Origin of the sequence: Clostridium sp. UBA871 (genome assembly GCF_002295255.1) — a bacterium.
Taxonomy (GTDB): domain Bacteria; phylum Bacillota; class Clostridia; order Clostridiales; family Clostridiaceae; genus Clostridium_J; species Clostridium_J sulfidigenes.
The window spans coordinates 173,015-230,685 of record NZ_DBFV01000007.1 but is presented as its reverse complement, the minus strand read 5'-3'; the positions used below and the strand labels follow the sequence as shown (position 1 = coordinate 230,685).

Here is a 57,671-nt window from a genome sequence, read left to right as displayed (position 1 = left end):
TTCTCATCAGTGCTTTGTACAGAGACAATTCCTTTCAGGACTATATCAAAAGTAACACATTTTTCATTTTGAAAATAAATTACGGAATTTTTTTTATAAGTTTTTATATTGAAAGAATCTTGTACAAATAAATGATTAATAGTGCTCATAGAGATATCTTTAAATAATTCTGTATTTTCAAGAATAGAAATAAAATCTAACATTATTATTTCTCCTTTTTCAAAATTAGTTACCTTGGTAACTGATTATAATATTAAAACAAATTATAATACAAGTAAAGATGTTGAAGGGAGAAAATAAAATGGATATATTCACAATAATTCTTTGGGTAATTACATTGACTTGGTTTATTTGGTCCATAAATAAAGATAAAAAGAAAACTTTTAACTCCATTAAAATGTCAACGGGAATAATGAAAAGCATGATAGGAGAAATTATAGGAATACTTTTTCTTATAGGATTAATACTTACATTCATTCCACCAGATATAATTAAATATTATTTAGGCCAATCTAATATTTTTATTTCCACAATTATTTCTGCATTTGTAGGAAGTATCACTTTAATACCAGCTTTTGTTGCTTTTCCACTGGTAGGTTCCTTAGTAAATGCAGGAGCTAGTATAGTTCCTATAGTGGCATTTTTAACAACTCTTACCATGGTTGGTTTTGTTACATTTCCTCTTGAAAGAAGAGAATTTGGTGTTAAGTTTGCATTGATTAGAAACTCATTAAGCTTTATATTTGCTGTGGTTATAGCACTTTTCATGGGGGTGATAATATGAGTTTAATTATTAAAAAAGTAAAAAACAATATGTTATTAACTTTTGTTATTTTAGCTTATTTGTTTTTATTGATTTTTATGCCGGATAAAGGAATTATGGCTTTAAATAATAGCTTATATTATGTGAAAGAAATGCTTATAATAATGCCAGTAATACTTCTACTAACATCTCTCATTGAGGGATGGGTTCCTAAAAAAACTATAGAAAATGCACTAGGTGAAGGTTCAGGGGTTAAAGGATATATATTTTCCTTTTTACTAGGTAGTTTTTCAGCAGGTCCTATTTATGCAGCTTTTCCTGTATGTAAGATGCTTATAAAAAAGGGTGCAAGCATAGCAAATATAGTAATAATCTTAAGTGCTTGGGCAGTAATTAAGATTCCGATGCTAGCAAATGAATCTAAGTTTTTAGGTCCTAAATTTATGGTGATTCGATGGAGCTTAACTACAATATCTATTATTATAATGGCAATTATCACTTCAAGATTTGTTAAAAAAGAAGAATTACCTAAAGAAGATATTATAGAAAAGGAAGATGCAATACTAATTATAGAAGAGGACTTTTGTATTGGTTGTGGATTATGTACAAGGATAGCATCAGAAGATTTTATATTAGAAAATAAAAAAGCAAAGGTAAATAAAAATATATTAATATCACAAGAAAGTGAAAAGATTAAACTAGCTATATATAAATGTCCTGCAAAGGCAATTAAGTATAAATAATATATTCTAAAAAATAAAGATATAAAGGGGGAATTTATAATGGTTGAAAAAATTTATCAAATGACTAACAGCCATAGTAGAACAGTTGAAATGCTTATTTCAGATGGAAATGTTCATTACTTACACATGATATTTAATAAAGGAGAAGGACTTCCAGAGCATTTTTCAAATTCTAATGTATATATGGCTGTACTAAAAGGCACGTTATCAATTGGATTAGATGACCAAGAAATTAATGAATACAAAGAAGGCACTTTATTAAAAATACCATTTAAAACTAAGATGAATGTTGGTAATAAACATGATGAAATTTTAGAATTAACTGTGGTAAAATCACCTGCTCCATCTAAATAATTACACAATAGGGTAAAAGCTTTTTATTAATATATATAATTTACTGAATTTAAAATAAATAATTGAATAATTTAAAAAAGCTGTTGAATATTCAATGTAATATTCAATAGCTTTTATTCTATTACTGTAATTTTAAACATAACCTAATTAATAATATATTGATTCAAAATAAAATATTGTGGTATAATTGTATATCATTTCAATAATCAATAATTATTGTTTATTGAAATAAGTTATTCTTAAAGTTAAAATAAAAATAAAGTCTTAAATACATGGAGAAGAAATAATATGAAAAAAAATTGGATTATCGTCACAATAATTATAACCGTGGCTGTAGGATTAGGAGCCTTTACATATAAGGGTTACACTAAGAACAATCATACTGAAAATATGATTAAAAATGATAAAAATAAGTATGATGCATCAGCAGAGATAAAGGATGCATTAAAGTTACTAAGTAGTAAAAAACAAGCTGAAGTTATAACTAATGCAAAAACCTCTTCTAATGTACTAGCTCTATCCTTTGAAGGAATTAGTGATGCTAATACTATGGGAAAAATAGTGGAATTATTAAATGAGTATGGTGTAAAAGCAAATTTTTTTATTCCAGGTATTAAAGCTGGAGAAGACCCTACCACAGTAAAAAACATTAAAAAAGCGGGGCATGTAGTAGGAAGCGAAACTCTTTCAGATGCTAGGCATATGGAAAAGTTATCTCAGAAAGAATTAATTACTGATTTTTGCCGTGGTAATAAGATAATAGAAACTATAATTAAGGAGAAATCTAATTTACTAAAGTGTAAATCTACCACATACACTGATGAAGTCCTAGAGGCAGCATACGCCTCAGGTAATAAGTATGTGGTTCACAGTGATCATTATCTTAGCTATCAAAGTTTCAAGGATTATGGGCAGGCTCAGAATTATGTAAACAAATTAAATAAGGGCATAATTATTTCCATTAAGGTTAATGGTGTTCTTGATGATTTCGAATATGAAAGAGAAAAAGAAGGGGAAAAGCCAGCTATAGATAAAGAAGCAGGGATAGATGAATCTACTAAGGATGAAAGAGAAGAAATAACCGTTGTTAAAATTGTAGAATGGTTGTTGAAGGCCATAGATGAACAGAAAATAACTGTTGTCCAAGTGAATGAATTAGCTGGAATGAAAAGTTATGATGAAACTTCATCACCTGAAAATATGTCAAATAAAGATGAGATTTATATAGATGAAAGTTATAAAGAAGAAAAAAATACTTCACAAGGAAATAGTGAAGAAAAAAATTCTTTAGATTTAGTAAATTTTACGGAGCTAATAAAAAAAAATAATGGTAATCTTGCTCCTAATATTTCAGAGTTTTACACTACTAAAGAAGCATTATCCTATACCTTTAGAGGATTAGATAATGAAACTGCATTAAATTCAGTTTTAATATCTTTAGATAAAATAAAGGCTAAAGGAACTTTCTTTGTCACTAAGGATGAAATAGAAAAGTATCCAGATAGAATTGCTAACATATTAAAGAAAGGTCATGAAATTGGCAATGGAGGAATAACAGTTAGCTCAAGTTTATTAGACAAATCTACAGAAGAGATTTGTAAAGAAATATATGAAGTAGATAATTTATTAAGGAAGATTGGTGTAAATACTAAAGCATACATGCCTGGATATGGTTATGTTGATGTTGAGGTTCAAGAAGCTTTATCTGTTATCAATAAAATTCATGGTATTAAGGGTTATGAACTGTTTACTTATTCTAAATCTCCTATTAATCATAAATATAAAAACATGAATGCAGAAGAAGTTGTAAGGGATTATCTTAATTTAAATACCTATATGTCATTAAGAAAAGGTGAGATTGTTTACTTTAGGCTAGACTCAGATTTATTTGAAGATAAGAATACTGTAGCAAATATTATTGAATTAATTACCTCTAATTATGTAAAAAATGGACATGCTAATAAGTATAATGAAGCAACACAATCCTATGTTTTAGTTGAAAAGCCATTGAATTATTCTGTTGAGACTTTAAGTGAATTGCAACATACTGTGGAATCAGCTTCTCAATTAGGGAGATATAGGATGGCGGGGAATAATATTAACTCATTAATTAGGAGGTCTTATGAAGAAGCTTTATCTATGATGAAATCTAATTACATAGGTAATAAATATGTGGATTTAAGTGATTTAAATGAAGAGGAACAGGTTTTAATGGATAAGACAGGGACTATTGATACCAATGGTGAAGATGTAATATTCTTTACCTTCGATGATTGGGGAGGAGATCCTGTGATTAATGAGATTTTAGATGTACTTAATAAACATAAAGTAAAAGGAAGCTTTTTTGTAATATCAAAGTACATTGATACTAACGGAGATGTATCTAATGCTAATCCTAATTTACTTAGAACCATTGCATTTAATGGTCACGATATTGGAAGTCATAACTATAATCATGAAACTTTAGATACAAACAAGAATAAATTGGAGATTTCTTTAGTTAAATCCTATGATGCTATGGCTAATGTTATAGGTGATTTAAATTCATTAAGACCATACTTTAGACCACCAACTTTACTTGTTAAAAAGGAAGGGCTAGCACAGGTATTTGAAAGTGGATTTAAATATTCTATTAATGGAAATATTTCAACTCATGATTATGAAAGTAGTTCTTCCCAAGAAATTGTTCATTCATTAGAAGAAAGTTTAATCAAAGGTAGAGGGAATATTATAGTAATGCACATGAACAATCAAAGTTATTATACAGCAGAAGCCTTAGATATTTTCTTAACTAATAATGAGAATGGAGTTTACGGAACAAAGTATAAAATTGCAAAGCTAAGCGATTATTTAGAATAATAATTTTTGTAACATATGAGGAGTTTAAAAATGAGGTTAGATACTATATGAAAAAAATAAAAAAAGATGAAACCCGTGATGTCCTTTTAAATCCCCGTAAAGATAGACGGTTATTATCAAATGTTCCTGATAAGGAAGAAATTAGAGATAATATTGACCGTAGGGGATATCAACTTTTGGATAACCATAAAGAAGACCCTAGTGGTTTTATAACGAGTAAGAATGCTGGTATAAGATATGTAATGAAAACGGATGTGGAAGTTGTTTGTAAAAGCAGCAAAGGAAATAAAAAGTTATTAGTAAAATCTATAGACATTTCTACCACGGGGCTTTTGTTAGAATTAAAAGATGAAACACAATTAAATATAATAAACAATGCTGAGGAGATAAAGTTAAAATTTAAAATATTACCTGGTTCCATGCCTGAGGGCTATGAAATGAAAGTGAAAATTAAAGGTGAAAAAGTTAGAGATTCTATAACATCTGAAGGAAAAATTATCTGTGGAATAGAGTTTACAGAAACTTTGTCAGAGTATTCAAGTAGAAAAAAAGATAGATATGTACTTGTTACTTCTAGTTTTCTTTTATTATTTATTACATTATTTATTATATTAATGCGTGCAGAAAGTATTATATATTTTAAATTTAATAAATGGATATACCTTTATAGTATTATTGCAGCAGTATTTTTGCTTAGCAGATATTTATTTGGAATGTTATATAAACCTATGCTAATAGATGTGGATTATACACCTGGAGTAACTATTATTATTCCTTGCTTTAATGAAGAAGTGTGGATCGAAAGAACAATTCTAAGTTGCATAAATCAAGATTATCCTATAGACAAGCTGGAAGTTATAGTAGTAGATGATTGTTCTAATGATAATTCTGTAGAAAAAATTAAAGAAACTATTGAGAGGTTAAGTAGTGAAGCAGAGAGATTTGAAACAAAACACAGGTTAAAATATTTTGTGCAAGAAAATAATCTAGGTAAAAGGGATGCTTTATGCAGAGGAGTTAAGGAAGCTAAACATGACTTAGTTGTATTTGTTGATTCAGATAGCTTTTTAGATCCCTTTGCTATAAGAAATTTAGTTCAACCTTTTAAAGATCCTAAAATGGGAGGCGTATCAGGAAGGACTGATGTAGCTAATACATACACTAATGTATTAACAAAGATGCAATCAGTGCGTTATTACATAGCCTTTAGAATTATGAAGGCAGCAGAGGCTTATTTTGATGCTGTTACCTGTTTATCAGGACCATTAGCTTGCTATAAAAAACAAATAATTCTAGACAATATGGATGCATGGTTAAATCAAAGGTTTTTAGGTCAGAAGGCAACCTTTGGAGATGATCGTGCTATGACTAATTTTGTGTTAAAAGGTCATCGAACAAGTTATCAAGATACAGCTATCTGTTCTACCATTGTACCTAATAAATATAAAATATTTCTTAAGCAACAAATGAGGTGGAAGCGTTCATGGCTAAGAGAATCAATAATTGCAGGTAAATTTATGTGGAAAAAGGAGCCTTTTATGGCAGTATTCTTTTATATGGGTGTAGTAGTTCCTATTGTTGCTCCAATAGTTGTTACATATAACTTAATTTATGTTCCAATTATCCATAAGATATTTCCAACAACCTTCTTAGTAGGAATATTGATGATGGCTTTAATGATGAGTTTTGCTCAAATGTTTCTTAGAAAAAGTACTACATGGGTTTTTGGTATGGTATTTTGTATTTATTATGAGGCAGTATTATTGTGGCAGATGCCTATTGCATGGGTAACCTTTTGGAAGTCCACATGGGGCACGCGAATGACTCCCAGTGATATAAAGGCTCAAAAGAAGAAGGAACAGAGAACTACTTCCAGTAAGTTTAAGAAAAACGGAGGGAAAAACAATGAAAAGTAATACTTTTTCTCCTAAAAAGAAAGATAGGATTAAGATAGCAAGAGGTATATTACAAGGAGTTATTTTAATTATATTGTTAATAGCTATTATAAAAGCTTTATTTTCATTCTCTGTATATGAGCCTTACAATTCATATAAGGTAAGTAATAATCAAGATAGTGGCTTCATTGCAGTATCATATTTTGGTGTAGATAGAACAGGAAATGATACCTTAATAAGTACCAAAAGATTGGATGAACAGCTTAAAGCATTAAAAAATAACGGATATGTAACAATTACTCAAAAGGATGTAGTGGATTATTATTTAAAAGGTAAGGCATTACCAACTAAATCACTATTTTTACTATTTGAAGATGGAAGAAGAGATACAGCAATATTTTCTCAGAAAATTATAGAAGAATACAATTTAAAGGCAACTATGCTAACTTATGCTGATAAATTTGAAAAGGAAGACTCGAAATTTTTAAGTTCTAATGAGCTATTAGAGTTAGTAGATAGCTCTTACTGGGAATTAGGTACAAATGGGTATAGACTTAAATACATAAATGCATTTGATAAAGATTCAAACTACTTAGGTAATTTAAATTCAGTTGAGTTTGCAGAATCAGCTTCAAGTATGGAGAGAGATTATAATCACTATTTAATGGATTATATTAGAGATGAATATAATATTCCCAAAGAGTCCTATGAAGAAATGAAACAGCGTATTGATAGTGACTATAAGGCTTTATCTAAAGTGTATACTAAGGAAATTAGTCAAGTGCCTAAATTATATGCCTTAATGCATTCTAATACAGGTCAGTTTGGTACTAATGACAAGGTAAGCGAAATAAATGGTAAATGGATTAAAGAGTTATTTAATATGAATTTTAATAGGGAAGGTTTCTCGCTAAATACAATAGATAGTTCAATCTATGATTTAACTAGAATTCAACCACAGTCCTATTGGTCAACCAATCATTTGCTAATGAGAATTTTGGATGATACGAAGCAGGATATTGAATTTGTAGTTGGAGATAAAGAAAAGGCAAGTAAATTTAAAGAGGTATCAGGAAAAGCGGAGTTTAAGGATGATACTATTATATTAACATCTTTATCAGAAGGAAAAGGTATCCTTAAACTTTTAAATAGTGATACTTATAAGGATGTTAATGTGTCAACAATATTAAATGGGAATATAATAGGTTCTCAAGGTATTTATTTGCGAGCTAATGATGATCAAAGTGATAGTTTATGTGTTAGACTTATGAATAATGTAGTAAGTATTATTGAAAATTCAAAAGGTAGTTCTAATGTCATATTCTCACTAGACTTAAGTAAAAATAAAGAAGAAAAATTTGATATAAGAGATGGGGGGAGCAGAAAGGTTGATATAACATTAGTTAATGATAAAATTAGTATAGACATTGATGGTACTAATATAGCTAAAGATTTGGATGTAACTAATGAGAATCAGGGAAGTGTTTATTTAGAGTCTGCATGGGGAGAATATGGATATAGTCAAAGGAATATTGCAGATGATGTATATGATGGTGTATTTAAAAAGTTTAGGATAACTGATGTTAATGATAATGAATTGTATGACAGCTCACTAAAGGGAGTTGATAGTATATTTTATTCCCTTAGAAATTTTACTGATAAAATTATAGACTGGTTTATTAAATATTTATAGATTATAGAGGTGTTAAATGAGTAAAAGAGCAAAGAATACTTGGATTATTATTACTTTGACTTTAATAATAAGTATATTTCTATATGGTTGTTCAAAAGAAAAAAATCCCCTGGAAAATAGCAGTAAAGTACAGGTTGGAGAAACGGCTGCAATTGAGGATAAAAAGATATTTGATGAAAATATAGATAACTTATCAGCATGGGTCACTTATTGGGATTTAGATGTTCAAGGAGAGATTAAGTCTTTAGATAAGCAATTAAAGGAAGTTTCATATTTTGCAGCTTATTTTGATTCCAACAATAAACTGATAATGCCACAGCAATTAGTAGATTACTATAATAGAACAAAGGATGAGGACTATACTAAATATCTTACTATTGTTAATGATAAAATAAATAGTGATGGAACTTCATCACTAAAGGATAAGGATCTTTTAAAGACATTGCTCACAGATTCTATCTTAAGAAGTAAACATGTTAAGGATATAATAAGTTTAGCATCTCAGTATGGTTTTAATGGAATAGAAATTGACTATGAACAAATTAAGGATGATATGGAATTATGGAATAATTACTTATTGTTTATTAAGGAGCTATATGGTGAATGTAATGGAGTTGGGTTAAAATTGAGAGTCATATTAGAACCTAATATCCCTTTTGATGCTCTAGAGTTTATAGAGGGTCCGACCTATGTTATGATGTGTTACAACCTACATGGAGGGTTTAGTGAACCAGGAGAAAAAGCAAATCCTCAGTTCATAAAAGAATTGATGGATAAGATGGAAAGAGTACCAGGAAGTAAAAATTTTGCCATTGCTACAGGTGGATTTAATTGGGCTTCAGATGGAAAGGTAACTTCCTTATCTGAAGTAGAAGCTAAAGATTTAGTAAAAGAATATAGTGCAAAAGAGGAAAGAGACAATAAAAGCCAATGCATAGTGTTCAAGTACACTGATGAGGATGGGATTGAACATGAAGTGTGGTATGCAGATAAAAATACATTAAACTCATGGATGCAAGTTATAAAGGAAAAGGGCTATGGTATCAGTCTTTGGAGACTTGGTGGAAATGTGTTTGAGTAAACTCAACAGATAGTTGAGTTCCTCCAAAAGGACTAGTTATTGTTGTAGTTTTAAATTTCAATATACGTAGAGAGCTAGGTTAAATTTAGTAATTAGCCTAGCTCTCACTATAACCATGGAATAATTTACATCACTGCTTATTTATATATAGTTATCAGTGTTATATTATATTTATTTTAAATTTTATGAATTATAATTACATGTTTTCCCTATATAAGAAATTATTTGCGTTGTTAAAGTGTTTCTTTTATAATAAAATAATATATATCTATAAAAGAAAAAGAAGGTATATAAAATGTTTGACTTTAAATTTGACTGGCAAGATGATTTAAATACCAATATTGGGAGAATTGATGAACAGCATAAAGAACTTTTTAGAATTGCTCGTAATATAGAACAATTATTGATAACAAAATGTGCTACTGTAGATACTAAAATTCTTCTTGATATAATATGTGAGCTTAGAGAATATATTTCTTATAGCTTTTATGAAGAAGAAAAAATAATGAAAAAAGCTAATTACTCTAATTATGAAGAACATATAAAATCCCATAAGGAATTAAAAAAAGTGATTATGAATATTGAGCTATCAGTATTAAAGAAAAAGCCTTGTGAAGAATTAAAGAAAATTAAGGATTCTCTACAAGACTGGATTTTTCAGCACATGATGATAGAAGATAAAGCAATGGCAGAAGAAATATTAAAGAGTCCAACCTACATTTAGAATGTAAGTTGGACTCTTAAAATTTATTTCTTTTTACCTAAAATACGTATTAAGTATATAAATAAGTTAATAAAATCTAAATATAATTCTAAAGCAGCAATTATAGCAAACTTATTTGTGGTAGTGGCATCATAACCGTAATTTTGTTCATGTATTAATTTAACCTTTTGCATATCATAAGCTGTTAATGCACAGAAAACTGCAATACCAATATAATTAACAAACATAGATAACTCATCAGAACCTACAAAGAGATTGAATAAGCTAGTAACTAATATTCCAACAACCCCCATTATAGCAATTCTACCTACCATTGATAAGTCCTTTTTGGAGGTCATACCTATCATGCTACAACAAAAAAACATGGCAGAAGTTACTACAAAAATACTTATGATGGACTCGAGACTGTAGATAGTAAATATTGCCCCAAAAGTAAATCCGTTTACTATAGAATAGGTTATAAACATGGCAAAAGCAGCTTGAACAGAAAGTTTATTAATCTTTCTGCTAAGTAAAACTACTAAAGTTAATTCCACAACAATAATACCTATTACGAAAGCTGAGTTACTATAGATTAACATCATCATAGAAACATTAGTGGAAATAAAATAACCTACAGCAAAGGTAATTATTAGTCCGATGGCCATATATAATAAGGTCTTATTTATAAAATTATTTTGGCTCTTACTATATGAAATTTCATTCATAATATCACTCCTTCGATAAACATAATATATGTAATATTATACAATATATTAAGAATTAATAAACAGATTATATACATTAAAAGAAAAAATTCAGGAACTATTAATGTATTTTAAAGCAATTATAGAGGTGTTATAAGTAAAACATGAAGAAATGGAATAAACTTGGATACAATTTCAATGAAATGATATAATATTTATATTAATTTAAAAATTGTTTAGGATATTAAATAAGTGTAAAATCGTGGAAATATTAAATTGCAATTATCAACATATGAATGTTATTTGGATTAAATGGGGGATAAAAATGGATAAAATATTAATTACAGGATCAGAGGGATTTTTTGCTTCAAGGTTTATAGAATACTATAGGGATAAGTATAATATTATAGAATTTGGAAGAACGGAACTAGATATAACTAATGAAGAGAAAACTATTAAAACTATAGAAAATAACAAACCAAATTATGTAATACACTCTGCTGCGATATCAGATACTGGAACTTGTGAAAGAAATCCAGAGTTATCCTATGATATAAATGTGAGAGGAACCATAAATGTAGCAAAGGGATGTAAAAATTCTAATAGTAAATTGATATATTTTAGCTCAGATCAGGTATATAGCAATAATAACTCCTTAGGTCCACACAATGAGGATAGTATTTTAATTCCTAAAACAGTATATGCTGCTCATAAAATAGAAGCTGAGAAAAAAATATTAGGGTTACTAGATGATGCAGTTATTTTAAGAATCACATGGCTTTTTAGTTTGCCAGAAAAAAATAAGAAAATAAAATCTAATCTAATTTGGAATATTATAAAAGGTGCTATGGAAAATAAAAAAGTAGAATTTCCAGAGTATGACTATAGGGGGATAACTTATGTCTATGATTTAATAGAAGCTTTTGATAAGATACTCAAATTACCTGAAGGAATATATAATGCCGGTAGTGAAAATGATTTAGGTGCTTATGACATTGCTAAAATTGTATTTAATGAATTGAACTTAACTAATAGAATTGAGGAACTTTTGGTTAAAAATAGTGATAGACATAGAGATATAAGAATAGCTAATGAAAAAATTAAGAAATATGATATACATTTTTTATCATCAGAAGAAGCAATTAAAAAATGTATAAGAGATTTTTCCTTTAAAATATAATAATAAAGAGCAGGTTACAAATTTGTGCTATAGAAGTAATGTACACTGTAAAAAGTTAGGTACAATGGGATGAAGATATATAAATCCCTCAAATCTGCACGACTACAACAATTAGTTAAATATATAAATAGTTATATAGAGAACTATTTATATATTTTTATAGAAAAGGTTTTATATCCAATAATATAGTTTTATGGAGGATGAAATGGATAAAAAGATACTTATAGGAGAAATGGCTAAGATTCACAATATATCAACTCAGACACTAAGGTACTATGATTCTATTGGATTACTTAAGCCTAGACATAAAGATGAGGAGAATGGATATAGATATTATGATATTGAACAGTTTGCTCAGCTTGATTCTATTTTATTTTTAAAAAAGCTGGGAATGCCCCTTAAGGATATAAAAAAGTATTTTTCAAATAGAAATCTTAAAATACTAATTGATCTCCTTAATAAGAAAGAGAAGGACATAGATAAGGAAATTGAACTTTTAGAAAGATATAAAAAAAGTATCTCTAAAAAACTTGAGTTTTTGGAAGAAAGTATAGAAGAAGCTAGACTTGAAGAATGTGAAATAGTTGATTTAGAGGATAGAGATATAATATATATTTCTTTAAATGATAGAACAGATATATATAGTGTAGAATATGGTATAAAAGAATTAAGTAATAGATTGGGAGATAATCTTTGTTTATTTGATGGAAGAATAGGAGCTTTTATCTCACAAGAAGATATTTTAAGTAAAAAGTATACTACCTTCAGAGATATTGCTTTAATTTTTGATCATGGGATTTTCAACCACAAAAATATAAAAACTTTGCATAAAGGAAGATATGCAAGGATAATTTATAGAGGCCTCTATGATTATGCAGAAAGTTACTTTAATAAGCTTATAAATTTTATGGATATAAATGGACTAGAGAGTGTTGGAGATGGCATAGTTCTTACCATAACTGATTCTGCTTTTTCTTCAAAGGAAGAAGAGTATTTAACAGAAATACAAATTCCTTTAAAATAAATGATTGACATTATAGTTACTATAAGGTTTAGAATATAAACTTGTGAGAGATAAGAGTGCTAGATTGATTACACATCAAATAAATTATTTTAAGTAGGTGATATTATGAACTTTGTAGAATTAACAGAAATGAGATTAAAGAAATTATTGATAAAATTTTTGTTTCCTAGCATATTAGCTATGCTAGCAACGTCAGTAAATATTCTTTGTGATACCATATTTATAAGTCAAGGAGTTGGAAAAGAGGGCCTTTCGGCTTTAGGAATAGCTATACCTATATATAATGTATATAATGCCCTATCCCTTTTAATAGGAATGGGAGGTGCTACCTTATACTCTATTAATATGGGTAAAAAGAACAATGAAAAAGCAAATCAGGTCTTTAATACATCAATTTTTATAGCAATTATAATAGGGTTAAGCATTTCTATTTTTGGTTATATTTTTTCAAAAAATATAGCTATAATGTTTGGAGCCTCACAACAAATATTAGGACTTTCTGATGAATATCTAAAAATAATATTATTATCAGGTATAAATTTTATATTATCAGGCGTTTTACAGGCATTTATAAGAAATGATGGTGCTCCAAAGCTTTCTATGGTTGCCGGAATTACTGGTAACATGTTTAATGTGGTTTTTGACTATGTATTTATTTTTGTACTTGACATGGGTATGAGAGGTGCTGCCATAGCAACGGCTATAGCACCAATGGTAACTTTAATAATTATAGCTACTAAATTTATTAAAAAATCTGGACATCTTAGATTCAACTATAACTCAATTAAAATTCCATATATTACAAATATATTTAAGGTAGGGATATCAAGCTCATTCATTGAGGTATCTGGAGCTATTGTTATAATACTATTTAATTATATTTTAATAGATATGATAGGCGAGATTGGAGTAGCTGCGTATAGTATTATTAGTAATATTGCTTTAATTGGAGTTGCAATATTATCTGGAATAAGCCAAGCTATTCAGCCAATAGTAAGTGTTAATTTTGGAGCTGAACATTATGATAGAGTAATTAAAACTAGAAAAGCAGCCATATACATTGCAATTGCCTTTGGAATAGTATTTTTCTTAGTAGGAAATATCTTTACAAAAGAAGTAATTAGCTTTTTTAATAATTCAGACTTAAAGCTTATTGAAATTACAGCTAGAGGTATGAGAATATATTTCGTAGCATTTATATTTATTGGAATTAATATGGTTAATATATCATTTTTCCAAGCAATTAGTCATGCTAAGATATCAAATACCATGTCTATTATAAAGAGTTTTGCATTAGTATTAATTAATCTATCTATTCTTCCGAAAGTATTCGGTATAAATGGATTATGGTCCACTATACCAGTTGCAGAATTTATTACTTTAATCATTGGTATATTTATAGTTAAATATAATATGAATTACTTAAAGTCTAAGGCATAAAATTAATGAATAAAGTTACAGCATATAAATTTGCTTCTATGCACATTTATATGCTGTATTTTTATATAAATATATAGATGAAAATTAAATAAATGGAAAAACTACTTCACATGTCGTAGTAATTGTGATATATTATAATTACTACGACAGATAAAGTACGATAGGCAGAGTAATTGCATAATATACACTAAAGATATAGTTATATATGAAATAGTAAGTAGTAGGTGGAGAAAGGAGGATAACATTTGATAAGTAGTGATGTTATTAGAGGATATAATGATACTATAATTCTTTTCACTCTCCTAGATAGGGAGTCCTATGGATATGAGATATCTAAAACTATAAAAAAACTATCAGAGGAAAAATATATTATAAAGGAAACAACATTATATTCTGCCTTTACAAGGCTGGAAAACAACGGTTATATAGAATCCTTTTATGGAGATGAGACCTTTGGAAAGAGAAGAACTTACTATAGAATCACACAAAAAGGACTGGATTACTACAAAGAAAAGTGTGAAGAATGGAAGGTTATTAAAGAAGTAATGAGTAAATTTATAAAGGAGATGGATAAGTATGGAGACCATTAAAAATTATTTAGAAAATATTTTTTCAAGTTTACCAAAATCAGCAGAAATTATAAAATTAAAAGATGAGTTGCTTTCTAATATGGAAGAAAAATATTGGGAACTTAAAGAAAGTGGAAAAACTGAAAATGAAGCTATCGGAATTGTAATTTCTGAGTTTGGGAACATTGATGAGTTAATAAAGGAGTTGGGAATTGAAAATAGAAAGCAATTAGATAATATTCTGACTATTACCATGGAAGAAGCAGAAAATTACATGAGGGATAAAGTTAAATATGGAAAGCTTATTGCTGTTGGTGTTATGTTATGTATATTAGCACCAGCAATACTAATGTTTACTCATAATATTATAATAGGTGGAGTATTTGGTACAGAAATTAATGTGGAAACTTTAGAAGGACTCAGTGTTATCCCATTATTTATTCTTATAGCTATTGCTGTGGGGCTATTTATCTATGCTGGTACTCAACTTGACAAGTATAAGTATTTAGAAGATGATTTCATATGTCCACTACATGTGCAGCAAAGAGTAAAAATTAAAAAAGAAAAATTCTCATCCAATTTTACTAAATTAAATATAATTGGAGTTACACTTTGTGTACTGTCACCTGTTGCGTTAATTGGTATATCAGCAATTGGAGGATATGATAATGACATATTATCTAATTATGGAGCAATTGTATTATTAATAATGGTAGCTATTGCAGTTTTTATATTTGTAAGAGTAGGAAATATAAATAATAGCTATAATGCACTTTTACAAATTGAAGAATATTCATCAAAATGTAAGGAAAATAATACAGCTATAGGTGATGTTGCATCAGTTGTATGGCCTATTGCCACAGCAATATTTTTGATTTGGGGTTTAGGATTTAATGGATGGCATATTTGTTGGATTATATTCCCTATTACTGGAATACTATTTGGAGCTTTTAGTGGATTATATGCCTTAATAAAGCGTAACAATAAAAGATAATTTAGTATAATAGCTAGTCATAAACTTAAAGTTTGACTAGCTATTATACTTTTAGCAAAGATTTTTATTTATACTGGAGCTAACTCTCCAGTGGTGGAATCCATAATAAAACCATAGACGTTAATATCTTTTGGTATTAGAGGATGTTTTGTAATGATATCTACTGTTTCAGCTACTGAAGTATTAACATTATCAAATCCACTTAACCATGAATCAAAGTCAACTCCGAAGTATTTAACCAAATTAATTTGATCTTCAGTAATGTTTCTAAGTTTCATTTTTTCAATAATCTTTTTACTATTCATGTGTTGTGCTCCACAGTCCGTATGACCAATTACAAAAATTTCTTCAACCCCTAAATCATATATAGCTACTAGTAAGCTACGAGCTACACTTCCAAAGGGATGAGATATTGAACCACCAGCATTTTTGATAATTTTTACATCACCATTTTTAAATCCAAGGGCAGCGGGAAGAAGTTCCGTTAGCCTAGTATCCATACATGTAACTATGGCTATTTTTTTATCTGGATATTTACTTGTAATATATCTTTCATATTTTTTATTTTCTACAAATTCCTTATTGTATTTCAAAATTTCATCTATCATGTTTTCACTTCCTCAATATAAGTATTATCAAGTGTAAAAAGTAAATTTTAAATATCTTAATAGTGTTATACAAATACTTAATTATCACTTAATAAATAGATTTTATTTTAAATGTGAACTAAATACAAGGAATTTCTAATTTTTTTCATAATATAAAAAATAAATTTAAAATGAACTTGAAAATAATATAATGATTGGTTAATTATATAAGTATATAAATTATTTATAATAATTACTAGTGAATATGATGTAATGGAATAGATTAACAAGAGTATTCTTATATGATATAATATTATTCAGAGTATAATAATTATTATGATAATTTGTTAATTTACTATCTAAAGGAAATAAAGTTATATATTTGACTTTAGGTGTTGGGGGAGTTGATGCTATGGTAGATAAACTTTCTGTTTTATTTATGTATTGGATAATCTACAGTTTGTTAGGATGGATAGTAGAAACAATATATTGCTCTGTTCTTGATGGCTATTTTGTAGAAAGAGGTTTTTTAAATGGGCCATTGTGTCCTATATATGGTTTTGGAGCACTTTTTGTTTTATTATTGCTAAATCAATATAGTGATAATGTAGTTATAGTATTTATTTTTGGTATGATCTATACAACTATCATAGAGTATATAACTAGTTTTATTATGGAAAAATTATTTAAAATGAGATGGTGGGATTATTCTGATTACAAATTTAATATTAGAGGAAGAGTTTGTTTGAGAAACTCTTTTTTGTTTGGGTTTCTATGTGTTGTACTAATTGAGATAATACATCCTTTCACAGAGAATATTATGACTAGAATTCCAATAACAATAGTATACTTATTATCTATTTGTATTTTAATATCTGTTCTAGTAGATTTATTCATATCTATAAATTCCATAGTAAACCTTAATCGTAAGTTAGAAGAAATTCATTATGTTAAAGAAGAAATATGGATTAAATTATATGAAGAGGGTATAGTAAGAAAATTAGAAAACCTACGTGTAATAACAGATAGCAAATTAAATAACCTAAAGGAATTAAAGGAAAATTTAACTGAATTTAAAGAAAATATATCTATAGATAAAGTAGAAATATCCCTTCGTAAAAAGTATAAGTCTCTCTTAATGGAAACTAAGTATGTGGAGCGGAGATTAATATGTGCCTTTCCTAAATTAAAATCTCAAAGATATAATGAAGCTTTACATGAATTACGAAAGGCTATAAAGGACATTGAAAATGAAGATTATTTTAAAAAAATATTGAAATTTATAAAAAAGATTTTTAAAAGAAGTAATAATTTTTAAAGTTATAAAACATTAATTTGTATAAAAAGAGTGTATATAGTATTAGAAGTATTGTCTTTAAATTAACTTGTAAAGGAGAATGATAATGTTTGCTTCAAAGGAAAATGGAGATGGAAAAAAGACTAGAATATTTATGTGGTCGAAAAATTCTACAAGAAATGATGTTATCAACATTGCGTGGCCTGTTCTGTTAGAACTTCTTATGGGTTCCCTTTTTGGAATGGTAGATATGATGATGCTTGGAAGAATGGGCGATAATTCATTGGCTGCAGCTTCTGTATCTGCTGTAGGTATGACAAATCAGCCATTATTTATAGGATTGTCTCTTGTGCAAGCTTTAAATGTTGGTGGAACAGCAATGATTGCTAGATACCTTGGATCAAAAAGAACAGATAAAATAGAAACTACTTTAAAGCATGTAATACTATTGAGTTTGATAATGTTAGCTATACCTATATCGGTATTAGGAATAATTTTTACTGGACCAATTATGAAATTTATGGGGGCAGCAAATGATACGTTACAAGTAGGTGGAAGCTATTTTAAAATTATTATGGTTGGATTTATATTTCAATCTTTTAATATGTCAATATCTGCAGCACTTAGAGGTATTGGAGAAACAAAAACACCTATGAAGATAAATTTAAGAGCTAACTTTTTTAATGTTATTGGGAATGCAGTTCTTATATATGGTCTTTTTGGACTTCCTAAGCTTGGTGTTACAGGAGCTGGAATATCTACGGCTATATCTAATGTAATAGCAAGTGTATTTTTATTTAGGTATATTATAAAAGGTAAAAGCATAATTAAATTAGATATTAAAAAATCATTTAAAATTGATAAAAATATTATTTATAATCTAGTAAAGATAGGTGTACCTGCATCCCTTGAGCAGTTAGTTTTAAGAGCTGGAGTACTTATGTTTGTAAGAATAGTTGCAGGACTAGGAACTGTAGTGTATGCATCACATCAAATATCATTAAATATATTAAGTCTTTCTTTTCAACCAGGACAAGCTTTTGGAATTGCAGCTTCATCCCTGGTAGGTAGAAGCATAGGGGCTAAAGAGCTTTCAAAGGCGGAGAGTTATGCCAAGGAAACCAGAAAGATTGGTTCCTTGATATCCACTTTTATGGCTATAATTTTCTTCTTTTTTGGTCCGCAGATTGTAGGTTTATATTCAAAAGATCCAAGTATTATACAAAATGCATCTATAGCTTTAAAAATAATAGCATTAGTTCAACCATTTCAATCATCACAACTAATATTAGCAGGAGCTTTAAGAGGTGCAGGGGACACCTTCTGGCCACTAGTTGCTACCTTTGTTGGGGTATTATTAATAAGAGTTGTTTTAGCTCACTTGCTTGTAAATATATTTGGATATGGATTAGCAGGAGCATGGATGGCTGTATTCATGGATCAATTTGTAAGATGGTTTTTTGTTTACATGAGATTTAGAACAGGAAAATGGAAATATATAAAAATAAGGTAGATATACATATACATTATAAAGGTATCTTAAATAGATACTTATAAAGCCCTAGTATGAATAATATTTTATTTAATTTACTTTAGGTTTTATATGATTAGAGTATAGTGTAGTAATGAATAAATTATAAGTTAAGAGGGAAAGCATGGATGAAATAAAAAAATTATTTGATTTGAATATTGGACTAGTATTAGCCGGTGGAGGTGCAAAAGGTGCCTATGAGGCAGGGGTATTTAAGGCACTTTGGGAGTTAGACATAATAAGAAGAGTTTCCGTTGTATCAGGAACGTCAATTGGTACAATAAATGGACTTTTATTATCTATGAATGACAATAGTATAATGGACAAGAGTTGGTCAAGTCTAACTTATTCTAGATTTATTAATCATGAAAGTCTGGCAAGAGATTTAAAGATTTCTCAGTTAATAAAAAAAGCTAAGAATATAGGTAAGGAACAAAAATTTAATGAACTGCTTAGTGTAAGTGATATAGGTTTGCTTTCTCAAAGTGGCATACGTAAGTTTATTGAGGAGTATGTTGATTTAAAAGTAATTAAAGAGTCAAGAAAAACTCTCTATGCGTGTGCATATAATATAGACCTGAAAACACCTGAGTATTTTAGATTAAATGATTATGACAATGAGAAACTTATAGACATTGTACTTGCGTCCTGTGCAGTACCATTTATTTTTAAGCCTATAAATATAAATGAGTATAGATATTCAGATGGGGGTATAAATAGTCCTAAATATGATTATCAAAATGCAGATAATGTACCAATAGCTCCTCTTAAAAATCATAATTGTGATGTTATCATAGTTGTACATTTATCTTATAAGCATCAATTAGATAGAACAGGATTTGAAGACTGCAATATTATTGAAATATATCCTTCTATGCATTTAGAAGCAGTAAGTGGTATAGGTACAGTTAATATAAGACAAAGTACATTAAATCAACATATTGACCTGGGATATCGAGATGGGCTTTCAATTTTATCCCCTATGATAATAGACATGATGAAGGGAAGATCGCTAGGGAAGTTAATTGAAAAGCATGAGGAATATAACAAAGAATTACTAAGTAATAATCATTTCTTTTAAAAAGTGGTATCATAGATTTCCATATATATTGGAAGCTATGATACCATTTTAAAGTTATATTTTATTCCCAATAGGTAGTAGCTAAGGTCAATTCTTCTCCATCTTCATTTATGATATCATGAGTACATATATATCCAGTTTGTGATTTTTCAATTTTGGTATGAACTTTTATTCTATGACCATAATAGGTTTCTTTTTTATATACTACTGTAATCTCACGCATTTCATAATTTAAAGCAATATCCAATGGTATAGATTCAATTATCCAACTTACATATTTTACATTATTAACATGTTTATTAGTGTCTATATCACTATATCTTATATCAAAGGCCTTTTCAGTGTCCCAACTATCTAAAGGTTTCAATGAGGAATGAATAAAGCGTTCATTTTCATCCTTGGATATATTGTATGCGGCATACATATCATCGCTTACCTTTACAGGTCGTCTTTTAGTTGAATCAACTAAGAGCCATATAGACCGTCCATCCACTATTAAGTTACCTAAACTATCTTCAATATAATTTGTTCTATATGCGTAATATTTATAGAAAGAATTTGCTCTCGTAGATACTTTTAAGTTCTCATCATACAAAGGGTACCTATTTATTTTTATATTCCAATGTGTTAATATCCATCCTTTATTATTTGTCATTAGGTACTCTACACCAACACCACGGCTATCAGATTGTACAGAGCATATGTCCATAAGATAATTCATAATAGTGGAAATTAAAGCTCTTTTCTTGGCATCCACTTCATAATAGTGTACATTATAACTTTTACTAGTTATTAAACTCATGCTAATACCTCCTACGGTAATAATAAATGTTACTAAGGCATAAGAATATTTTACCACAAAGTTAGGGCTTATTTTGCATTTATAATTAAACTAATCTGTAAATATAATAAATTTTTCAAACTATTTAATAAAGTATATGTAAATTAAAATGAATTACGCAAATATGTTTAGATAAGTATAAAAATAAAATTCAACTATGTAAAGTAACTGTTGTATATAAACAGTTTATAAAATAAACTATTTATATAGTAGATTTGATAGTATAGAATTATGTATTGATAATTTAAATAAGTGGATGAGGGTAATAGTATGATAGAAAAGATAAAGTATTGGGCAAAAAAGTTAAAAGCACATATAGATACCTTGTATCTTGTATATAAAAAAAGAAGCACACCATGGTATGCAAAGGTAGTAGTTGCAATAACTATAGGCTATGCGTTTAGTCCAGTAGATTTAATACCGGACTTTATACCTATTTTGGGATTTTTGGATGATGCTATCTTATTACCTGTTCTGATTTGGCTGTCCTTAAAGCTCATTCCAAAAGAAGTTATAGAAAGTTGCAGACTTGAAGCAGAAAATATTTTTAAGGAAGGAAAACCTAAAAATTATGTAGCCAGTGGAATTATTATATTAATATGGATATTAATAGCATTAGTTATAATAAATAAAAGTTTGCCATAGAAATATAAAAATCGATTTTTATTAAGGAAGATATAGGTAGATGGAATATTAACTAAAATGTAATTAGAGTATTTAATATGATGAATTGGAACTTTAGAAATATACGTAGTATAATTAGGGTATCTTATTGTAATTTAGGAAGGAATGGATATAAGCTGTGATCGATATAAAGCTTGAAACATTTATTACTGTGGCTGATACAAAGAACTTTACACGGGCTGCCAGCATATTAAATATGACTCAACCTGCAATTTCTCATCATATAAAACTTTTAGAGGAATATTACAATGTGAAGTTATTAGAAAAAAAAAATAAGAACATGGAGCTTACGGGGGCAGGAAGGATACTTTATAAGTATGCTTTAGAAATTGATAAAATAAGTAAATTGGCAAAAAACCATCTTTCAAATGAATCATCTATTATAAAGAGATATAATGTAGGCGCAACTCTTACTATAGGGGGATATGTACTTCCATCTATCATAGGAAATTATAAGGTGAGCAACAAAAATATAGATGTAATACTTCATGTGGAAAATACAGGGAATATAATCCAAAAACTCTTTAGTGGTGAGATTATATTGGGTGTTATAGAGGGCCCCTTTGATAAAAGTAAGGTGATTTATGAAAAATTTAAAGATGATGAACTAGTATTTGCTATTTCCAAAAGTCATGAAATGGCTAAGAAAAAGAAAATAACAATGGATGAAATTCTTTCAGAAAAACTTATACTAAGAGAAAAAGGATCTGGGACAAGGCAGATATTTGAAGATTATATGGTGCAGCAAGGATTTGAACCTAAGAATATTAATCCTTATATGGAAATTGGAGATATAACAGCAATTATGTCTTTAGTAGAATCTGGACTTGGAGCAACAGTGGTATCAAAGGAAGCATTAAATTCACCATTGATGTGTAAAAAATTTAAAGCATTATCAATCAAAAATATGAAAATGAAAAGAGAATTTAATTTTATATATTTAAAAAACTCAAATATGGATTTTATAAAGAACTTTATTGATTTTTGTAAAAAGCAATGTGATGAGACTGAATTAGAATAAAACATCTTCTAATTTAGTCTCTATTTTATATTTAAGTTATCCTAAGTATAAAGAATCTTTATCTTACTATAACTAATCTTAAGTTCACTTTGTAAAATTGCAGAGATATAATAAACATGAAAATAGTACAAGGATATGACAAGTGCAGAAAGATTAACAATTAGAATGTCAATACAATGAAATAAAGAAGGGTAGTGAAGAAAATGGCAATAATAGCATCAGCAGAAGAAAAATCAAAATTAAAGGGTCAAGGATTTCTTCCACAAAGAGATGGAATACACTTTGCATGTAGAGTTATAACTGAGGACGGATGCTTAAATTCAAAGGAAACAAGAGTCCTTTCTGAAATATCAGAAAAATATGGAAGAGGATATATGAGTTATACTACAAGACTTACAGTAGAAATTCCATGGATAAGATTTGAAGATATTCAAAAGGTAAAAGAAGAGCTTAGTGAAGCAGGACTAGAAGGGGGAGGGACGGGTCCGAGAGTTAGACCTGTAGTAGCGTGCAAAGGAACCGTATGTATATTTGGGCTTTTAGATACACAAGAATTAGCAAGGAAAATACATGAAAGATTTTATAAAGGATATTACAATGTACTTTTGCCACATAAGTTTAAAATAGGTATAGGTGGATGTCCAAATAACTGTATAAAGCCAGACTTAAATGATTTTGGCATAATGGGTCAAAGAGTACCAGATTGTAATGAGGATTTATGTTTAGGATGTAAAAAGTGTTCAGTAGAAGAGGCTTGTAAAAAAGGAGCAGCAAAAGTTATTAATGGAAAGCTTCAAATAGATAGGGAGAAGTGTACAAACTGTGGACTTTGTATAGATAAATGTCATTTTGGTTCAATGGTATGCAAAAAAGATGGTGTAAAACTATTTATAGGTGGGAAATGGGGTAAAACTCCAAGACGTGGTGAACCATTGAAAGGGGTTTATTTATATGATGAGGCTATGGATATAATAGAAAAAGCAATTTTATATTATAGAGATAACGGAAAAACTGGAGAAAGATTTGGTGATATGGTAGAGAGAATTGGATTTGAAGAAGTATCTAAAGGAATACTAGGTAATGAAATTCTAAAAGAGAAAGAAGAAATATTAAAGGCAGAGGTCCACACCAAGAGAAACTATTCCTGTTAATTAAGATATAGAAATAAAAAAGTAAGCTAGGTTTAAGTTGAAATACTTGTACCTAGCTTGTTTTTCTATTGTAGATTATTTAATAAAAATTTAAGTTTTTCTCTTAAGTCTGATACTTCATCTAAAGAAAGACCAGTACTACAGAACATCTTTTCAGGTATTTTTGAAGCTTTATCCTTCATTGAAATACCTTTATCTGTTAGTTTCACATATACATTTCTTTCATCTTGAGAAGCTCTTATCCTTTGTATTATATCCATGGATTCAAGTCTTTTTAATACAGGTGTAAGGGTTCCAGAATCCAAATAAAGTTTCTTGCCTAACTCTTTTACAGTTATATTATCCTCTTTCCAAAGGACTAAAAGGGTAATATATTGAGTGTAAGTAATGCCAAGTTCATCTAATAGTGGCTTATAACTTTTTATTATAGCTTTTGAAGAAGCATATAAAGCAAAGCATAGTTGCTTATCAATATCTAAGTGTTCATAACTCATATTAGAAACCTCAGTCCTATAAAATTTTTTCTATCTCTGGAATCATATCCATAGGATCTACAGGAGATTCAAATCTATTTACTATATTTCCATCTCTGTCTATTAAGAATTTAGTGAAGTTCCACTTAATACTATTACCAATAATATACTCAGGGTATTTTTCTTTCAAGATGTTATCTAGTAGTCTTCCGCTAGGGGTACTTAAATCAAAACCCTTAAAAGGCATAGAATTACTTAAAAACTTGAATAGGGGATGAGCTGTCTGTCCCTTAACATCTACCTTTTCAAATAATGGGAAGGTAACACCATAGTTTAACTGACAAAATGCTTTTACATCATTGTTATTACCAGGTTCTTGTTCGGCAAATTGATTACATGGGAAGCCTAAAATTTCTAGCCCCATATCCTTATATTTTTTATAGATATTTTCTAAATCAGAATATTGAGGTGTAAATCCACATTTACTAGCTGTGTTTACAACCACTAGAACCTTACCTTTGTATTTTTCTAAAGTAGTTTCTTCTCCGTCTATAGTTTTAACTTTAAAATCATAAATATTCATATATATTTCTCCTTTTATGATGGGTATATAGTGTAATACAAAATAGCTAACAATTAAATTGCGCACAATCGATATCTTTAAGTTAATATTACAGTGGAATCTTAAGTATGTCAATATGAAAATAAAATTAATTTAAAAATATTGCATAAAATTTATACTAAAAAACTATTATTATAGTAGTAATTTAAAAGAGGAATAATTATGTGTAATTTTCTAAGAAATAAAGAAGAATTGGCTATCTCCTATGCAAAAAGAGCGATTGAAGAAGTACAACAAGGTAAAAAGGGGAGAATCAATGCTATATGGTTAGAGATATCAGGGTGTTTTGGAGAAGTAATTTCTCTGTTAAATGGAGATGAACCAGATGTTATATATATGCTAAAGGAATTTGTTAATATGATTTTCTTTGGCAGTATAAATGGAGATGAGGGACAAGAAAGCTATGAGAGAATATTTGAAATTTTGGATACTGAATATATATTTTTAGTTTGTGGCGCAGTACCATTAAGAGATAATGGTCTATTTACTACTGTTGCTACCTATAATGGAAGAAAAATAACAGCAATGGAGGCGGTAGAAACTATAGCTAAAAACGCTAAATATATTATTTCTGTGGGAACATGTGCTTGTTATGGAGGACCTACTGCAGCAAGACCTAATATATCTAATGGAGTTAGCATATCAGAGTTTTTAAAAAGAGATGACATTATTAGAATACCAGGTTGTCCTGCAAATCCTGTTTGGACTATGGGAATTTTGGGTTATATTACATCCTATGGTATGCCAGAAGTTGATAGTGATGGAAGACCAAAGGCTTATTATGGAGAGACAATTCATGACAATTGTCCAAGAAGAAGGTTTTTTGATAATGGGATATTTGCTAAGAAATTTGGAGATCCAGAATGTTTATTTTCTCTAGGGTGCAGAGGTCCAATAACCCATGCATATTGTCCTGTAAGTCGATGGAATGGCACTGATAATTGGCCTATCGGGGATAATACTAATTGTATAGGCTGTGCAGGACCTAGATTTCCAGATGGAACAGAGCCTTTTGTAAAATATGGAGGAGTTTAATTATGACTAAGATAGTAATTGATCCATTGACTAGGGTAAGTGGACTTTTAAATATAGAAGTAAATGTAGTTAATAATAAGATTATAGATGCAAAAAGTAGTGGAAGTCAGTTTAGGGGATTTGAGGAGATGTTTAAAGGTAGATATCCCTTAGATATTATAAGACTGGCTCCAAGGGTATGTGGAATTTGTTCTACCCATCATGCTGTAGCTGCTACTTTATGTCTAGAAGATGCAATGAAAGTTACACCTGATTTTAATGGAAAAGTAGTTAGAGATATTGCTAACGGATTTGAATTTTTGCAGAATTATTTGAGGCACATATATTTTTTCGTATTTCCAGATTATGTAGATATAGTTCATATAAATCCGTTGTATAAAACGGAAAGTGCTAAAGCTGCTGATTACAGGTTATCTAGAGAGGATACAAAAAGAATAAATGAAGATTACTTAGGAGCAGTAAGGTATAGTAGAGAAGCACATAGAGCTGTAGCTGAATTAGCTGGAAAAGTTCCTCATTGTCATGGCATTTTTGTAGGTGGCACAACTACCAATATTGATATACCACAAATAGAAAACATTAAATATAGTATAAAAGTAATAAAAAGTTTTATTGTAGATAAGCTTATACCGGATGTATATACTATAGCAGCCACTTATGAAGATTATTTTAAAATTGGTGATGGATATAAGAATTTTATGAGTTATGGATTGTATGACAATTACTTGCATCCAATTAAAATGGTATCAACTGGAGTAATGATAAATGGAATTAGAGAAGAATTTCAGTCTAGCAATATAGCAGAAGATATTTCTAAAACTTGGGTAGAATCAGATTTGCAAACTTTAATACCAGGAGAAGACAATAAAATCACCTATAATCCTTATAAACCAGAAGCATATAGTTGGGTTAATGCACCTAGATATAAGGGGAATCCTATGGAGGTTGGGGCACTAGCTAGAATGACTTTAAGTGGTGACTATAGTGGAGGAGTATCTATTATGGATAGAATAATTGCTAAATCAATAGAGGCGAAGAGACTTTGTGAAGCTATAGAGGGATTAATAGATTTATTAAAGCTAAAAAAGGCTTATCAAGAGCAATGGGAAATACCTGAGGAATCAAGAGGCGTTGGATTAATAGAAGCAGAGAGAGGATCCCTAGGACATTGGTTGTCTATTAAGAATAAGTTAGTACACCACTATACTTTAATACCACCTTCATCTTGGAATTTATCACCTACTGATAATAGGGGAATAAAAGGGCCAGTGGAAGAAGCGTTGATAGGAACGGAAATAAAAGATATGGTCCATCCAGTAGAAATAGGACGTATAGTAAGAAGCTTTGATCCATGTTTAAACTGTGCCGCACATGTAACCAGTGATAAATATGAGCCTATAACAATAAATATACTATGATAAAGATTTTTGCCATAGGAAATATTATTTTGGGTGATGATGGTATAGGAGTAAAGGTAATGGAGTTCATAGGGGCCCAACTGGAAAGCTATAGCAAAGAAGTTAAGGTATTAATAGTTGGAATTGATTATATATATTATTTAAATGAAATTAATAAGGAAGATACTGTTATTCTGGTAGACAGTACCTACTTTGGAATTGAACCTGGCAGAGTTTCAGTCTTAAATTTAAAGGAATGTGATAAATTTATTAACCCTTGCAGAGATATGCATAGTGAAAATCTTTTGAGGGTTTTAAGAGAAGAATATAGAGAAATTGCTGGATATTTAGTTGGTATTGAAGTGGAAAAGGTGAATTATTCCTTAGAGTTATCTAATACTTTAAAGGATAAATTTTCTGAAATTACTAAAAAAGTATTTAGGGAAATTAAAAGGATAATTGGTGATATAAATGCATGAAATTTCAATAATTAGTTACGTTATAGATATGGTTGAGAAACAGTGTATTAAAAATAATATAACTAAGGTATCAAAAGTATTTTTACAAATAGGAGAATTTTCTTGTATAGATAATTCCTCCATTGATTTTATTTTTAAAGAAATGAGTTCAGGGAGTTGTTGTGAGGGTGCAAAACTTATTATAGAAAAGTTATTAAGTAAGGCATATTGTAATAATTGTCATAAGGAATTTCCTTTAAAGACTACAAATAGAAAGTGTCCTATTTGTAATCAGATAAGTAATGAAATAACTTCAGGTTATGAAATTTTACTCTACAGAATAGAAGGAGAATAAAGTGATTAGAAAAGGAATTATAGTTAAAGGGACAGTTCAAGGCGTAGGATTTAGACCTTTTGTATATAGAATAGCTTTAGAAAATCAACTATCAGGTTGGGTGAATAATACAAGTAAGGGAGTGTTTATGGAAATTCAAGGAGCTGAAGTAGGTATAGATAATTTTTTAACTAACCTTAAGGAAAGGGCACCTGAGTTAAGTAGTATTGAAGAAGTAGTAGTTGAGAATAAAAAAAGCCTAAAGGATTATAAGGAGTTTCTCATAGTAGAAAGTACCGAAGAGAAGGGGAGGACTTTAATTTCTCCAGATATAGCTACATGTAAGGAGTGTGAAAAAGAGCTAGGGGATAGTAATAATCCAAGAAGATATTTATATCCTTTTATAAATTGTACAAATTGTGGTCCTCGATTTTCAATAATAAAAAATACTCCCTATGATAGAGAATATACTTCTATGGATAATTTTATTATGTGTGACAAATGTAAGAAAGAATATGAAAATCCTGATGATAGAAGATTTCATGCAGAGCCTACCTGTTGTTCCTCTTGTGGTCCAAGAGTAATCCTCTTAGATAATAAGGGGAGCCCTATAAAATCTAGCGATAAATTTGAAAGTGTGAGAAAGTATTTAAGGGAAGGAAAAATAATTGGAGTTAAGGGCATAGGTGGTTTTAATCTTGTTTGTGATGGAAATAATGAACTAGCTATAGAAAAACTAAGGCTTAGAAAACATAGACCAGATAAGGCATTAGGCCTTATGATGAAAGATATAAATGTAGTAGAAAAATATTGTTATGTAAATAATGAAGAAAAAGAAATTTTAACAGGAAATAAGAAACCTATATTGCTTTTAAAGAAAAAGAACAATAAACTACCAACTAATATTTCTTTTAATAATAAAAGACTAGGAGTAGTATTACCCTATTCTCCCCTTCATTATTTAATATTTGGTAACAACATAGATATTTTAGTTTTTACTAGCGGGAATCTAAGTACTATGCCAATAATATATGAGGATATAGAGGCTATAGACAATCTTATGGAAATAGTAGATTATTTTTTTATTCATAATAGAGAAATTAATATGCCCGTTGATGATTCTGTAGTTCAAGTAATTGGTGGTTACGGTAGGGTTATAAGGGCTGGTAGAGGTTATGCCCCTTACTATAATAAGTATATATTCAAAGAAAATATCCTAGCCTTAGGATCTCAATTTAAAAATTCATTTTCTCTTGGAAGTGGAGATTGTATTTTTACAAGTCCTTATATTGGAGACATGGAGGGAGAAGAGAATTATTTAAGATTTAATAGAGTGTTAAAGCACATGAAGAATATTTTTAAAGTTGAACCGAATACAATTATTCATGATATGCATCCTAATTATTGGAGTAAGAATTATTTAGATAAAAACAAGGTGAAAACTTTAGGTGTTTATCATCATCATAGTCACATAGTGAGCTGCATGATAGAAAATAAAGAAAAGGATAAAGTTATAGGGATAGCCTTTGATGGAGTGGGATATGGAGAAGATGGAAACCTTTGGGGAGGAGAGTTTTTAATATGTGATAAAAAGAACTTTATTAGGGGAGCACACTTAAAATATATTCCTTTGCCTGGAAGGGATAGAGCAGTAAAATTTCCATGGAGAATTGGACTATCTCTTTTGTTTGGAGTTTTAAAGGAAGAGGAGATTGAAGAAGCTGCTTGTAAATATTTTTATGGTATGGAATCAAGGATAATTATTAACATGCTAAGAAAGAATTTTAATTGTCCACTAACTTCTAGTATGGGAAGACTATTTGATGGAATTGCCAGTCTTTTAGATTTTAACAAAGAAGTATCCTATGAAGGAGAGGCTGCTATGTATGTTGAAAGCTTAGCAGAAGATTTCATTGATTCTTTAAAGGGTACTAATAATTATGATTATATAAAAAGGTGTGAGAATATATATCAATGGGAAATTAGTGGTAGCCTGCCTTATATTATAAATATAAATAATATAATTAGAGGCATTATAAAGGATTTAAATAATAACATTGATAAAGGGTGTATAGCTCTAAAATTTCATAATACTATAATAGATTTTTCAAATAAAATTTGTATTAAGTTAAGAGAAGAATATAGCATAAATAAGGTAGCTTTAAGTGGAGGTGTATTTCAAAACTCTATTTTATTAGAAGGAATTGAGACGTCGTTGAAGGAAAGTGGATTTCAAGTTATAACCCATAGATTAATACCTTGCAATGATGGGGGATTGTCTATAGGTCAGATAGTTATTGGAAATGAGTTATGTAAGGAGAATTAATATGTGTGTAGCCATTCCAGGAAAGGTATTAGAAGTATGTGAAGGTAATTCCTTAGTTGAATTTGGGAGTTTAAGAAAAAAAATTAATACTAGTCTAATAGAAAATTTAGTTGTTGGAGAATATGTTTTGGTTCATGTTGGTTGTGCCATTGAAAAAATAGAAGAAAAAGAGGCTATGGAGACTTTAATAATATTTAAGGAGTTAATGGGAGACTTTTAGTATGTTTTATAGAGATGAAGGAAATTCAAGGGAAATTAATTTGGCAATTAAACTATTAAAAAACATAAAGGAAAGGTGTAAGGAAAACATAAATATAATGGAGGTTTGTGGTACACATACACGAAGTATTTATAATTCAGGTATTGATAAGCTGTTACCACCTAATATTAGGTTGTTATCAGGACCAGGATGTCCTGTTTGCGTAACAGATGAGAGCTATATAGATCATGCCATAGAGTTAAGTGAGAAAAAAGATGTAATAATAACTACCTTTGGCGACATGATTAAAGTTCCAGGGAGTTGTAGCTCATTAAGAGAACAGATGGCTAAAGGAAGAAAGGTAGAAGTTGTATATTCCCCATTAGATGCTTTGAAGATAGCAATAAATAATAGAGATAAGATTATAGTTTTTTTAGCTATAGGCTTTGAAACTACAGCACCTATAATAGCTCTTACAATAAGAGAAGCACTAGAGAAAAATGTAAATAACTTTTTTATTTTGAATTCTCTAAAGGCTATGCCTAAGGTTATGTCTACCCTAATTTTAGATGAAGAAGTTAAAATTCATGGATTTATATGTCCAGGACATGTAGCAACAATAATTGGTTGCAGACCCTTTGAGAGATTATCTAATGAGTATAAAACTCCTATGGCTATATGCGGCTTCAAGGCTATAGATATATTAGCTGGGATACTTTATATCATATATAAAAAAGAGAGAGGTAATTACGGATGTGAAAATTTATATAAAGGTTTTGTTTATCCAGAAGGAAATAGAAAAGCACAAGAGATATTAAATCAGGTCTTTGAAACTTCATCTAGTTTTTGGAGGGGTTTTGGAGAAATAGACGGTACAGGATATAAACTAAGAGAGGAATATAGCTACTTTGATGCTAGAAATAAATTTTCTTTAAAAAATAAAATTGTAAATAAAAATAATCAGTGTATTTGTGGAGATATATTAAGGGGAATAAAAAGTCCTATGGATTGTAATGCTTTTGGAAAGATGTGTACACCAAGGACTCCAATTGGTCCATGCATGGTATCTAAAGAAGGAAGTTGTGGTATTGTATACAGTACAAAAGAATTGTAGCTTATAAGTTTAACATAGAATAAGGTAACAAGTTTAATTATATGCATATTTAAATTATTTTGAAGTTTAATATTAGGAGGAGCTATGGAAGTTATAACATTAGCCCATGGGAGTGGAGGAGAGGAAACGTATAAATTAATAAAGAATGTATTTCTAAGGTATTTTAATAATGATATATTAAAGGAACAAGGAGATTCAGCTATATTAGATATGATTAAGGGGAAAATAGCAGTAACTACAGATAGTTTTGTGGTAGATCCTCTGTTTTTTAAGGGTGGAGATATAGGGAAACTGAGTATTTGTGGTACTGTGAATGATTTGTGCGTAAGTGGTTCAACTCCCATATATATATCTGCTGGTTTTATTCTTGAAGAAGGATTAGAAATTAAAGATTTAGAGAAAATAGCAAAATCTATGGCTGATACTGCTAATAAAATAGGAGTTAAAATAGTAACAGGAGATACTAAGGTTGTACAAAGAGGAAAAGGTCATAAAATTTATATTAATACAACAGGAATAGGATATATAGAAAAAAATAATTATCAGTTAAACATAAAGGAGATAAAAGAAGGAGATGCAATAATTATAAGTGGTACTATTGGAGATCATGGCACATCTATTATAAATGAAAGAGAAAATTTAGATATAGAGTCAGGTTTAAAGAGTGATTGTGCTGCTCTTAATGAACTAACAAAAGCTATAATGGATACTAGCAATGAAATTAGAGTAATGCGAGATCCAACTAGAGGAGGGTTAGCTAACACTTTAAAGGAGTTAGTGAGCACTAGTGGAAAGTCTATGGAAATATGGCAAAAAGATATACCTATAAGAGAGGATGTAAGGAATTTTTGTGATCTTTTAGGATTTGATCCTCTTTATATGGCTAATGAAGGCAAGTTAATTTGTATTGTAAGTAATAAAGATGCTCATAGGGTTTTAAATGTAATTAAATCAAATCCTTTAGGAAGAGAAGGCGCTATTATTGGTAAGGTACTAGATGATGGCAAAAGTAAATTATATTTAAAAACTTACATTGGAGGAACTAAGGTTTTGGGAATGCTACAAGGAGAATTAATCCCAAGAATATGTTGATTGATTTAAGAAGTGAGAGAAATTTTGCTTCTTTTTTATTATTTAAAATACCTATATTCAATAAAAATATAATTAAATTATTTATAAAGATAAATAAGATGTACTCGAGTATATAATAGTAAGTTTTATAATATATTTTGTAATTAAATTTAAAGAAAGGATTAAAGAAATATTTTTATAGATTAAATATTATAGATTTTTAAGTAATTTAATCATTATTAATAATAAGTATATAAATTACAAAAATATATAAATTAAAAAAATTATACACTTAGGAGGAAAAAATATGAAACATAAGAAACTTAATAAGCTTAAGAAATTTAAATTACAGAGCATTAGAGTCAAACTTATAGTTATACTTTTACTGATTTGTTTAGTACCAGTTTCCGGAATGGGAATAACTATATACTCACAATCAAAATCAATTTTAAGCGATAAGCTTGAAACTACAAGCAGACAAACAATTTTAGAGGTGAATAGAGGAATAGATAACTATTTTATCGGCATGTCTAAGTCTATAGAGCTACTATCTAATAATATAAATATTGTGGAAACGGAAGATAAAGAAGAATACTTTAAATTTGCTAAACTATTAATGACAGATGTTAAAAATTCGGATGAAGATATTCTAAATGTATTTATGGGAACAGAAAAGGGGAAATTTCATATTTACCCAGAAGCAAATACTGACGCTAATTATGACTATAAATCTAGACCATGGTATAAACTGGCTATGGAAAATAAAGGTCAAATAGTGATAACTTCACCATATAAAAGTGCAACTACTGGTGAAAATGTAGTAACTGTAGCTAAGACTATAGAAAAAAATAGCAATGTAGTTGGAGTTGTAGGAGTTAATGTAAGTTTAAAAAATCTTTCTGATGGATTATCTGAGATTAAGGTAGGAAACGAAGGGTACATGTATGTATCTGATTCAAATGGTAATTTAGTAGCACATCCTAATAAAGAAATCATAGGTACTGATGAAGCTGCTAAGCTTTCTGTTTGGAGTGACATAAGCTCAAATAAAGAAGGATTTACTGAATATGATTTTAATGGGGAAAAGAAGTTTGCAGTTTACACTACAAGTCAATTAACAGGCTGGAAAATAGTAGCATCTTTGGATGAGAAAGAACTATTAAAGGATACACAAAATATTCTAAATATAATTATACTAACCTCAGGAGTAATAGCTATAATAGCTATAGCAGTATCTTTAATATTTAGTAATTCTATATCAAAGAATATTAATAGATTATTGACGGCTTTTAACAAAGTTAAAGATGGAGATTTAAGGGTTAATGTTAATATAAAGTCAAGAGATGAATTTAAAGACTTAGGTGAAAATTTCAATGGAATGATAGAAAACATATCATCATTAATTAAAAGCGTTAACAAGTCTTCTAATATAGTTTTAGAAACTTCATCAAATTTATCTGCTATAGCCGAGGAAACTAGTGCTTCTATCAGTGAAGTAGCAAGAGCTATAGAAGATGTGTCTGGTGGAGCCATTGAACAAGCTAATAGTGCTCAAGACGGAGCCACAGCTATAATTGAATTATCAGAGAACTTAAAATTATTAAATGAAGCTACAGAAGCTATGGGTGCGGTATATGAAAATGCTAATCACCTAAGCAACAGAGGATTGACCATGGTAGATACATTGATAGAAAAGTCTAATGATACAAGGGTTTCCACTAATAAGGTTTCAGAGTTAGTTATAGATATGGATGAAAGTACAGGAAAAATAAATTCAGTATCAGATACTATTTCTCAGATTACAGAACAAACTAACTTACTTTCTCTTAATGCATCTATTGAAGCAGCTAGAGCTGGTGAAGCTGGTCGAGGTTTTGCAGTAGTAGCAGAAGAAATTAGAAAGCTAGCAGAGCAATCAAAGGATTCTACTATGGAAATTAAGAAGATAGTGGATGATATAAAAACTAAGACTAACATTGCTGTTGTGGCTATTAAGGATACTGAAAAAATTGTAGAGGAACAAGATGGTGTAGTAGACGAAGCAAAGGCTGTATTTAACGATATAATGGCAGGAGTGCAAGATTTAATAAGTAAAGTTACTGAAATTAGTGAATATATAGTAGTTATTAATAAAAAGAAGGATAATGTAGTAACTCAGATAGAAAATATATCATCTATATCACAAGAGACTGCGGCGTCTTCAGAAGAGGTTACTGCTTCAACAGAAGAGGTAACAGGAATTTCAGAGGAGCTTACGGGTCATGCTAATGAGTTACAACATATGTCTGAAAAACTAAAAGAAATAATAAATACTTTCAAATTTGAATAAAGATTATAAGAGAAGGAATATGGAATAAGCTGTATTCCTTCTTATTTTATACAAAAGTTATTTAATAAAAGGATAAATTTTTTTCTCAATAATATGTATAATATGTAATAGAAACTTAGTATTATGTAGATGCATAATAAAATTTAAGGACCTAGGTCAATATCAAATAAAATATTTTAATTTGTTTATACTATATGTTAGAACTCAAAATATATTTAGTTTCGTGCAATATTGTGCATGTTAAAAGGAGAGGTATTTATGGATATAAGAGAAATTCCCAAAAGCCAGTTACTTAAAAATGTTTCAATAGATCAAATTAATAGATGTTCAAAAGAACCTATGATGTTAAGTAATACTCAAGTTATGGTAAGACAACAGGATAATGAGTATTTTGTCATAGAAGGTCTTGAAAAAATATTAAGTACTGATAAAAATAAAGATGGTGATGACTTAATAAAATGTTACGTAGTATAATTTTAGAGTGATATTTAATAAATTATTTAAGATAGAGCATAAACTTTATGAAAAATATTTTAATTAAAAACTCCATTAAAAACACATAAGTTATTGGTATAATCTAATAAATAATTATTATGGAGGGATAGCATGTTTACTAGAATAAAGAAATCGGTTAATAGCTTTTTAGATAAGATTGCAAAACAAAATGAGGAACTATATGGGAAGAGAAAAATGGATTGCTGTAATTTAAATAATCAAAATCAGAAGAAGTCTATAAGAAATAAGTAATAGATAAATGTTTTATATAATATAAGAATTATAAGATATATTTATAGTATATACATTGAAACTATAGATAAGGTTTCACATATAACAAAATATAATAATTATATTTTAAATTTTTATTGACAAATTCAACAACTCCTAATAAAATTTACTCAGTGAATTTCATCTAAAGGAAAGGTGTATATAAAAGAATGGAGAATAAAATCAAATTATATGGCTTTAATAATCTTACTAAGACACTAAGTTTTAACATCTATGACATTTGCTATGCAAAGGGTGAAAGAGAACAAAAGGAGTATGTAGATTATATTGATGAGCAATACAATTCAGAAAGATTAACTAAAATATTATGCGATGTTACTGATATTATTGGTGCTCATGTGTTAAACATATCCAAGCAGGACTATGATCCTCAAGGTGCAAGTGTAACCATATTAATTTCTGAGGAACCTTTAGGGGATGGGGTAATAGATGAATCATGTAATAGTGGTAAATATATTTTAAAAACTAAGGAGACTGTTGTTGCACATTTGGATAAGAGTCATGTAACGGTACATACTTATCCTGAATATCATCCAGATAATTCTATAGCAACCTTTCGAGTAGATATAGACGTATCTACTTGTGGACAAATTTCTCCGCTAAATGCATTAGATTATCTAATTAGCAGTTTTGACTCTGATATAATTACCATTGATTACCGTGTTCGAGGATTCACTCGTGACATTAATGGTAAAAAGTGTTTTATAGATACACCAATTAAATCAATTCAAGATTATATTGATGATAAGACTTTGCAAAAGTATGATGCTATGGATATAAACATGTATCAAACAAATATATTTCATACTAAAATGCTTATAAAGGAAATAGATTTACAGAACTACCTATTTAAAAAAGATACTCATGAATTTTTACCAAGAGAAAGACTTAATATAAGTAATGCACTTAGAAAAGAAATGATAGAAATATTTAGTGGTAAGAATGTTTATAATGAATAATATTATATTAACTAGGAGGATGAAAAATGGAGTTATGGTATACTGAGAATCACTCAGAGACTGTTAGGTTTTCAATAAAGGTTGACAAGCAAATATATGCTGGGAAAAGTGATTTTCAAAGAATAGATGTATTTGAGACAAAGGAATTCGGAAGATTTTTCACTTTAGATGGAATAGTTATGATAACAGAAAAGGATGAATTTATTTATCATGATATGATAGTTCATGTTCCTATGGCTACAAATCCTAAGATTGAAAAAGTTTTAGTTATAGGAGCTGGAGATGGTGGAACAATCAGAGAACTAACAAGATATAATACAATAAAAGAAATAGACATGGTTGAAATCGATAAAAAAGTAGTTGATGTATGTTTAGAGTATTTTCCTATAACATCAAGTAAACTAAAGGATGAAAGAGTAAACTTATACTTTGAAGATGGTATTAAATTTGTAAAAAATAGGAAAAATTACTATGATTTAATAATAGTAGATTCTACTGATCCAATAGGACCTGGAGAGGGCTTATTTACAAAAGAATTCTATAGAGATTGTTACGATGCATTAAATGAAGAAGGAATTTTAGTAAATCAACATGAAAGTCCTTATTATGAAATGTATGCTAGTTCTATGAAGAGAGCTCATAAGCGTATAAAAGAATCCTTCCCAATAGGGAAAGTGTATCAAGTTCATATTCCAACTTACTCATCAGGACATTGGTTATTTGGATTCGCATCTAAAAAGTATGATCCAGTAAAAGATTTAAATGCTGAGGCATGGAACTCTTTAGGGTTAAAGACTAAGTATTATAATACAGACTTACATGTGGGATCTTTTGCTCTCCCTAACTATGTTTTAGATATGCTAGATCATGCTTGTGATGAAGAATAATATTCAATATACATAATAAAGGAAATTGAAGATATATTTTTCTATATAGATAAAATTAAAAATATTAATAAAAAACCTTTGACATATTAAAATTAATTTAACATGTTTTAAAGGTTTTTTATTTTTAAACATTTTGAATATATGGTAAAATGTATATTGAGTTTAGGAGGAATTAATATGAAGTGTAAAATATGTGGAATGAATATTAATGAAAAGAATTATGATTTTAATTCATTTGCTTTTATAAATAAAAATTCTATAAGTAACATAGTATACTGTCCGTTCTGTGGAGTAAGCAGTATTTATTTAAGTGGTGATGATGAAGTTATTGAAGTAGATAGTAAGAAGCTAGATATAAACACATTAAGAATTTTAGACCATGCCGTTAAGCTTGAAATATTTAATGGAGAGTTTTATAAAGAAGCAGCTAAAAAAGCAAAGAGTGAAGAAGTTTCTAAGGCTTTTCAGGCTTTATCAAAAATAGAAATTTTTCATTCAAAGGTTCATATGGGATTAGGAGGTTTTACTAAAACACCTGCTTTGACTAAAATAAACTATGACAAGTATGATAGTGACGAAGCACTTTTGAAATTGGCAAAGGAAAGAGAAGAGCATGCTGTTTACTATTATGAAAGATATAAGAATGAAGTATGCGATGAAAATGTAAAAAGAGTTTTCCAAGCTTTAATTGAAGTGGAAAAGGAACATATAGAGCTTACCTATGAGTATAATTTAATATAGATAAGCTTTATATAGATTAAACACAAGAAAATTAGTTACTATATGAACAAATTGAGAAATCTATTCATATACATTAGGCTTAAAAAATGTTAAAATAGTATTTTAGGCGAATATAGTATGGAAAAAATGAATTATAAAGGAGGAGAATATATGAAAGATTATGTTATTATTACAGATTCAACGGTAGATTTACCTCTTGATAATATAGAGAAAATAAATATAGGCATTATACCTATGGCCTTTGATATGGAAAATAAAACCTATACACACTATCCTGATGAGAGAGAAATGACAAGCCATGAGTTTTACGAGAGACTAAAAAATGGTGATACTTCTGTTACAACACAGATAAATTATTTTACTTATAGAGAGTGCTTTGAAAAGCTACTGAAGGAAGGAAAGGATATTTTATATATAGCGTTTTCTTCAGGACTTAGTGGAACATATAATAATTCTCAATTAGTGATACAAGATCTTAAAGAGGAATACCCTGAAAGAAAAATTATATCAGTTGACTCTCTTTCAGCTTCAGTTGGGGAAGGGCTTCTAGTATATAATGCTGCAATGAAAAAAGAAGAAGGCTTATCCATTGAGGAATTGGTGAAGTGGATAGAAGAACATAGAAATAATACTTGTCACTGGTTTACAGTTGAAGATTTACATCACTTAAAACGAGGTGGAAGGATTTCTTCAGTGGAAGCAATTATTGGGACAACCTTAAAGATAAAGCCTGTACTGAGTGTTGACTATGAGGGAAAGTTAGTAAATGTATCTAAAGTAAGAGGAGAAAAAAAATCCTTGGAGAAATTACTAGATAAGATGCTAGAAGATGGTATAAACCTGAAGGAACAAACTATTATCATAGGTCATGCAGATAGCTTAGAAAGAGCTGAGTATCTTGCTAATATTATTAGAGAAAAGGAACTCGTAAAAGATATTATTATTAGTACTATAGGTCCAATAATTGGAACTCACACTGGTCAAGGAATGATAGGACTAACATTTATGGGAAACAAAAACTTAAAATAAGAACTTATTAAGAATTATTATGGAATATTTATTTATAATATAGCAAAAGAATCCTAGGTTAGTGATAATTTAACCTAGGATTCTTTTATATATCTAGATATTCAGAGTTTTCTTCTGAATTTTTTTTAGAAACTCTTCCATATAAGAATCCAATTCCAAAACATACTATAAAAATTAAGAAGAGTAAAAAATGGTCAATGGGATTATAAATTATATATTTTACATCTGACTTTAACATTTTTAGTATCATTAGTAATTTGGTGTGTGGTAATAATGATTTTAAATCTATGAACAGCATAGAAATAATTGAAATAGGCACTTGAAGAGAACAGATAAAACCTACTAAACATCTAGTAGATAATTTAAAAGATTTTTCTAAATAGTATTTATTAAAGACAGATATAATTAATAAAGAACCCAATATAGGTATAATTAAATAATTGCTTTCTAGCTTATATATGGAGAATCCATATATAATTCCAATTATAAATGTAAAAATAAAGGAAAGTATAATTGATTTAATTAGGTTATTATTTGGTTTGTTATAAATATTATTTGAAATCTCGGTAATTACATCAGTATCATTTACAGATACTTTGTCTAGTTGCATAATTATAGTATTATAAAGTTTTTCCATATCTATATCTTTAAAAAGATTAAGAGATATCTGAAAGGAAGTTGGTGGAATCCCTAAAAGTGAATTTAAATTATTACATATAGATGATTTTGTTTTTTTATTTAGGTCCTTAATTAGCAAGAAAGATAACATAGGATTATTTTGATAATTATAGATTTGTATATTATAAATATCTTTCCAAAATGCAAATTTTTTAATAAATGGTGTAGTGATTTTAATATATTCATAAGTAATTTCAATTTGAAATTTCTTTAGAATTTCAATATTTATAAATAGATACATAAAGAAAATAGAAAGTACAAGTAAAATCAAGCTAAAAACAATGCCCATAATGGGATTTTCTTTAGTAATAAATATAAATATAAGAATAGATAATATTAAAAAAAATAGTACAAAAAATAAATAAAGAAATTTTAGAGACTTTTTTAAGCTTGATTTTTGATAAAGTGGAAGGGTATAAGTGTCCATAAAAACCTCCTAAAAAATTATGTTATAATATAAATTATAGCATAATTTTTATTTTTATACTTATATGTTTTAATTACTCTCCTTGAGACGGATCTAATGCTACTCTCAAGATATCACCAAGAACATTAAAGCTTAATACAATTAATAGTATCATAAGACCTGGAAAAATTGCTAAGTAAGTCTTATCACCAATTCTGGCTTGAGCAGTTTGAAGCATGCTTCCGAGAGAAGCCATCGGTTGTTGTACCCCTAGACCTAAAAAACTTAAAGATGATTCCATAAGTATAGCATCGGCTATATTTATGCTAGCTGCAACAATTACTGTGGAAATAGCATTAGGTATTATATGTGTTTTTACTATTTTTATATTATTGCTACCTAAGGCTTTAGAACATAGAATATAATCCCTTTCTTTTATAGATAATGTTTCTGAGCGGACTATTCTAGCGATACTCATCCATCCAAATATACCTATAATGATTATTATATTGGCTATACTTGGTCTTAAATAAGAATTTACTATTAGTAGTAAAAAGAATAGAGGTATACTCATTAACATGTCTATTATTCTCATTATAATAGCATCAACTTTGCCTCCTAATAGTCCGCTTATAGCACCAACTAGGGTGCCGATGAATATAGATACCATCATGGAGAGTACACCTACTATTAAGGAGATTCGTGCACCATATAAAGCTCTAGTAAAGTAATCTCTTCCGAGTTCATCTGTTCCAAATATATTTTTTAAATTTGGAGAAATAAATTGATTACTCATATCAATAGTATCAGGATTATAAGGAGTCAAAAATGCAAAAACAGATAAAATAATTATTAAAATTAAGCATACTAAAGCAAATATTCCTAATTTATTTTTTTTAAGCTCTCTTATAAAATTTTCTTTAAATCTAATACTAAACATTTTCATCCCCCCTACGTATTCTAGGATCTACTAGTACATAACTAATATCAGCAAGTAGATTTCCTATAACAACCATTATTGAGGTAACTAAAGTCATAGCCATTATAACTGGATAATCTAAGGCTTTTATTGAGTTAATGCCAAGTCTTCCCATACCAGGCCATCCAAAGATAGTTTCAGTGATAAATGCACCAGAAACTAAAGATGGTAAGCTCATTCCAAGAATTGTTATCATTGGAAGAAGAGCATTTTTCATGATATGTTTAAATAGAATTCTATTCTTACTTGCGCCTTTGGAAATTGCGGTAACAATATAATCTTGCTTTAGTTCTGTTATAGTACAAGAACGTACATATCTTGTAAGAACAGCTATATTAGAAAAACTAAGTACTATAGTAGGTAATATACCGTGTTTTATAACATCTAATATTGAAGTTACACCTATAGTTCTCATACCAACACTAGGAAGCCACTTTAATTTTAAAGAAAATATTGAAAGCAATATCATTGCAAACCAAAAGCTAGGTATAGAGATTGCAATATAGTTTAATATATTTGTAAATCTGTCTAAGAATTTATTTCTATGCATGCCCGTATATAATCCTAGGGGAATTGATATTAAAATAGCTAGAAGTAGGGAAGAACCCATAAGTCCAAGGGTAGCAAAAAATCTTGAAGAAATTTCACTAGTTACAGCTTGTCTAGAAACTAAGGAGTAACCCAAATCACCACTTAATACATTTTTTAGCCATAAGAAATATCTAGTTAGCATAGGTTTATCCAGTCCAAGACTTACTCTTATTAAATCTGCTTGCTCCTTTGACATTTTAGGGGTTATATATCCTTGAGCTGGATCTCCTGGAGCCAGATTCATAAGTAAAAAAGATACAAAGGATATAAATAAAAGCATAGGAATAGCTTGTAAAATTCTCTTTGTAATTTTATTTTTCATAATACTATCCTTTCTATGTAAAAAACTTATGTAAAAATGGCTCAAGTACCCGGAAAGAGTAAATGAGCCATAGAAATATATTTTTATTGTTGAATCATATATATTTTTGATAAATCTTCAAACATATATATAGGTACTAATTTTGCATCTTCAATTCCACCAAATTTAGCATCAACTCCGATTAATGACTTTGAATAATATAATGGGTATACTACAGCATCATCAGCTATGGTCTTTTGAATTTTTTCATATAATTCTTTTCTCTTTGCATCATCTGATTGAGAAGCTCCATCCTTCCACAACTTGTCTAGTTCTTTGTTATTATAACATTGAGCATTAAAGCTACCACTAGACATATAAGCACTAGAATATCCATCTGGATCATTTCCCATTACATATCCATTTATAAGTATATCGTAATCTCTTTCTTGTTCTCCAAGAATTTTTGAGAAGTATACATTGTCATCTATTTGCTGAGCATCTACTTCTATGCCAATAGCAGAAAGTTGTTGTTTAACAACCATGGCAATTTTGCTATCTTTTGGAGTGTATTGAAAATTCAATTTTATATTACCTACACCAGACTTTTCCATAAGCTCTTTTGCTTTTTCTAAATTTTGGTCATATTTTTCTACATCATCAGTATAGAATTTTGTATTTGGAGTTAGAATAGAGTAAGCTTTTTCAGTGTTTTCTAAATTAGTATAGGATGTTTTTAAAATCTCTTCTTTATTTAGGGCATAGGATATAGCTTGTCTAACTTCTTTTTTACTTAAGTTTTCATTTTTTTCATTAAGTATAATATAGTTTAGCATTCCTTCATCAAAAGAATGAGTTTTAAACCTATCATCTGATGAGAAAGTTTCAAACTTATCTTCAGCTAAATATGCTGCAGAAACTTCTCCATTTTCAAAAGCAATTTTTGAAGTATTATCATCTGGAATTATTCTATAAACCACACTATCTAAATGAGGTTTTCCTAAATAATAATCATCAAATCTTTCTAGGGTTACAATCTCACCCTTTTTCCATTCTTTGAATTTAAAAGGACCAGAACCTACTGGAGTATTATTTTTATCTGATTCTGCTAAATTGCTTTCACCCTCAAATATATGTTTTGGAATTATTTTAAAATCTCCAATTGATATATAGAATGGTGCAAAGGTATTTGGAAGTTTAAATTCAACAGTTAAGTCATCAATTTTATTAGCTTGGACTTCTTTTTTATCAATAACAAAAGTTTGTCTAGCATCAATTCCCTGACTTTCATCTTTAGCTACATTTACACTATAAACAACATCATCTGCTGTTATTTTTGTACCATCATGCCATGTTAAATTATCTTTTAATTTTAATGTATATGTAAGTTTATCTTCAGAAGTTTCCATACTTTCTGCTAAGTAATATCTTACTTCATCTTTATTAACTACATATAGTGGATCAAATAAAGCATTGTTTATTGTATAAGTAACTCTGTTTTGTTGAAAAAAAGGATTTAGGCAACTTGGATCAGTTCTAGAAGAAAATATCATTGTTCCTCCATCCTTTATTTGTTGTTGAGCAGTTTCATTCTTTTTGGACTCAGTATTAGTAGAACTATTTTTTGAACTACATCCAATTAAGGACAAGGATAGTATTAAAGATAGTCCAATACTGAGGAATCTAGTCTTTTTCATTGTAATCCCCCTTATACACTGTAAAATCAATTCATGTTTATGAATGAATTTTATGATAGTTGTAGTTACGTGAAAATACGCAACAATTCCTTATATAGGATAACATAATAAATATTAGTATATAACTCTTATTATAAATTAAAATAAATAAAATCAGTCTATCAGAAAACGTTATAACTACAAAAATCAACAATTTATTACATAATAAATTAAAGGTTTTGCTAATAGTAACTGGCAGAAATAATCCATATAATAATTTCTGAAATTCTTAACATTTCATAATAGTGAATTGTATTATAAAATGGTTTGTTAAGTATAAATATATTAAAAACAGGAAAATATATTATTAAATTCTATGGAGTAAGGAATATTAAAATTAGGAGGAAGATATGATGAATAATTATGTATTACCAGAAGACAATTTAGGAGAAGAATATAATTTTGAAAATGAAATTAGTTATTATGATGAAGGATATGAAGAATGTATACGATGTGGTAATAGGGAGTGTTTAGACAATAAAAGATTATGTAGTTACTGTAGTGAAACTTGGGAATAAAATTAAATGTTTTAATGATATAAACATAGTTCTTTGCTTTAGAGGGAGTTTTTCTCCCCCTAAAGCTTACTAACAGACTTCTAAGTATCAATTTATTTGATACTTAGAAGTCGTTATCCTTTAGAGATTATTACAGTAATTTTTAGATGTTATATTTTAATTTTATAATATGCTAGACAAAAATATAATTTATTCATATAGGATTATAATAAATTTCATTATTGGCATTTGACAACAATTTAAAACAGCAGTAATATAAATTTAGTAAATACCAATAATAATGAGGAGATGATTTTATGTCAACATGTGATACATGTCCATCCAATGGTGGATGCAGTAAAGATAAAGGAAGTTGTGGAGTTGAGAACAATCCTTTAAACAATGTTAAAAAAATTATTGGAGTTATGAGTGGAAAAGGTGGCGTTGGTAAATCATCCATGGCTACTTTAATAGCAAGACAATTAAAGGAAAAAGGATATAAAGTAGGGATTTTAGATGCAGATATTACAGGGCCAAGTATACCAAGACTTCTTGGAATTACAGGACAAAAAGCTATGGCGGATGGTAAAAATATATATCCTATTGAATCTCAAGAAGGAATAAAGGTTATGTCGTTAAATCTGCTAGTAGAGAATGAAGAAGATCCTGTAATTTGGAGAGGTCCTATGATTGGTGGAATGGTTAAGCAGTTTTGGACAGATGTAATTTGGGGAGAATTAGACTATTTAGTTGTTGATATGCCACCAGGAACAGGAGACGTAGCACTAACTGTAATGCAAGATATTCCGATAAATGGAATAGTAATGGTATCTGTTCCTCAAGATTTTGTATCTATGATAGTTGCAAAGGCAGTTAATATGACTAGAAAATTAAATATAAAAGTTTTAGGTGTTATTGAGAATATGAGTTATATTAAGTGTCCTGATTGCGATAAAAAAATTAAATTATTTAATGGAGAAGATACAGAAAAGTTCTTGAAAAATCTAGATTTAAATCTTTTAGGTGAATTACCTATGATAAGTAGTATAAGCAATTTATCAAAAGGTGAAGAGCATCAAGATGAATTTAAAAACATATTTAATAAAATTGTTGAAAACATAATTAATAATTTATAATAGATAATTATTATAACTTTTTTATAGATTAGTGTATCATTATATCAGCTTATAACAGTATAAAAATTTATCATATAAAAACTATCTTAAGTCTTTGATTTGAGATAGTTTTTATATTTTTTGATTTAAATCTAAGGATTGAGCTACATTGTTGTATAAGAGATAAAAATCCAAAAACTAAAATAAAAAATAATTATTATATAAATAAAAAAATATATAATAGAGAAACTATAAATAAACATATTTTTTAAAACATTAGTTTTATTAGTATTTAGAGTGAATGTTTGTTATTTATTAATGAATATAATAAACTTTAGGAGGAGTTCTATGTTTAATGATACATTGATTGAGTGGATAGGTTATTTAGCATCTATACTAATTACTATTTCTATGTTTATGAAGAAAATATTTAAGCTAAGATTTATTAATTTAATGGGATGTATATTATTTGTAATATACGGGCTGATTATTGGAGCATATCCTGTAGCTATAGCTAATGCAATAATAGTTTTTATAAATCTATATTACTTATACAAGTTATTTAGAGAAATGAATACTAAAAATAATATTTAAATTTTAATATAATAATAAAAGTTAAGCTATAGTGAAATAGAAAAATTACACTATAGCTTTAAATATAGAATTAAAAAGTTAATTTTCTATGTAAATTCATACTAAGTTTACATAGAATTAATTTACAGATAATTTAAAGTATAGTATATTTATCAGAGAGTTTATAATTATTATTTAAGGAGGATATTGGATGTTAAAGGATGAAGAAAATATAAAAAGTGATAATGAAAGTATAGAAGAGGAAAATGTAACAGAAGAAACTATAGCTGAAACACAAGAAAACATGGAAGCAACTTTAGAAAATGAAGAAGTATTAGAGCATATAGATGAAGCTGAAAAGGCAGAAGAGTGTTCTAATGAAAATGTTAAAAAGAAAGGTGGATTTTTAGCCAAACTAGGTGCTAATATAATTGATCAGAGCATAAGTTTATTAGTAAGTTTTGCATTACTCTATTTATTTAATTTAATATTAATGCCTTTTGGATATAGATTTGGAGACAAAGTATTAGGATTTTTAGTAATATATGTAATTGTAAATATTTTATATGGTATTATAATGGAAGCTACTAAGCTAAAAACAACTATAGGAAAATTTATTTTTAAATTATAGTAGTGAAAACGTGTCTGTGTTTAGATGCGTTTTTTATTTATGGAGAAAAAGATAGATACCATGCTAAAGTATATATTATACAGAAGCAAATGATATAATTATAATAAGAAAAAATTGAATTAAGAAATTATTGTTGAGAAAGTTATTATTAATAATTAATGTTTTAAGCTGGAGGATTAAATATAAATGAATAGAATCACTACAACAAAGAATAAGAAAATTACAATCTTAGCAACTACAGATATACATGGAAACATTTTAGGATATAACTATGATAAGGGTGAAAGCTTCAATAATAGTGGAATGAATCGTATTTATTCTTATATAAAGCAAGTTAAGAGTGAAAATCTTAATACTTTGGTAGTGGATAATGGAGATATAATTCAAGGAAATACGTTAACAGATGAAATGTATAGTAATAAAAAGGATGAAAAACATCCTGTGATTTCTGCTATGAATTTTATGGGATATGATGCTATGGTATTGGGAAATCATGAATTTAACTTTGGACTTGATTTAATAAAATCTCTTGAAAAGCAAAGTAACTTTCCATTTCTTTCAGCAAATGTAGACTATAGAGAAAGTGGTGAAGACTTTGTAAAGACACATACAATTATAAATTGTGGTGGAGTGAGAGTTGGAATTATAGGGTTAACTACTCCTAATGTACCAAGATGGGTAGGAAATCTAGTGAAGGATCTAAATTTTCATGATCTTGGTGAAACTGCCTATAGGTATGTAAGTGAAATTAGGGATAAAGTAGATATTATAATGGTTATGGCTCATGCAAGCATGGTTTCAGAACATGATAAGAAGAATGAAAGAGATGCAGCTGAAAAAATATTGAGATTATGTCCGGAGATAGATGTACTAGTAGTTGGGCATTTTCATATAACAGTAAAAGAAAAAAGAGGAAAAACGCTCATTGGAGGGGCTACAGATAGTGGACAGGAAGTAATTCGTTTTGATTTAACCTTGGACAATAATAATCATGTTATAGATGGACAAGTTAAAGTTGTATCCATGAAGCCGTATTATCCTAGCGAAGAGTTAAGTGGATTACCAGTTATTAAGAAAGCACATGAAACAACTATGGATTTTGTCACAGAAATAATAGGAGAAGCCACAGAAGATTTTCAACCAAAGGATGAGATAAGCTTTATACCTGAAGGACGGCTTAGAGATACTCCACTTATAGAGTTGATAAATAAGGTTCAACTTATAAATTCTGGTGCAGATGTTACATCAACTTCTTTAATTAGGGATGATAGTAATATAAAAAAAGGTGTTATTACTTATGGACATATTTTCAATGTATACAAGTTTACTACTTTTCTTTATGTAGTAGAAGTTACAGGGAAAGAGTTAAAGAATTATATGGAATGGGCTGCTTCAGCTTACAATCAGTGGAAGTCAGGAGATATTTCTATAAGCTTTACCATGGATATTCCAGGATATCAACATGAATTTTTTGCTGGAGTAAATTATAAAGTAGATATTTCTAAACCAGTAGGTCATCGAATTGTAGATTTAATTTTCAAAGGTGATTTAGTGAAAGAAAATCAAAAATTAAAATTAGCAACCAGTGATTATTGCTATTTTGCAAATTTAAAAGGTAGGAAATTAGCAAAGAATAATTATATTTGGAAATCTTCTAATACAATTAGAGATATGATAGTAGAATATATTAAAAATCAAGGTATTATATCTCCACAAGTGGATAATAACTGGGAGATAACTGGAGTTAATTTGGAATCACCATATAAAGAGAAAATAATTAAATTAGTTAATGAAGGTAGTATTGAATTACCCTATAATAAAGCTTTAAATATAGATGAACTTAAAAAATTGGGTTTAATAGATGTGAAGTAGGAATATTTGTATTGACTATATATATTTATTATGGTAAATTATACTTGTAATTTTAAATTTAGGAAGGGGACAATGAGATGTTGATTAGAATCAATTGTTAGTTAAATTTTCGAGAAAAGAAAATATTTAAATTAAAAGAGGTTTTGTTTACGTTATAGGTCTATAGTACATCTATAGGATTTTTTGTGATACTTCTTTTTAAAACAATTGAAATGAAATCAATCTTATTGAGCTATTTCTAAATTTTACTTAATTATTATAATTAGCTTTGCTTAAGATGTGAATCTTAAGAAGGGTATTTTATAGGATTATTTTTAGTGAATGCCACAATTATTTATGTTTTAAATAATTTGTGATTTACAAGGTGTCCTAAGTTTATAATAATATTTGTTAATATATATTTTATAAATGTAAAGAAGTACTTAAAGTATGAGTAAATATGGTAACATATTTAATACTTTGCTGTGTCTTTGAATTTATAGGATGTATAATAATATGAAACTTTATCTGTATATACTGGGTAAAGTAGATAATATATACTAAATTAGAGATTTAGTATATTAACTAAGTAAAATAAAAATGTTAGATTTGGCTGTAAGAGAGAGATTCTTTCTTACAGCTTTTTTGTTGCTCAATAAGGGGGATTTCTAAAAAAGTAAAAAGATAAAGTAGAAAAAGGGGGATTTAATAGTGACTTATTATGAGGATAAGAAAATTAGGATAAGAGACATAGAAAAAGGAGATATCATTAATTTGTTTTCTTGTAGAATTGACAAGGAAATTAATAGGTATGATCCAAGACCTATACCAAGTAATAGTAGGGAATTAATTCAAGAATGTAAAATCTATTGTGATAACTTTGAAAGAAATGTGATCAATGATAGATTAGAAGATCGAATGTATAGGTATTTTATAATCACTGATAATGATGAAAATTTTATAGGTTTTGTCAACTTCTTTAGTATAGATACAGTTGCAAAGCAGGGGGAAATGGGAGTTACCATAGGTGATAAAAGATATTGGAGGAAAAGTATAGCTTATGACTCTATCAAGATAGCCATGAACTATATATTTAATACCATGGATATAAATAGAATATATGTGGAGATTGAAGAAAATAATAAGCCATCATTATCACTATTTAACAAGCTAGGATTTAAAAAATGTGATGAGTATATGGAAGATGGAGAATTTAAATTTATAGTAATGGATATTCAATCTCATAACCATTAAATTTTAAATAGTTTCATATACATAAATTTACCTATGCAACTATTTAAATATAGAACTATACAACTAGTTAAATAGTTGAATTCAGTAAGTTTAGATAAAGAATAAATTAAAATATACTTAAATTGAAGGGGGAAAGCGATTGAGGTATCTATTAGATAACCTTATTGCTAAATTAATTATGAAGAATAAAAAAATATTAAGTCCAATGATATTAAAACTTGAAGAGGATATGAATTCTGGAAATGATAATGCTATAGATATATTTTGGGAAAAGATCGAAAGAGAAGGGGCGCCTCTTATTGAAGATATAGAGGGAGATGATGAAAATTCAATTGTAACTGTAATTTGGAGACAGGATAGAGAAATTGATAATATATTTGTTTTCAGTGAAATCTTTGGAGGCTGGATGTTCGGAGAAGGCGATAAAAAAACTAATTTATATAGATTAGGCAATAGTGATTTATGGTATAGAAGTTCTATTTTATCTAAAAAGGCTCGTTGTTTATATATATTGATAGCAAATGTTAATGAAGAGTATGAATGGAGGGATGAAGATGTAATCATAGATCCTCTTAATCCTAAAACTTATACACCTGTAAGAGATGAAGAAAATCCAGAAGATATAGCGCTTCTTGTACCTACCGAAAATATAATTGAGATGCCTGAGGCTAAAGAAAAATTATGGACAAAGGAAAGAACTGATAATAAAATAGGAAAAATTCATATGTCTAGATTTAAATTTAAGTCAGATAAAAAGGAAAGAAGGGTTTGGATATACACTCCGTATGGATATGAAGAAGATGGAAGTGATAACAATCTAATGGTGTTTACTGACGGATGGGAATATATAAACTTAGTAGAAGCTCCTAAAATACTAGATAATCTCATAGGTGATAGGCATATAAGTCCTACCTGTGCTGTATTTATTGAAAGCTCAGATAATAGAGCAAAAGAATTAATTTGTAATAATGAATATTTTGAATTTATTACAGAAGATATATTACCATGGGTTAGGGAAAACTATAAGGTGACAAAAAATCCTAAAAACACAATTATTACAGGATTAAGTTTAGGTGGACAATTTGCAGCTTATGCAGCATTTAATGGATCTGATATATTTGGAAATGTTCTATCACAATCAGGAGCCTTTGCATGGTTTATTGATGATAAGGGAGAAATACAACTTGATTCTGAAGGAAATAGTAAACTAATAGATGAATACAAGGATTCAGAGGTATTACCAATAGACTTCTATTTAAATATGGGAAGCCTAGAGGAATTTTCAAAAGGTCATGTGGAGGCAAACAACAGAATGATAGCTACATTAAAAAGTAAGGGATACAATGTAACTTCTGAAACTTTTATAGGTGCTCATCTTTATTATGATTGGCAAGATAATCTAGCAAATGGAGTAAAAGCTTTGTTAGTAGATAAACAATAGTAAAGAGGTTAATTAAATAAAATTATTAGATAAATTTCATTATTAAAATGATTTGAACAGATACTTAAGGGGGATATAGTATATGAAATTTCAAAAGTGGTCAAAGGAAATATTAAGTTATGAATTAAGGGATGGATATAGACTAGAAAGGGCTGATAATAAAGGGTTCACTGATTACTATACAGTTTACTCACAGATGAACAATGCTAATGGCTTCTTTATGAAAAGTTATGACGTAATGAGAACTGTAGTGGATGATGAAGATGAATGCTTTTGGATTATTAAAGATGATAAAAAAATAGGTGGAGTGTTTATAGAACCTAATAATATAGCAGAATTATTCATTATACCTCCTTATTCAAATGTAGATTTAGTATTAGAAAGACTTAAAGAAATTCTAGTTTTTTGGTCAGATACTACAAAGGATATACTTGCAGATATAGTACAACCATCTTTAGTTGAAAATTACGAGAAAATAGGATTCAAAACAGTTGAAAGCGGTAGGTGGATGATAAGACCGACAGAAGAATTCAATATTATGTGGAGAGAAGGTTTTTATGCGAATTTACCTAAAAGAGAAAATCAAGGAGAAATAGGAAAGTTACTTTATGAGGCATTTGAAAACAATGTGAATCTTCATAGTAGTTATACTCTAGAGGAATATACAGGTTGGGTAAAAGAATACTTTGATGATTATTTAGACAGTGACATGCTAAATAGAGCTTCTACCCTTGTATATGATGGGAATACTAATGAGCTAGTGGGAGTTTGCTATGTATCACTTTGGCAGGAATGGCCTTTAATATCTCAGATAGCTGTTAAGCCAAGCTATGAAGGCAGGGGTATTGGAACTAAGATGCTAAAAAAGGCGCTTACTATTCTAAAGAAAGAATATCCTGTAGTTAGGCTGTATGTTGATATAGGAAATGAAGCTGAGGAGGTTTATGAGAACTTAGGCTTTTTAAAGGGACTTGAGCTGACACAGATGAAGTTAGTTTAATTAAAAGAAATGGTTTCAATATAATCAATTGAAAGGAGGGATGACAATGAAGTTGCCAATAAAAGATTACTTTGGATTATTATATAAGTACTTAAAAAAGCAAAAAAATATGGTAATACTACTATTTTTTATATTAGTTATTAACTTAGTAATACAATTAGCTAACCCACAAATATTGAGATATTATATTGATGCTGTAACAGAGAATTTGGGCAGCGAAAATTTAGTAATAGCAGCTCTGTTATTTATAGCTTTTGGAATTATAAGGCAAGTATTTAAAATTATATCAACTTATATTAGTGAAAAGGTTGGATGGAGAGCAACTAATGCATTAAGAGGAGATTTAATAGAGCACTGTATAAACTTAGATATGGATTTCCATAAAACACATCAATCAGGAGAGATGCTTGAAAGGGTTGATGGAGATGTAAATGCTCTATTTAGTTTCTTCTCCACTTTTGTATTGCAATTTATATCAAATTTAGGACTTTTAATAGGAATAATTTTATTGCTATATAAAGAAGATTGGAGGATTGGATTAACATTAACCATGATTGCTATTTTGGATATGGTTGTAATGAAATATATAGAAAAATATTCATCAAAGCATTGGGAAAAATCAAGGGAATATAGTGCGCAGTTATATGGTTTTTTAGGAGAACAGATTACTAGTGTGGAAGATATAAATACTTGTGGCAGTAAAAATTATACTATGAATAGTTTATATAAATTATTCAGAAAAATGCTGCCTGTTGAAATAAAAGCCAGTTTAGGCCATTATTATATGTGGATAGCTAACATAATTGTCTTTGCATTAGGTAATGCTGCAGCATTAATACTTTCAGCATATTTTTATGGGAGTTCATTAATAACCTTTGGTACTGTATATTTAATATTTCACTATGTTGAGTTAATGGTTAATCCACTAGAAGAAATCAGATCCCAGATGCAAAAACTTCAAAGAGCTGAAGCGAGTATTAAGCGTGTAAAAGAGCTTTTGCAAATTAAAAGCACAATAAAGTATGGCGCTAATGGTTTAAATAGTAAAGATTCTATTGATGTAGCTATAGATGGAGTTTCATTTAGTTATGAAGATGGAGAAGCTGTACTTAAAGATATAAATATTAATATAGAAAAAAATACTATTTTAGGAGTGCTAGGTCATACAGGGAGTGGTAAAACTACCTTAGCTAGGTTAATTGTGAGGATATACGATGTATGTAGTGGAAATATTAGATTTAATGGAGAGGATTTAAAGAGCTTCACTAAAGAAAGTTTAATGGCTAATATTAGTTATGTTACTCAAGAAGTACAAATTTTTCATGCAACAGTTAGAGAAAATCTCACACTATTTAATCCTAGTATTAAAGATGAAACTATACTTAATATCATTGAAGATATTGGATTAATGCCATGGCTTAATAATTTACCCCAAGGGCTAAATACTATTCTAGATAATGGTGGTAGTGGCTTATCTTCAGGAGAAGCTCAACTTCTCGCTTTTGTAAGAGTGTTTCTTAAAAATCCCAAATTAGTTATTTTAGATGAAGCTACTTCAAAACTTGATCCAATCACTGAAGGACTTATAGATAATGCACTAAATAAACTATTCAAAAATAGGACTTGTATAATTATAGCTCATAGGCTTGGAACAGTTGGTAGAGCAGATAGCATTTTGATTCTTGAAGAAGGAACAATTGTAGAGTACGGCAATAGAAAGAAACTTTATAACGATAATAATTCAAAATTTTATAATTTACTACAAAAGGGTATGGAGGAGGTGCTGGTATGATAAAAAGCAAAAAAGAGAAAATTCCAGTGCTTGAGTATATTGGTAAGATGATAATGTATAGACCGTGGTATTATTTACTCAACTGCTTTTTATGGATAACAATTCATATGTTTCCACTGATACCTGGTTTAATTACTAAGAGATTTTTTGAAGTATTAGAGAAAAGTGGAGGGTTGAATAGTGAAATTCTAAGCCTTATGGCATTAATTTTAGTGGTAGCATTAACTAGATCAATTATTATAGCTATAGGTGGAAGAGTAGATGCTAACCATAGATTTTCTATGAGTGGATTACTTAGAAGAAATTTACTAGAGTGTATTATAAATAATCCATTAATTGAAAATAAGACTTCTTTAGGTGAGTCTATGAACTGTTTTAGAGATGATATAGAAGAGATTGAGACTGTTATAAGCTTCACCTTAGATATAATTGGGGATGGATTATTTGCTTTAGGAGCACTAATTATTTTATTAACCATAAATGTAAAAGTAACTTTATTTATTTTTGCTCCTTTAGTTATAGTAATATTATTATCACAAAAGGCTATGAAGTATATTTCAAAATACAGGACTACTGCTAGGGAAGCAACTGGTGATGTATCAGGGGCTATCGGGGAAATATTTACTGGAATACAAGCCATAAAGATATCTGGAAGTGAGAAGTATATAATTAATAATCTAAATAATCTTAATGAAAAAAGAATGAAATATATGGTACGCGATAAGATTTTCGTAAATATCATGGATGCTATATATGAAAATGCTGTAACTATTGGTACTGGATTTATATTGCTATTAACAGGTAAATATATGCTGGAAGGGAGCTTTTCAGTAGGAGATTTTTCACTATTTCTATATTATCTTCCCTTTGTAGCTGATTTTGCAGGCTTCCTTGGAGAAATTTTTGCTAGGTATCAGCAAGGGGGAATTGCCTTTAAGAGAATGTTTAAACTCTTAGATGAAAATATGGAAAAAGAGTTATTAGCTCATAATTCATTATATCTAAAAGATGAATTAGTTGAAGAGAAATATAAACAAGAAGATATAGAATTTAAGAGTTTAGAGGTTAAGGGGCTAACCTATAAGTATAATGAAACTAGTGGTATAGAGAATATTAGCTTAAGAGTAAATAAGGGTGATTTCGTAGTAGTTACAGGAAGAATTGGAGCAGGGAAGACAACTCTTATAAAATCTATTTTAGGAATGTTACCTGTAGATAGTGGGAAAATCTATCTAAATGATGAAGAAGTTAAAAATAGTAGTGAAAAGCTAACACCGCCAATAGTAGCTTATACATCTCAGAATCCTAATTTATTTAGTGATACTATTAAAAATAATGTTCTTTTAGGACTAAAGGATGAAGGAAATAAATTGGAGCAAGCTATATATTCAGCAGTTTTAGATAGGGATATTAAGAATTTTAAGGATGGAATAGATACCTTGATAGGTTCTAAAGGAGTAAAACTTTCCGGAGGTCAAAGACAAAGAGTAGCTGTGGCGAGAATGTTTGCAAGAAAGGCTGATTTATATGTCTTTGATGATATATCTAGTGCCTTAGACATAGAAACAGAAATAAAGCTTTGGGATAGGATGTTTGAAAGAAAAAATATAACAGCCTTAGTAGTTTCTAATAGACATGTAGCCTTAAAGAATGCAGATAAAATTTTAGTTATGAAGGATGGAAAAATTGCAGGACAGGGAAGACTTGAAGAACTTCTTGAAAACTGTGAGGAAATGAGGCAGATATGGGGCCTTGAAGCTTAGAAGATAGCCTATATAGAAGAAGTTTCTGAATATCCAAAGTTAGACTTTATTTACCTATTCAATAGGAGGAAGGAGATTAATTACATGTTTAATTAATCTCCTTCCTTTTAAGCATTTTATACTGAGTTAAATATAATATATTTTATAAGATATATTCCATATGATAATCAAAGGGCTCAAGACTATACAGCTTTTTATTTACTTCTTTAGTTAGTATACATCCCATACACCTATAAAAGGTTTGAGCATTTTCACAAGATGAGGCAGAGATATAAACTTTACTAGCCTTTAATTCTCTAGCTTTATTAATACACATGTTAAATAGTGTTTTCCCAATACCTTTATGGCGGTGGCTGTTTGTAACGTGAAGATTGGACAATTGAATATATTGTTTTTTACTTCCAAAGAATTCATTTTCTAGGGAAGCAAATCCTACTAATTTACTTTCATCAAAGGCTGCAAAAACTGAACCACCTTTTTCAAATGTAGATTTTAATTCATTAGATATGCATAATAGCTCATTATTATCCCAATTCTCTTCATAATAGATATCTTTTAGATACTCACTTCCATCATCTCTTAGTCTCCAAGCTCTGTATATTTTCTCATGTCTATCAAAATCATTTAATAGTTCAGGAACTAAGTCAGTTATTTTTAATTCTTTATATATCATCATTTATTTCCTTTCATAACTTATATTAATAGATTATTTCCTATCTAAGGTATCTAAATGAGATAATTTATTTGTATAAATTATTCTATGACAACAGCTAGTTATCTGCCAGTGGTGTATTCCAGTATCACCTGTAGATATAAAAAGTTGTGAATTTATAGGAAGCTCAAGAAAACTTCTAAAAAGCATATTTATAATACCACCATGAGCAACAATGGCTATAGTAGAATCAGAGGAGTTTTCGCTAACTATCTTTGATAATATGGATTCACCCCTAGCTCTGAATTCTATCATACTTTCCATTCCATACATAGATGTGTGAGGCCATCTTATAGCAGGTTCAGGATAGCGCTGATTTGCCTCTTCTCTAGATAACCCTGCTAATAGTCCATTATTAAATTCCATAAGCCCATTTTCATATATAATAGGAAT

General features: G+C 28.8%; 56 protein-coding genes (2 of these 56 running past the window's edge). 44 read left to right on the top strand and 12 right to left on the bottom strand.

The features are described 5' to 3' along the window. On the bottom strand, positions 1–203 hold the start of the coding sequence (locus B3086_RS11795; protein ID WP_346879226.1) for a Crp/Fnr family transcriptional regulator. 457 nt of this gene lie to the left of the window's left edge; only the first 203 of its 660 coding nucleotides appear in the window; it begins with the start codon at positions 201–203; its stop codon lies off the left edge, out of view. Positions 204–301: 98 nt separating this feature from the next. On the opposite strand from B3086_RS11795, the gene B3086_RS11790 reads away from it, so the two are divergent. From B3086_RS11790 to B3086_RS11755, 8 genes are all read left to right on the top strand, one after another. Then, on the top strand, positions 302–784 hold the full coding sequence (locus tag B3086_RS11790) for a permease (RefSeq protein ID WP_346879225.1): 483 nt from the start codon (positions 302–304) through the stop codon (positions 782–784). Continuing rightward, positions 781–1,506, top strand: coding sequence for a permease (locus B3086_RS11785; protein WP_346879224.1), 726 nt, complete (start codon positions 781–783; stop codon positions 1,504–1,506). The genes B3086_RS11790 and B3086_RS11785 overlap by 4 nt, the downstream gene beginning before the upstream one ends. A 39-nt stretch (positions 1,507–1,545) precedes the next feature. Then, on the top strand, positions 1,546–1,860 hold the full coding sequence (locus tag B3086_RS11780) for a cupin domain-containing protein (protein WP_346846460.1): 315 nt from the start codon (positions 1,546–1,548) through the stop codon (positions 1,858–1,860). Between the two features lie 288 nt (positions 1,861–2,148). Further along, on the top strand, positions 2,149–4,719 hold the full coding sequence (locus B3086_RS11775) for a polysaccharide deacetylase family protein (protein ID WP_346893435.1): 2,571 nt from the start codon (positions 2,149–2,151) through the stop codon (positions 4,717–4,719). A gap of 47 nt (positions 4,720–4,766) precedes the next feature. Further along, positions 4,767–6,635 (top strand): glycosyltransferase, encoded by a 1,869-nt coding sequence (locus tag B3086_RS11770; RefSeq protein ID WP_346846462.1) that lies wholly within the window; start codon positions 4,767–4,769, stop codon positions 6,633–6,635. After that, positions 6,625–8,307, top strand: coding sequence for a glycoside hydrolase (locus tag B3086_RS11765; protein ID WP_346893433.1), 1,683 nt, complete (start codon positions 6,625–6,627; stop codon positions 8,305–8,307). Before B3086_RS11770 ends, B3086_RS11765 begins: the two co-directional genes overlap by 11 nt. Positions 8,308–8,323: 16 nt before the next feature. Next, positions 8,324–9,388 (top strand): glycosyl hydrolase family 18 protein, encoded by a 1,065-nt coding sequence (locus tag B3086_RS11760; RefSeq protein WP_346879222.1) that lies wholly within the window; start codon positions 8,324–8,326, stop codon positions 9,386–9,388. Positions 9,389–9,683: 295 nt separating this feature from the next. After that, positions 9,684–10,112, top strand: a complete 429-nt coding sequence (locus tag B3086_RS11755; RefSeq protein WP_346846468.1) for a hemerythrin family protein — start codon at positions 9,684–9,686, stop codon at positions 10,110–10,112. 23 nt (positions 10,113–10,135) lie between these two features. On the opposite strand, the gene B3086_RS11750 is transcribed toward B3086_RS11755, so the two are convergent. Next, entirely contained in the window at positions 10,136–10,819 is a 684-nt protein-coding gene (locus B3086_RS11750; RefSeq protein WP_346893431.1) for a Bax inhibitor-1/YccA family protein, read from the bottom strand. 304 nt (positions 10,820–11,123) lie between these two features. On the opposite strand from B3086_RS11750, the gene B3086_RS11745 reads away from it, so the two are divergent. The 5 genes from B3086_RS11745 to B3086_RS11725 all read left to right on the top strand — a co-directional run bounded on the left by B3086_RS11745 (position 11,124) and on the right by B3086_RS11725 (position 16,005). After that, a complete protein-coding gene (locus tag B3086_RS11745) occupies positions 11,124–11,978 on the top strand; it encodes an SDR family oxidoreductase (RefSeq protein ID WP_346893429.1) in 855 nt (284 codons plus the stop codon). Between the two features lie 205 nt (positions 11,979–12,183). Continuing rightward, on the top strand, positions 12,184–13,002 hold the full coding sequence (locus B3086_RS11740) for a MerR family transcriptional regulator (RefSeq protein ID WP_346846471.1): 819 nt from the start codon (positions 12,184–12,186) through the stop codon (positions 13,000–13,002). Between the two features lie 105 nt (positions 13,003–13,107). Continuing rightward, on the top strand, positions 13,108–14,442 hold the full coding sequence (locus tag B3086_RS11735; protein ID WP_346846472.1) for an MATE family efflux transporter: 1,335 nt from the start codon (positions 13,108–13,110) through the stop codon (positions 14,440–14,442). Between the two features lie 245 nt (positions 14,443–14,687). Then, the gene (locus B3086_RS11730) at positions 14,688–15,032 is read left to right on the top strand and encodes a YjcQ family protein (protein ID WP_150844531.1); all 345 of its coding nucleotides are present in this window, start codon (positions 14,688–14,690) and stop codon (positions 15,030–15,032) included. After that, positions 15,019–16,005: a permease prefix domain 1-containing protein gene (locus B3086_RS11725; protein WP_346846473.1), complete on the top strand. Its 987-nt coding sequence runs from the start codon at positions 15,019–15,021 to the stop codon at positions 16,003–16,005. Before B3086_RS11730 ends, B3086_RS11725 begins: the two co-directional genes overlap by 14 nt. A 68-nt stretch (positions 16,006–16,073) precedes the next feature. Here B3086_RS11725 and B3086_RS11720 read toward each other — a convergent pair whose 3' ends face one another. Continuing rightward, entirely contained in the window at positions 16,074–16,613 is a 540-nt protein-coding gene (locus B3086_RS11720) for a carbonic anhydrase (protein ID WP_150844529.1), read from the bottom strand. 391 nt (positions 16,614–17,004) lie between these two features. Here B3086_RS11720 and B3086_RS11715 point away from each other — a divergent pair, with 391 nt between their 5' ends. The 3 genes from B3086_RS11715 (at position 17,005) to B3086_RS11705 (ending at position 20,501) form a co-directional block, all read left to right on the top strand. Further along, positions 17,005–17,910, top strand: a complete 906-nt coding sequence (locus tag B3086_RS11715; RefSeq protein ID WP_346893427.1) for a putative ABC transporter permease — start codon at positions 17,005–17,007, stop codon at positions 17,908–17,910. A gap of 85 nt (positions 17,911–17,995) precedes the next feature. Then, entirely contained in the window at positions 17,996–19,402 is a 1,407-nt protein-coding gene (locus B3086_RS11710) for an MATE family efflux transporter (RefSeq protein WP_346893425.1), read from the top strand. 142 nt (positions 19,403–19,544) lie between these two features. Beyond that, positions 19,545–20,501 (top strand): patatin-like phospholipase family protein, encoded by a 957-nt coding sequence (locus tag B3086_RS11705; RefSeq protein ID WP_346893423.1) that lies wholly within the window; start codon positions 19,545–19,547, stop codon positions 20,499–20,501. 61 nt (positions 20,502–20,562) lie between these two features. Here the strand turns inward: B3086_RS11705 and B3086_RS11700 are convergent, their stop codons facing one another. Continuing rightward, entirely contained in the window at positions 20,563–21,303 is a 741-nt protein-coding gene (locus B3086_RS11700; RefSeq protein ID WP_346893421.1) for an acyl-[acyl-carrier-protein] thioesterase, read from the bottom strand. 309 nt (positions 21,304–21,612) lie between these two features. Here B3086_RS11700 and B3086_RS11695 point away from each other — a divergent pair, with 309 nt between their 5' ends. The 3 genes from B3086_RS11695 to B3086_RS11685 all read left to right on the top strand — a co-directional run bounded on the left by B3086_RS11695 (position 21,613) and on the right by B3086_RS11685 (position 24,198). Further along, complete coding sequence (locus B3086_RS11695) at positions 21,613–21,987, top strand: YkvA family protein (protein ID WP_346846478.1); 375 nt, start codon at positions 21,613–21,615, stop codon at positions 21,985–21,987. 157 nt (positions 21,988–22,144) lie between these two features. Further along, positions 22,145–23,047, top strand: coding sequence for a LysR family transcriptional regulator (locus B3086_RS11690; protein ID WP_346876992.1), 903 nt, complete (start codon positions 22,145–22,147; stop codon positions 23,045–23,047). A gap of 203 nt (positions 23,048–23,250) precedes the next feature. Further along, positions 23,251–24,198 carry a 4Fe-4S binding protein gene (locus B3086_RS11685; RefSeq protein ID WP_346846480.1) on the top strand — a complete coding sequence of 316 codons (948 nt, stop codon included), beginning with the start codon at positions 23,251–23,253 and terminating at the stop codon, positions 24,196–24,198. Positions 24,199–24,263: 65 nt separating this feature from the next. Here B3086_RS11685 and B3086_RS11680 read toward each other — a convergent pair whose 3' ends face one another. Both B3086_RS11680 and B3086_RS11675 read right to left on the bottom strand, forming a co-directional pair. Further along, on the bottom strand, positions 24,264–24,692 hold the full coding sequence (locus tag B3086_RS11680; protein WP_346846481.1) for a MarR family transcriptional regulator: 429 nt from the start codon (positions 24,690–24,692) through the stop codon (positions 24,264–24,266). Positions 24,693–24,708: 16 nt separating this feature from the next. Continuing rightward, on the bottom strand, positions 24,709–25,254 hold the full coding sequence (locus tag B3086_RS11675) for a glutathione peroxidase (protein WP_346876990.1): 546 nt from the start codon (positions 25,252–25,254) through the stop codon (positions 24,709–24,711). 201 nt (positions 25,255–25,455) lie between these two features. Here B3086_RS11675 and B3086_RS11670 point away from each other — a divergent pair, with 201 nt between their 5' ends. The 15 genes from B3086_RS11670 to B3086_RS11600 all read left to right on the top strand — a co-directional run bounded on the left by B3086_RS11670 (position 25,456) and on the right by B3086_RS11600 (position 39,958). Further along, entirely contained in the window at positions 25,456–26,328 is an 873-nt protein-coding gene (locus B3086_RS11670; protein ID WP_346846483.1) for a hydrogenase small subunit, read from the top strand. Between the two features lie 2 nt (positions 26,329–26,330). Next, positions 26,331–27,746: a nickel-dependent hydrogenase large subunit gene (locus tag B3086_RS11665; RefSeq protein WP_346846484.1), complete on the top strand. Its 1,416-nt coding sequence runs from the start codon at positions 26,331–26,333 to the stop codon at positions 27,744–27,746. Then, entirely contained in the window at positions 27,743–28,204 is a 462-nt protein-coding gene (locus tag B3086_RS11660) for a hydrogenase maturation protease (protein WP_346846485.1), read from the top strand. The genes B3086_RS11665 and B3086_RS11660 overlap by 4 nt, the downstream gene beginning before the upstream one ends. Further along, entirely contained in the window at positions 28,197–28,538 is a 342-nt protein-coding gene (gene hypA, locus B3086_RS11655; protein WP_346846486.1) for a hydrogenase maturation nickel metallochaperone HypA, read from the top strand. The genes B3086_RS11660 and hypA overlap by 8 nt, the downstream gene beginning before the upstream one ends. A gap of 1 nt (position 28,539) precedes the next feature. Further along, positions 28,540–30,843 carry a carbamoyltransferase HypF gene (hypF, locus tag B3086_RS11650; RefSeq protein ID WP_346893419.1) on the top strand — a complete coding sequence of 768 codons (2,304 nt, stop codon included), beginning with the start codon at positions 28,540–28,542 and terminating at the stop codon, positions 30,841–30,843. Position 30,844: 1 nt separating this feature from the next. Next, entirely contained in the window at positions 30,845–31,063 is a 219-nt protein-coding gene (locus B3086_RS11645; protein WP_346893417.1) for a HypC/HybG/HupF family hydrogenase formation chaperone, read from the top strand. A gap of 1 nt (position 31,064) precedes the next feature. Continuing rightward, positions 31,065–32,156: a hydrogenase formation protein HypD gene (gene hypD, locus B3086_RS11640; RefSeq protein WP_346846489.1), complete on the top strand. Its 1,092-nt coding sequence runs from the start codon at positions 31,065–31,067 to the stop codon at positions 32,154–32,156. Positions 32,157–32,240: 84 nt separating this feature from the next. Further along, a complete protein-coding gene (gene hypE, locus B3086_RS11635) occupies positions 32,241–33,248 on the top strand; it encodes a hydrogenase expression/formation protein HypE (protein ID WP_346846490.1) in 1,008 nt (335 codons plus the stop codon). A gap of 286 nt (positions 33,249–33,534) precedes the next feature. Then, the gene (locus B3086_RS11630) at positions 33,535–35,556 is read left to right on the top strand and encodes a methyl-accepting chemotaxis protein (protein ID WP_346879217.1); all 2,022 of its coding nucleotides are present in this window, start codon (positions 33,535–33,537) and stop codon (positions 35,554–35,556) included. A 258-nt stretch (positions 35,557–35,814) separates the two neighbouring features. Further along, on the top strand, positions 35,815–36,030 hold the full coding sequence (locus B3086_RS11625) for a hypothetical protein (RefSeq protein WP_346876985.1): 216 nt from the start codon (positions 35,815–35,817) through the stop codon (positions 36,028–36,030). Between the two features lie 132 nt (positions 36,031–36,162). After that, entirely contained in the window at positions 36,163–36,303 is a 141-nt protein-coding gene (locus B3086_RS11620; protein WP_156964382.1) for an LDCC motif putative metal-binding protein, read from the top strand. A 188-nt stretch (positions 36,304–36,491) separates the two neighbouring features. Then, a complete protein-coding gene (gene speD / locus B3086_RS11615; RefSeq protein WP_035134951.1) occupies positions 36,492–37,301 on the top strand; it encodes an adenosylmethionine decarboxylase in 810 nt (269 codons plus the stop codon). A 26-nt stretch (positions 37,302–37,327) separates the two neighbouring features. Continuing rightward, on the top strand, positions 37,328–38,188 hold the full coding sequence (gene speE / locus B3086_RS11610) for a polyamine aminopropyltransferase (RefSeq protein WP_346846493.1): 861 nt from the start codon (positions 37,328–37,330) through the stop codon (positions 38,186–38,188). 177 nt (positions 38,189–38,365) lie between these two features. Beyond that, on the top strand, positions 38,366–38,929 hold the full coding sequence (locus B3086_RS11605) for a ferritin family protein (RefSeq protein ID WP_346846494.1): 564 nt from the start codon (positions 38,366–38,368) through the stop codon (positions 38,927–38,929). Positions 38,930–39,079: 150 nt separating this feature from the next. Then, the gene (locus tag B3086_RS11600) at positions 39,080–39,958 is read left to right on the top strand and encodes a DegV family protein (protein WP_346846495.1); all 879 of its coding nucleotides are present in this window, start codon (positions 39,080–39,082) and stop codon (positions 39,956–39,958) included. Positions 39,959–40,043: 85 nt separating this feature from the next. Here B3086_RS11600 and B3086_RS11595 read toward each other — a convergent pair whose 3' ends face one another. The 4 genes from B3086_RS11595 to B3086_RS11580 all read right to left on the bottom strand — a co-directional run bounded on the left by B3086_RS11595 (position 40,044) and on the right by B3086_RS11580 (position 44,610). Then, positions 40,044–41,063, bottom strand: a complete 1,020-nt coding sequence (locus B3086_RS11595; protein ID WP_346846496.1) for a hypothetical protein — start codon at positions 41,061–41,063, stop codon at positions 40,044–40,046. A gap of 73 nt (positions 41,064–41,136) precedes the next feature. Continuing rightward, positions 41,137–41,982 carry an ABC transporter permease gene (locus B3086_RS11590; RefSeq protein WP_346846497.1) on the bottom strand — a complete coding sequence of 282 codons (846 nt, stop codon included), beginning with the start codon at positions 41,980–41,982 and terminating at the stop codon, positions 41,137–41,139. Next, positions 41,975–42,934: an ABC transporter permease gene (locus B3086_RS11585; RefSeq protein WP_346846498.1), complete on the bottom strand. Its 960-nt coding sequence runs from the start codon at positions 42,932–42,934 to the stop codon at positions 41,975–41,977. Before B3086_RS11585 ends, B3086_RS11590 begins: the two co-directional genes overlap by 8 nt. An 83-nt stretch (positions 42,935–43,017) precedes the next feature. Continuing rightward, on the bottom strand, positions 43,018–44,610 hold the full coding sequence (locus B3086_RS11580; RefSeq protein ID WP_346893414.1) for an ABC transporter substrate-binding protein: 1,593 nt from the start codon (positions 44,608–44,610) through the stop codon (positions 43,018–43,020). Between the two features lie 389 nt (positions 44,611–44,999). Here B3086_RS11580 and B3086_RS11575 point away from each other — a divergent pair, with 389 nt between their 5' ends. The 10 genes from B3086_RS11575 to B3086_RS11530 all read left to right on the top strand — a co-directional run bounded on the left by B3086_RS11575 (position 45,000) and on the right by B3086_RS11530 (position 56,566). Continuing rightward, positions 45,000–45,167, top strand: a complete 168-nt coding sequence (locus tag B3086_RS11575) for a hypothetical protein (RefSeq protein ID WP_346846500.1) — start codon at positions 45,000–45,002, stop codon at positions 45,165–45,167. A 296-nt stretch (positions 45,168–45,463) separates the two neighbouring features. Further along, on the top strand, positions 45,464–46,282 hold the full coding sequence (locus tag B3086_RS11570; protein ID WP_346846501.1) for an Mrp/NBP35 family ATP-binding protein: 819 nt from the start codon (positions 45,464–45,466) through the stop codon (positions 46,280–46,282). Between the two features lie 297 nt (positions 46,283–46,579). After that, a complete protein-coding gene (locus B3086_RS11565; RefSeq protein ID WP_414632288.1) occupies positions 46,580–46,855 on the top strand; it encodes a YgjV family protein in 276 nt (91 codons plus the stop codon). A gap of 190 nt (positions 46,856–47,045) precedes the next feature. Continuing rightward, positions 47,046–47,465: a hypothetical protein gene (locus B3086_RS11560; protein ID WP_346846503.1), complete on the top strand. Its 420-nt coding sequence runs from the start codon at positions 47,046–47,048 to the stop codon at positions 47,463–47,465. 186 nt (positions 47,466–47,651) lie between these two features. After that, positions 47,652–49,337 carry a bifunctional metallophosphatase/5'-nucleotidase gene (locus B3086_RS11555; RefSeq protein ID WP_346846504.1) on the top strand — a complete coding sequence of 562 codons (1,686 nt, stop codon included), beginning with the start codon at positions 47,652–47,654 and terminating at the stop codon, positions 49,335–49,337. Positions 49,338–50,027: 690 nt separating this feature from the next. After that, positions 50,028–50,570 (top strand): GNAT family N-acetyltransferase, encoded by a 543-nt coding sequence (locus B3086_RS11550; protein WP_346846505.1) that lies wholly within the window; start codon positions 50,028–50,030, stop codon positions 50,568–50,570. Positions 50,571–50,709: 139 nt separating this feature from the next. Further along, positions 50,710–52,011, top strand: coding sequence for an alpha/beta hydrolase (locus B3086_RS11545; protein ID WP_346846506.1), 1,302 nt, complete (start codon positions 50,710–50,712; stop codon positions 52,009–52,011). An 82-nt stretch (positions 52,012–52,093) separates the two neighbouring features. Next, on the top strand, positions 52,094–53,011 hold the full coding sequence (locus B3086_RS11540) for a GNAT family N-acetyltransferase (RefSeq protein WP_346846507.1): 918 nt from the start codon (positions 52,094–52,096) through the stop codon (positions 53,009–53,011). 46 nt (positions 53,012–53,057) lie between these two features. Next, the gene (locus B3086_RS11535) at positions 53,058–54,803 is read left to right on the top strand and encodes an ABC transporter ATP-binding protein (protein ID WP_346893412.1); all 1,746 of its coding nucleotides are present in this window, start codon (positions 53,058–53,060) and stop codon (positions 54,801–54,803) included. Beyond that, a complete protein-coding gene (locus B3086_RS11530) occupies positions 54,800–56,566 on the top strand; it encodes an ABC transporter ATP-binding protein (RefSeq protein ID WP_346893411.1) in 1,767 nt (588 codons plus the stop codon). The genes B3086_RS11535 and B3086_RS11530 overlap by 4 nt, the downstream gene beginning before the upstream one ends. 142 nt (positions 56,567–56,708) lie before the next feature. Here B3086_RS11530 and B3086_RS11525 read toward each other — a convergent pair whose 3' ends face one another. Then, entirely contained in the window at positions 56,709–57,242 is a 534-nt protein-coding gene (locus B3086_RS11525) for a GNAT family N-acetyltransferase (RefSeq protein WP_346846510.1), read from the bottom strand. A gap of 30 nt (positions 57,243–57,272) precedes the next feature. Then, a protein-coding gene (locus tag B3086_RS11520) for a histidine phosphatase family protein (RefSeq protein WP_346880027.1) crosses the window boundary here: on the bottom strand, positions 57,273–57,671 show its 3' portion. The gene runs 213 nt beyond the window's last position; only the last 399 of its 612 coding nucleotides appear in the window; its start codon lies beyond the right edge, outside the window; it ends in the stop codon at positions 57,273–57,275.

Excerpts from the sequence above, each read along its gene's own strand:
- B3086_RS11790 (WP_346879225.1), top strand. The coding sequence starts at position 302 with ATGGATATATTCACAATAATTCTTTGGGTAATTACATTGACTTGGTTT.
- B3086_RS11785 (WP_346879224.1), top strand. The coding sequence starts at position 781 with ATGAGTTTAATTATTAAAAAAGTAAAAAACAATATGTTATTAACTTTT.
- B3086_RS11780 (WP_346846460.1), top strand. The coding sequence starts at position 1,546 with ATGGTTGAAAAAATTTATCAAATGACTAACAGCCATAGTAGAACAGTT.
- B3086_RS11775 (WP_346893435.1), top strand. The coding sequence starts at position 2,149 with ATGAAAAAAAATTGGATTATCGTCACAATAATTATAACCGTGGCTGTA.
- B3086_RS11770 (WP_346846462.1), top strand. The coding sequence starts at position 4,767 with ATGAAAAAAATAAAAAAAGATGAAACCCGTGATGTCCTTTTAAATCCC.
- B3086_RS11765 (WP_346893433.1), top strand. The coding sequence starts at position 6,625 with ATGAAAAGTAATACTTTTTCTCCTAAAAAGAAAGATAGGATTAAGATA.
- B3086_RS11760 (WP_346879222.1), top strand. The coding sequence starts at position 8,324 with ATGAGTAAAAGAGCAAAGAATACTTGGATTATTATTACTTTGACTTTA.
- B3086_RS11755 (WP_346846468.1), top strand. The coding sequence starts at position 9,684 with ATGTTTGACTTTAAATTTGACTGGCAAGATGATTTAAATACCAATATT.
- B3086_RS11750 (WP_346893431.1), bottom strand. The coding sequence starts at position 10,819 with ATGAATGAAATTTCATATAGTAAGAGCCAAAATAATTTTATAAATAAG.
- B3086_RS11745 (WP_346893429.1), top strand. The coding sequence starts at position 11,124 with ATGGATAAAATATTAATTACAGGATCAGAGGGATTTTTTGCTTCAAGG.
- B3086_RS11740 (WP_346846471.1), top strand. The coding sequence starts at position 12,184 with ATGGATAAAAAGATACTTATAGGAGAAATGGCTAAGATTCACAATATA.
- B3086_RS11735 (WP_346846472.1), top strand. The coding sequence starts at position 13,108 with ATGAACTTTGTAGAATTAACAGAAATGAGATTAAAGAAATTATTGATA.
- B3086_RS11725 (WP_346846473.1), top strand. The coding sequence starts at position 15,019 with ATGGAGACCATTAAAAATTATTTAGAAAATATTTTTTCAAGTTTACCA.
- B3086_RS11720 (WP_150844529.1), bottom strand. The coding sequence starts at position 16,613 with ATGATAGATGAAATTTTGAAATACAATAAGGAATTTGTAGAAAATAAA.
- B3086_RS11715 (WP_346893427.1), top strand. The coding sequence starts at position 17,005 with ATGGTAGATAAACTTTCTGTTTTATTTATGTATTGGATAATCTACAGT.
- B3086_RS11710 (WP_346893425.1), top strand. The coding sequence starts at position 17,996 with ATGTTTGCTTCAAAGGAAAATGGAGATGGAAAAAAGACTAGAATATTT.
- B3086_RS11705 (WP_346893423.1), top strand. The coding sequence starts at position 19,545 with ATGGATGAAATAAAAAAATTATTTGATTTGAATATTGGACTAGTATTA.
- B3086_RS11700 (WP_346893421.1), bottom strand. The coding sequence starts at position 21,303 with ATGAGTTTAATAACTAGTAAAAGTTATAATGTACACTATTATGAAGTG.
- B3086_RS11695 (WP_346846478.1), top strand. The coding sequence starts at position 21,613 with ATGATAGAAAAGATAAAGTATTGGGCAAAAAAGTTAAAAGCACATATA.
- B3086_RS11685 (WP_346846480.1), top strand. The coding sequence starts at position 23,251 with ATGGCAATAATAGCATCAGCAGAAGAAAAATCAAAATTAAAGGGTCAA.
- B3086_RS11680 (WP_346846481.1), bottom strand. The coding sequence starts at position 24,692 with ATGAGTTATGAACACTTAGATATTGATAAGCAACTATGCTTTGCTTTA.
- B3086_RS11675 (WP_346876990.1), bottom strand. The coding sequence starts at position 25,254 with ATGAATATTTATGATTTTAAAGTTAAAACTATAGACGGAGAAGAAACT.
- B3086_RS11670 (WP_346846483.1), top strand. The coding sequence starts at position 25,456 with ATGTGTAATTTTCTAAGAAATAAAGAAGAATTGGCTATCTCCTATGCA.
- B3086_RS11665 (WP_346846484.1), top strand. The coding sequence starts at position 26,331 with ATGACTAAGATAGTAATTGATCCATTGACTAGGGTAAGTGGACTTTTA.
- B3086_RS11660 (WP_346846485.1), top strand. The coding sequence starts at position 27,743 with ATGATAAAGATTTTTGCCATAGGAAATATTATTTTGGGTGATGATGGT.
- hypA (WP_346846486.1), top strand. The coding sequence starts at position 28,197 with ATGCATGAAATTTCAATAATTAGTTACGTTATAGATATGGTTGAGAAA.
- B3086_RS11645 (WP_346893417.1), top strand. The coding sequence starts at position 30,845 with ATGTGTGTAGCCATTCCAGGAAAGGTATTAGAAGTATGTGAAGGTAAT.
- hypD (WP_346846489.1), top strand. The coding sequence starts at position 31,065 with ATGTTTTATAGAGATGAAGGAAATTCAAGGGAAATTAATTTGGCAATT.
- hypE (WP_346846490.1), top strand. The coding sequence starts at position 32,241 with ATGGAAGTTATAACATTAGCCCATGGGAGTGGAGGAGAGGAAACGTAT.
- B3086_RS11630 (WP_346879217.1), top strand. The coding sequence starts at position 33,535 with ATGAAACATAAGAAACTTAATAAGCTTAAGAAATTTAAATTACAGAGC.
- B3086_RS11625 (WP_346876985.1), top strand. The coding sequence starts at position 35,815 with ATGGATATAAGAGAAATTCCCAAAAGCCAGTTACTTAAAAATGTTTCA.
- B3086_RS11620 (WP_156964382.1), top strand. The coding sequence starts at position 36,163 with ATGTTTACTAGAATAAAGAAATCGGTTAATAGCTTTTTAGATAAGATT.
- speD (WP_035134951.1), top strand. The coding sequence starts at position 36,492 with ATGGAGAATAAAATCAAATTATATGGCTTTAATAATCTTACTAAGACA.
- speE (WP_346846493.1), top strand. The coding sequence starts at position 37,328 with ATGGAGTTATGGTATACTGAGAATCACTCAGAGACTGTTAGGTTTTCA.
- B3086_RS11605 (WP_346846494.1), top strand. The coding sequence starts at position 38,366 with ATGAAGTGTAAAATATGTGGAATGAATATTAATGAAAAGAATTATGAT.
- B3086_RS11600 (WP_346846495.1), top strand. The coding sequence starts at position 39,080 with ATGAAAGATTATGTTATTATTACAGATTCAACGGTAGATTTACCTCTT.
- B3086_RS11595 (WP_346846496.1), bottom strand. The coding sequence starts at position 41,063 with ATGGACACTTATACCCTTCCACTTTATCAAAAATCAAGCTTAAAAAAG.
- B3086_RS11590 (WP_346846497.1), bottom strand. The coding sequence starts at position 41,982 with ATGTTTAGTATTAGATTTAAAGAAAATTTTATAAGAGAGCTTAAAAAA.
- B3086_RS11585 (WP_346846498.1), bottom strand. The coding sequence starts at position 42,934 with ATGAAAAATAAAATTACAAAGAGAATTTTACAAGCTATTCCTATGCTT.
- B3086_RS11580 (WP_346893414.1), bottom strand. The coding sequence starts at position 44,610 with ATGAAAAAGACTAGATTCCTCAGTATTGGACTATCTTTAATACTATCC.
- B3086_RS11575 (WP_346846500.1), top strand. The coding sequence starts at position 45,000 with ATGATGAATAATTATGTATTACCAGAAGACAATTTAGGAGAAGAATAT.
- B3086_RS11570 (WP_346846501.1), top strand. The coding sequence starts at position 45,464 with ATGTCAACATGTGATACATGTCCATCCAATGGTGGATGCAGTAAAGAT.
- B3086_RS11565 (WP_414632288.1), top strand. The coding sequence starts at position 46,580 with ATGAATATAATAAACTTTAGGAGGAGTTCTATGTTTAATGATACATTG.
- B3086_RS11560 (WP_346846503.1), top strand. The coding sequence starts at position 47,046 with ATGTTAAAGGATGAAGAAAATATAAAAAGTGATAATGAAAGTATAGAA.
- B3086_RS11555 (WP_346846504.1), top strand. The coding sequence starts at position 47,652 with ATGAATAGAATCACTACAACAAAGAATAAGAAAATTACAATCTTAGCA.
- B3086_RS11540 (WP_346846507.1), top strand. The coding sequence starts at position 52,094 with ATGAAATTTCAAAAGTGGTCAAAGGAAATATTAAGTTATGAATTAAGG.
- B3086_RS11535 (WP_346893412.1), top strand. The coding sequence starts at position 53,058 with ATGAAGTTGCCAATAAAAGATTACTTTGGATTATTATATAAGTACTTA.
- B3086_RS11530 (WP_346893411.1), top strand. The coding sequence starts at position 54,800 with ATGATAAAAAGCAAAAAAGAGAAAATTCCAGTGCTTGAGTATATTGGT.
- B3086_RS11525 (WP_346846510.1), bottom strand. The coding sequence starts at position 57,242 with ATGATGATATATAAAGAATTAAAAATAACTGACTTAGTTCCTGAACTA.